The sequence below is a fragment of the Streptomyces sp. NPDC018610 genome, assembly GCF_044391765.1.
In the GTDB taxonomy this organism is placed as follows: domain Bacteria; phylum Actinomycetota; class Actinomycetes; order Streptomycetales; family Streptomycetaceae; genus Streptomyces.
The window spans coordinates 39,428-93,257 of the sequence record NZ_JBISAL010000017.1 but is presented as its reverse complement, the minus strand read 5'-3'; the positions used below and the strand labels follow the sequence as shown (position 1 = coordinate 93,257).

48 protein-coding genes, 1 tRNA gene and 16 pseudogenes are annotated in these 53,830 nt (G+C 68.7%); 30 read left to right on the top strand and 35 right to left on the bottom strand.

All coding sequences use genetic code 11. The annotated features are described in order from the left end of the window. Positions 1-851: 851 nt before the first annotated feature. Positions 852-1,613 (top strand): hypothetical protein, encoded by a 762-nt coding sequence (locus tag ACH5A8_RS33150; protein ID WP_399007698.1) that lies wholly within the window; start codon positions 852-854, stop codon positions 1,611-1,613. A gap of 7 nt (positions 1,614-1,620) precedes the next feature. On the opposite strand, the pseudogene ACH5A8_RS33145 reads toward ACH5A8_RS33150, so the two are convergent. After that, positions 1,621-2,110: pseudogene (locus ACH5A8_RS33145) on the bottom strand (transposase family protein); the annotation flags it as partial. Here ACH5A8_RS33145 and ACH5A8_RS33140 point away from each other — a divergent pair. Further along, on the top strand, positions 2,064-2,486 hold the full coding sequence (locus tag ACH5A8_RS33140; RefSeq protein ID WP_399007705.1) for a hypothetical protein: 423 nt from the start codon (positions 2,064-2,066) through the stop codon (positions 2,484-2,486). The pseudogene ACH5A8_RS33145 and the gene ACH5A8_RS33140 overlap by 47 nt on opposite strands. Before the next feature lie 215 nt (positions 2,487-2,701). Here ACH5A8_RS33140 and ACH5A8_RS33135 read toward each other — a convergent pair. Beyond that, a pseudogene (locus ACH5A8_RS33135) lies at positions 2,702-3,739 on the bottom strand (serine/threonine-protein kinase); the annotation flags it as partial. A 949-nt stretch (positions 3,740-4,688) separates the two neighbouring features. Between ACH5A8_RS33135 and ACH5A8_RS33130 the strand changes: the two are divergent. After that, the gene (locus tag ACH5A8_RS33130) at positions 4,689-5,096 is read left to right on the top strand and encodes a DUF6416 domain-containing protein (RefSeq protein ID WP_399007697.1); all 408 of its coding nucleotides are present in this window, start codon (positions 4,689-4,691) and stop codon (positions 5,094-5,096) included. 472 nt (positions 5,097-5,568) lie between these two features. On the opposite strand, the gene ACH5A8_RS33125 is transcribed toward ACH5A8_RS33130, so the two are convergent. The 5 genes and pseudogenes from ACH5A8_RS33125 to ACH5A8_RS33105 form a co-directional block, all read right to left on the bottom strand. Further along, the gene (locus tag ACH5A8_RS33125; protein WP_399007696.1) at positions 5,569-5,808 is read right to left on the bottom strand and encodes a hypothetical protein; all 240 of its coding nucleotides are present in this window, start codon (positions 5,806-5,808) and stop codon (positions 5,569-5,571) included. A gap of 280 nt (positions 5,809-6,088) precedes the next feature. Next, positions 6,089-6,163, bottom strand: a tRNA-Trp gene (locus ACH5A8_RS33120). Between the two features lie 299 nt (positions 6,164-6,462). Beyond that, positions 6,463-7,230: a transposase gene (locus ACH5A8_RS33115; RefSeq protein WP_399007703.1), complete on the bottom strand. Its 768-nt coding sequence runs from the start codon at positions 7,228-7,230 to the stop codon at positions 6,463-6,465. 203 nt (positions 7,231-7,433) lie between these two features. Then, on the bottom strand, positions 7,434-8,129 hold the full coding sequence (locus ACH5A8_RS33110; protein ID WP_399007695.1) for a hypothetical protein: 696 nt from the start codon (positions 8,127-8,129) through the stop codon (positions 7,434-7,436). 1,391 nt (positions 8,130-9,520) lie between these two features. Next, a pseudogene (locus ACH5A8_RS33105) lies at positions 9,521-10,255 on the bottom strand (IS256 family transposase); the annotation flags it as partial. A 2-nt stretch (positions 10,256-10,257) separates the two neighbouring features. Between ACH5A8_RS33105 and ACH5A8_RS33100 the strand changes: the two are divergent. The 3 genes and pseudogenes from ACH5A8_RS33100 to ACH5A8_RS33090 form a co-directional block, all read left to right on the top strand. Continuing rightward, positions 10,258-10,715 (top strand): annotated as a pseudogene (locus ACH5A8_RS33100) (IS701 family transposase); the annotation flags it as partial. Positions 10,716-10,870: 155 nt separating this feature from the next. Beyond that, positions 10,871-11,714 (top strand): annotated as a pseudogene (locus ACH5A8_RS33095) (IS5 family transposase). Continuing rightward, complete coding sequence (locus ACH5A8_RS33090) at positions 11,711-12,187, top strand: hypothetical protein (RefSeq protein ID WP_399007694.1); 477 nt, start codon at positions 11,711-11,713, stop codon at positions 12,185-12,187. The pseudogene ACH5A8_RS33095 and the gene ACH5A8_RS33090 overlap by 4 nt, the downstream one beginning before the upstream one ends. Before the next feature lie 343 nt (positions 12,188-12,530). On the opposite strand, the gene ACH5A8_RS33085 is transcribed toward ACH5A8_RS33090, so the two are convergent. Next, positions 12,531-12,860 carry an ankyrin repeat domain-containing protein gene (locus tag ACH5A8_RS33085; RefSeq protein ID WP_399007693.1) on the bottom strand — a complete coding sequence of 110 codons (330 nt, stop codon included), beginning with the start codon at positions 12,858-12,860 and terminating at the stop codon, positions 12,531-12,533. A 143-nt stretch (positions 12,861-13,003) separates the two neighbouring features. Here ACH5A8_RS33085 and ACH5A8_RS33080 point away from each other — a divergent pair. After that, positions 13,004-13,807: pseudogene (locus tag ACH5A8_RS33080) on the top strand (transposase family protein). A 355-nt stretch (positions 13,808-14,162) separates the two neighbouring features. Here the strand turns inward: ACH5A8_RS33080 and ACH5A8_RS33075 are convergent. After that, the gene (locus ACH5A8_RS33075; protein WP_399007702.1) at positions 14,163-17,477 is read right to left on the bottom strand and encodes an RHS repeat-associated core domain-containing protein; all 3,315 of its coding nucleotides are present in this window, start codon (positions 17,475-17,477) and stop codon (positions 14,163-14,165) included. A gap of 742 nt (positions 17,478-18,219) precedes the next feature. Here ACH5A8_RS33075 and ACH5A8_RS33070 point away from each other — a divergent pair. The 4 genes and pseudogenes from ACH5A8_RS33070 to ACH5A8_RS33055 all read left to right on the top strand — a co-directional run. Then, positions 18,220-18,576, top strand: coding sequence for a hypothetical protein (locus ACH5A8_RS33070; RefSeq protein ID WP_399007692.1), 357 nt, complete (start codon positions 18,220-18,222; stop codon positions 18,574-18,576). A 236-nt stretch (positions 18,577-18,812) separates the two neighbouring features. Continuing rightward, positions 18,813-19,202, top strand: a complete 390-nt coding sequence (locus tag ACH5A8_RS33065; RefSeq protein WP_399007691.1) for a hypothetical protein — start codon at positions 18,813-18,815, stop codon at positions 19,200-19,202. 76 nt (positions 19,203-19,278) lie between these two features. Then, positions 19,279-19,455: pseudogene (locus ACH5A8_RS33060) on the top strand (hypothetical protein); the annotation flags it as partial. 54 nt (positions 19,456-19,509) lie between these two features. Further along, positions 19,510-19,722 (top strand): annotated as a pseudogene (locus ACH5A8_RS33055) (oxidoreductase); the annotation flags it as partial. Positions 19,723-19,816: 94 nt separating this feature from the next. Here the strand turns inward: ACH5A8_RS33055 and ACH5A8_RS33050 are convergent. The 4 genes and pseudogenes from ACH5A8_RS33050 to ACH5A8_RS33035 form a co-directional block, all read right to left on the bottom strand. After that, positions 19,817-19,966: pseudogene (locus tag ACH5A8_RS33050) on the bottom strand (ATP/GTP-binding protein); the annotation flags it as partial. Between the two features lie 40 nt (positions 19,967-20,006). Further along, positions 20,007-20,279, bottom strand: a pseudogene (locus tag ACH5A8_RS33045) (Ku protein); the annotation flags it as partial. A 35-nt stretch (positions 20,280-20,314) separates the two neighbouring features. After that, complete coding sequence (locus ACH5A8_RS33040) at positions 20,315-20,782, bottom strand: hypothetical protein (protein ID WP_399007690.1); 468 nt, start codon at positions 20,780-20,782, stop codon at positions 20,315-20,317. Continuing rightward, on the bottom strand, positions 20,779-21,417 hold the full coding sequence (locus tag ACH5A8_RS33035) for a transposase (RefSeq protein WP_399007689.1): 639 nt from the start codon (positions 21,415-21,417) through the stop codon (positions 20,779-20,781). The genes ACH5A8_RS33040 and ACH5A8_RS33035 overlap by 4 nt, the downstream gene beginning before the upstream one ends. 576 nt (positions 21,418-21,993) lie before the next feature. Here ACH5A8_RS33035 and ACH5A8_RS33030 point away from each other — a divergent pair. Beyond that, the gene (locus tag ACH5A8_RS33030; protein ID WP_399007688.1) at positions 21,994-22,380 is read left to right on the top strand and encodes a hypothetical protein; all 387 of its coding nucleotides are present in this window, start codon (positions 21,994-21,996) and stop codon (positions 22,378-22,380) included. Between the two features lie 460 nt (positions 22,381-22,840). Here ACH5A8_RS33030 and ACH5A8_RS33025 read toward each other — a convergent pair whose 3' ends face one another. Beyond that, positions 22,841-23,713 (bottom strand): DUF2690 domain-containing protein, encoded by an 873-nt coding sequence (locus tag ACH5A8_RS33025; RefSeq protein WP_399007701.1) that lies wholly within the window; start codon positions 23,711-23,713, stop codon positions 22,841-22,843. Positions 23,714-23,884: 171 nt separating this feature from the next. On the opposite strand from ACH5A8_RS33025, the gene ACH5A8_RS33020 reads away from it, so the two are divergent. Next, a complete protein-coding gene (locus ACH5A8_RS33020) occupies positions 23,885-24,406 on the top strand; it encodes a peptidoglycan-binding protein (RefSeq protein ID WP_399007687.1) in 522 nt (173 codons plus the stop codon). Here the strand turns inward: ACH5A8_RS33020 and ACH5A8_RS33015 are convergent. From ACH5A8_RS33015 to ACH5A8_RS33000, 4 genes and pseudogenes are all read right to left on the bottom strand, one after another. After that, the gene (locus tag ACH5A8_RS33015; RefSeq protein WP_399007686.1) at positions 24,400-25,236 is read right to left on the bottom strand and encodes a helix-turn-helix domain-containing protein; all 837 of its coding nucleotides are present in this window, start codon (positions 25,234-25,236) and stop codon (positions 24,400-24,402) included. The genes ACH5A8_RS33020 and ACH5A8_RS33015 overlap by 7 nt on opposite strands. Before the next feature lie 85 nt (positions 25,237-25,321). Next, positions 25,322-25,690 carry a hypothetical protein gene (locus ACH5A8_RS33010; protein WP_399007704.1) on the bottom strand — a complete coding sequence of 123 codons (369 nt, stop codon included), beginning with the start codon at positions 25,688-25,690 and terminating at the stop codon, positions 25,322-25,324. Positions 25,691-25,886: 196 nt separating this feature from the next. After that, positions 25,887-26,027: pseudogene (locus ACH5A8_RS33005) on the bottom strand (IS3 family transposase); the annotation flags it as partial. Further along, the gene (locus ACH5A8_RS33000; RefSeq protein ID WP_399007685.1) at positions 26,021-26,803 is read right to left on the bottom strand and encodes a hypothetical protein; all 783 of its coding nucleotides are present in this window, start codon (positions 26,801-26,803) and stop codon (positions 26,021-26,023) included. The gene ACH5A8_RS33000 and the pseudogene ACH5A8_RS33005, both read right to left, overlap by 7 nt. Positions 26,804-27,218: 415 nt before the next feature. Here ACH5A8_RS33000 and ACH5A8_RS32995 point away from each other — a divergent pair. Next, a pseudogene (locus ACH5A8_RS32995) lies at positions 27,219-27,998 on the top strand (IS110 family transposase); the annotation flags it as partial. On the opposite strand, the gene ACH5A8_RS32990 reads toward ACH5A8_RS32995, so the two are convergent. The 7 genes and pseudogenes from ACH5A8_RS32990 to ACH5A8_RS32960 all read right to left on the bottom strand — a co-directional run bounded on the left by ACH5A8_RS32990 (position 27,965) and on the right by ACH5A8_RS32960 (position 31,862). Then, positions 27,965-28,480, bottom strand: a complete 516-nt coding sequence (locus ACH5A8_RS32990) for a hypothetical protein (protein ID WP_399007684.1) — start codon at positions 28,478-28,480, stop codon at positions 27,965-27,967. The pseudogene ACH5A8_RS32995 and the gene ACH5A8_RS32990 sit on opposite strands and share 34 nt — an antisense overlap. Then, positions 28,429-28,905 carry a transposase gene (locus ACH5A8_RS32985; protein WP_399007683.1) on the bottom strand — a complete coding sequence of 159 codons (477 nt, stop codon included), beginning with the start codon at positions 28,903-28,905 and terminating at the stop codon, positions 28,429-28,431. Before ACH5A8_RS32985 ends, ACH5A8_RS32990 begins: the two co-directional genes overlap by 52 nt. Before the next feature lie 23 nt (positions 28,906-28,928). Next, positions 28,929-29,360, bottom strand: a complete 432-nt coding sequence (locus tag ACH5A8_RS32980; protein ID WP_399007682.1) for a hypothetical protein — start codon at positions 29,358-29,360, stop codon at positions 28,929-28,931. A gap of 333 nt (positions 29,361-29,693) precedes the next feature. Next, positions 29,694-30,127 (bottom strand): annotated as a pseudogene (locus ACH5A8_RS32975) (DUF6415 family natural product biosynthesis protein). Next, positions 30,124-30,303: a hypothetical protein gene (locus tag ACH5A8_RS32970; RefSeq protein ID WP_399007681.1), complete on the bottom strand. Its 180-nt coding sequence runs from the start codon at positions 30,301-30,303 to the stop codon at positions 30,124-30,126. The pseudogene ACH5A8_RS32975 and the gene ACH5A8_RS32970 overlap by 4 nt, the downstream one beginning before the upstream one ends. Positions 30,304-30,400: 97 nt before the next feature. After that, a pseudogene (locus tag ACH5A8_RS32965) lies at positions 30,401-31,273 on the bottom strand (DUF5753 domain-containing protein). Next, on the bottom strand, positions 31,200-31,862 hold the full coding sequence (locus ACH5A8_RS32960; RefSeq protein ID WP_399007680.1) for a TetR/AcrR family transcriptional regulator: 663 nt from the start codon (positions 31,860-31,862) through the stop codon (positions 31,200-31,202). Before ACH5A8_RS32960 ends, ACH5A8_RS32965 begins: the two are co-directional and overlap by 74 nt. Positions 31,863-32,015: 153 nt before the next feature. Here ACH5A8_RS32960 and abc-f point away from each other — a divergent pair, with 153 nt between their 5' ends. The 10 genes from abc-f (at position 32,016) to ACH5A8_RS32910 (ending at position 42,031) form a co-directional block, all read left to right on the top strand. After that, on the top strand, positions 32,016-33,635 hold the full coding sequence (abc-f, locus tag ACH5A8_RS32955) for a ribosomal protection-like ABC-F family protein (RefSeq protein ID WP_399007679.1): 1,620 nt from the start codon (positions 32,016-32,018) through the stop codon (positions 33,633-33,635). Positions 33,636-33,683: 48 nt separating this feature from the next. Continuing rightward, on the top strand, positions 33,684-34,409 hold the full coding sequence (locus tag ACH5A8_RS32950) for a CatB-related O-acetyltransferase (RefSeq protein WP_399007678.1): 726 nt from the start codon (positions 33,684-33,686) through the stop codon (positions 34,407-34,409). A gap of 56 nt (positions 34,410-34,465) precedes the next feature. Then, positions 34,466-35,758 carry an erythromycin esterase family protein gene (locus ACH5A8_RS32945; RefSeq protein WP_399007677.1) on the top strand — a complete coding sequence of 431 codons (1,293 nt, stop codon included), beginning with the start codon at positions 34,466-34,468 and terminating at the stop codon, positions 35,756-35,758. A gap of 259 nt (positions 35,759-36,017) precedes the next feature. Beyond that, on the top strand, positions 36,018-36,596 hold the full coding sequence (locus tag ACH5A8_RS32940; protein WP_399007676.1) for an SMI1/KNR4 family protein: 579 nt from the start codon (positions 36,018-36,020) through the stop codon (positions 36,594-36,596). A 222-nt stretch (positions 36,597-36,818) separates the two neighbouring features. Then, positions 36,819-38,021 carry a terpene synthase family protein gene (locus tag ACH5A8_RS32935; RefSeq protein ID WP_399007675.1) on the top strand — a complete coding sequence of 401 codons (1,203 nt, stop codon included), beginning with the start codon at positions 36,819-36,821 and terminating at the stop codon, positions 38,019-38,021. After that, complete coding sequence (locus tag ACH5A8_RS32930) at positions 38,018-38,197, top strand: hypothetical protein (protein WP_399007674.1); 180 nt, start codon at positions 38,018-38,020, stop codon at positions 38,195-38,197. Before ACH5A8_RS32935 ends, ACH5A8_RS32930 begins: the two co-directional genes overlap by 4 nt. A gap of 233 nt (positions 38,198-38,430) precedes the next feature. Then, entirely contained in the window at positions 38,431-38,712 is a 282-nt protein-coding gene (locus ACH5A8_RS32925; protein ID WP_399007673.1) for a hypothetical protein, read from the top strand. A 1,331-nt stretch (positions 38,713-40,043) separates the two neighbouring features. After that, a complete protein-coding gene (locus ACH5A8_RS32920; protein WP_399007672.1) occupies positions 40,044-41,018 on the top strand; it encodes an alpha/beta hydrolase in 975 nt (324 codons plus the stop codon). 87 nt (positions 41,019-41,105) lie between these two features. Further along, the gene (locus tag ACH5A8_RS32915) at positions 41,106-41,684 is read left to right on the top strand and encodes a hypothetical protein (protein WP_399007671.1); all 579 of its coding nucleotides are present in this window, start codon (positions 41,106-41,108) and stop codon (positions 41,682-41,684) included. Next, positions 41,657-42,031, top strand: a complete 375-nt coding sequence (locus ACH5A8_RS32910; RefSeq protein WP_399007670.1) for a helix-turn-helix domain-containing protein — start codon at positions 41,657-41,659, stop codon at positions 42,029-42,031. The genes ACH5A8_RS32915 and ACH5A8_RS32910 overlap by 28 nt, the downstream gene beginning before the upstream one ends. Here the strand turns inward: ACH5A8_RS32910 and ACH5A8_RS32905 are convergent. From ACH5A8_RS32905 to ACH5A8_RS32895, 3 genes are all read right to left on the bottom strand, one after another. After that, the gene (locus ACH5A8_RS32905; RefSeq protein WP_399007669.1) at positions 41,995-42,915 is read right to left on the bottom strand and encodes an NAD-dependent epimerase/dehydratase family protein; all 921 of its coding nucleotides are present in this window, start codon (positions 42,913-42,915) and stop codon (positions 41,995-41,997) included. The genes ACH5A8_RS32910 and ACH5A8_RS32905 overlap by 37 nt on opposite strands. A 69-nt stretch (positions 42,916-42,984) precedes the next feature. Continuing rightward, positions 42,985-43,740 carry an alpha/beta fold hydrolase gene (locus ACH5A8_RS32900; protein WP_399007668.1) on the bottom strand — a complete coding sequence of 252 codons (756 nt, stop codon included), beginning with the start codon at positions 43,738-43,740 and terminating at the stop codon, positions 42,985-42,987. Then, a complete protein-coding gene (locus ACH5A8_RS32895) occupies positions 43,727-44,935 on the bottom strand; it encodes a saccharopine dehydrogenase family protein (protein ID WP_399007667.1) in 1,209 nt (402 codons plus the stop codon). Before ACH5A8_RS32895 ends, ACH5A8_RS32900 begins: the two co-directional genes overlap by 14 nt. Positions 44,936-45,005: 70 nt before the next feature. Between ACH5A8_RS32895 and ACH5A8_RS32890 the strand changes: the two genes are divergently transcribed. Further along, positions 45,006-45,581 carry a TetR/AcrR family transcriptional regulator gene (locus tag ACH5A8_RS32890; protein WP_399007666.1) on the top strand — a complete coding sequence of 192 codons (576 nt, stop codon included), beginning with the start codon at positions 45,006-45,008 and terminating at the stop codon, positions 45,579-45,581. A 163-nt stretch (positions 45,582-45,744) separates the two neighbouring features. Here the strand turns inward: ACH5A8_RS32890 and ACH5A8_RS32885 are convergent, their stop codons facing one another. The 3 genes from ACH5A8_RS32885 to ACH5A8_RS32875 all read right to left on the bottom strand — a co-directional run bounded on the left by ACH5A8_RS32885 (position 45,745) and on the right by ACH5A8_RS32875 (position 48,035). Continuing rightward, the gene (locus ACH5A8_RS32885) at positions 45,745-46,215 is read right to left on the bottom strand and encodes a hypothetical protein (RefSeq protein WP_399007665.1); all 471 of its coding nucleotides are present in this window, start codon (positions 46,213-46,215) and stop codon (positions 45,745-45,747) included. A 218-nt stretch (positions 46,216-46,433) separates the two neighbouring features. Then, positions 46,434-46,946 (bottom strand): GNAT family N-acetyltransferase, encoded by a 513-nt coding sequence (locus ACH5A8_RS32880; protein WP_399007664.1) that lies wholly within the window; start codon positions 46,944-46,946, stop codon positions 46,434-46,436. Between the two features lie 477 nt (positions 46,947-47,423). Further along, positions 47,424-48,035 carry a hypothetical protein gene (locus tag ACH5A8_RS32875; RefSeq protein WP_399007663.1) on the bottom strand — a complete coding sequence of 204 codons (612 nt, stop codon included), beginning with the start codon at positions 48,033-48,035 and terminating at the stop codon, positions 47,424-47,426. 138 nt (positions 48,036-48,173) lie between these two features. Here ACH5A8_RS32875 and ACH5A8_RS32870 point away from each other — a divergent pair. Then, a pseudogene (locus tag ACH5A8_RS32870) lies at positions 48,174-48,519 on the top strand (transposase family protein); the annotation flags it as partial. Here the strand turns inward: ACH5A8_RS32870 and ACH5A8_RS32865 are convergent. Next, entirely contained in the window at positions 48,479-49,210 is a 732-nt protein-coding gene (locus tag ACH5A8_RS32865) for a hypothetical protein (protein ID WP_399007700.1), read from the bottom strand. The pseudogene ACH5A8_RS32870 and the gene ACH5A8_RS32865 sit on opposite strands and share 41 nt — an antisense overlap. 106 nt (positions 49,211-49,316) lie before the next feature. On the opposite strand from ACH5A8_RS32865, the pseudogene ACH5A8_RS32860 reads away from it, so the two are divergent. Next, a pseudogene (locus ACH5A8_RS32860) lies at positions 49,317-49,505 on the top strand (transposase family protein); the annotation flags it as partial. A gap of 238 nt (positions 49,506-49,743) precedes the next feature. Here the strand turns inward: ACH5A8_RS32860 and ACH5A8_RS32855 are convergent. Next, the gene (locus ACH5A8_RS32855; RefSeq protein WP_399007662.1) at positions 49,744-50,436 is read right to left on the bottom strand and encodes an NAD(P)-dependent oxidoreductase; all 693 of its coding nucleotides are present in this window, start codon (positions 50,434-50,436) and stop codon (positions 49,744-49,746) included. 169 nt (positions 50,437-50,605) lie between these two features. On the opposite strand from ACH5A8_RS32855, the gene sigJ reads away from it, so the two are divergent. Then, on the top strand, positions 50,606-51,553 hold the full coding sequence (sigJ, locus tag ACH5A8_RS32850) for an RNA polymerase sigma factor SigJ (RefSeq protein ID WP_399007661.1): 948 nt from the start codon (positions 50,606-50,608) through the stop codon (positions 51,551-51,553). A 59-nt stretch (positions 51,554-51,612) separates the two neighbouring features. Next, on the top strand, positions 51,613-51,891 hold the full coding sequence (locus tag ACH5A8_RS32845; protein ID WP_399007660.1) for a helix-turn-helix domain-containing protein: 279 nt from the start codon (positions 51,613-51,615) through the stop codon (positions 51,889-51,891). Positions 51,892-52,356: 465 nt separating this feature from the next. Here the strand turns inward: ACH5A8_RS32845 and ACH5A8_RS32840 are convergent, their stop codons facing one another. Together ACH5A8_RS32840 and ACH5A8_RS32835 are read right to left on the bottom strand one after the other, a co-directional pair. After that, positions 52,357-52,755 (bottom strand): VOC family protein, encoded by a 399-nt coding sequence (locus ACH5A8_RS32840; RefSeq protein WP_399007659.1) that lies wholly within the window; start codon positions 52,753-52,755, stop codon positions 52,357-52,359. Between the two features lie 427 nt (positions 52,756-53,182). Further along, positions 53,183-53,353 carry a hypothetical protein gene (locus tag ACH5A8_RS32835; protein WP_027758556.1) on the bottom strand — a complete coding sequence of 57 codons (171 nt, stop codon included), beginning with the start codon at positions 53,351-53,353 and terminating at the stop codon, positions 53,183-53,185. 140 nt (positions 53,354-53,493) lie between these two features. Between ACH5A8_RS32835 and ACH5A8_RS32830 the strand changes: the two genes are divergently transcribed. Then, positions 53,494-53,667 carry a CsbD family protein gene (locus tag ACH5A8_RS32830; protein WP_399007658.1) on the top strand — a complete coding sequence of 58 codons (174 nt, stop codon included), beginning with the start codon at positions 53,494-53,496 and terminating at the stop codon, positions 53,665-53,667. Positions 53,668-53,830: the final 163 nt, after the last annotated feature.

Here is a 53,830-nt window from a genome sequence, read left to right as displayed (position 1 = left end):
GACAGCGAACCCATCCCCACACAAAACCCCGGACCAGGCACCCAGCACCCAACCCCGCTGACACCCACCCAATGCCACCAACACGCCCACTCACACCCACCACCGCCCCCGCACCCGAAGCCGCTAACCCCACCCCCACCAGGCGAAACAGCGCTGGCCAGCAAAAACACCAAACGAGCCTTTACACGCTAGCGACACCCACAACGAGCCCGATCCCCACTCAGCGCACACGACACAACGCCAGCTCACACCCCGAACTACCCGCTGGAACCGTGCACCCCGTCTCTCTCAACACACCCACAACACCGCAGGCCAACAAACACTCGGCACACCAACAACCCCACCTCCGAGCGTTACCAAGCCATGCTGCGCTGGCGGAAGGAGAACTCGCCGTCCTGCGGTCCTACCAGCGGGACATGGGGCACCTCGCACCCCGCACGAACCGCTCATGCACCGCCTCGAGTTCACCCGCCCACAACCTGACATCAGCAAGGTCCCCACCCATAGCCACAACAACGACGGAGCTGGCCACCCGTCACGGCAAAGACCGTTGCAGTACTAGAGCGAGCGCCTCGCCCACAGCGAACGGGACTCCAACGACGGGCAAGCGTGAGCACTGCACGCAGGGACCGCAATCACCGAGCTGAACAACCTGGCGCGCGGTAGGCCGCTCCAGGGGGCAAGGGGGTTCCGCCCCAACCGCGGCCAGCCACGAAAACTGCGGCGCCCCCGCAAGGTGAGAGAGGGGTCCTGCAGCTTCTGCTGCGTGATTCCGGTCTCCGGTTGTGGTGCCCGCAGCCGATGACCTGTCGTAACGTTCCTCGTCACTGTGCAGACAAAGGGGAGGGACCATGAGCGGCGCCATAGGGGGAAGACACCTGGCGGCTGTGACCTTGATAGCCATCAGCGTGACGGCTTGCGACAGCGGGCATGACGCAGGCACCCCAACGGCGAAGGCGAAGGCCAGCCCGGCCACGGAACACGAGGCGCGCGTGCTGTCTCAGCAGCAGCTCGAAGACGCCGTCGTGGACGCTCACGACCTCCCCGGAGTGCGAGTGGAAGAGATCGGGATGGGCACGGAGGGTGTCGGAAACGGCGTCATCCATGCCGCACGCCGCACGAACACCAGTCCCTCCCTGTGCGCACCGGTCAGCGCCGCAGTGGACGGCGCCAGCGGTTACACCCCCGCCGCCAGCGTGCAGCGCACCGTGGACAGCGAAGGCCGCGGCGCGATCCTCACCTTGGTCTCGTACCACCCGGCGGATACCGCTCGGGTGCTCAGCGAACTACGCACGGCCCTGAAGTCCTGCAAGCAGTACACGGCAGGCCCCATGAGGGCGACCTACGAAGACATCGAAGCGACCAACGCACCGTCACAGGGCGACGACGGGATCGCGTTCCGCCTCAAGCTGATCCTGACACCCGATGACGACGCCTTGCCCGATGAAGAAGTCCTGAAGACCCCCGTCAGCGTGACCGCCATACGTCACGGTTCCACGCTGGCGATCTACAAAACAACGTCCGACTCCATCGGTAAACCGGCAAGCATCCCAAGCGATCTCGTCAACGCCCAATCGAAACTGTTGGACGCCGCCGCCCACACCACTGAGTGAACCGTTTTCATCCTGAGTATGTGCAGGTCAGTAGGGTGTGGACGGCTTGGACGGCTGTGCCGATGCGGCGGGTGGAACAGCGGGCTCGTCACAGGAACCGCCAGGTTTTGAGTTGGGCGAAGGCGCGTTCGCCGGGAACTCGGGGGCGGGCGTGGTCGCGGTTGAACTACTGGTAGTGCTCGGGTTGTTCGCTGTAGTGGTGGTACGGGGTGCGGAAGGTGGCGCCGGCACCCTGGTAGGCGCGGTCTGCGAAGACGAGGATCTGCCGGGTCAGGCAGGCCTGGACGATGCCGTGGGCGGGCCGCGGTCAGGTCGTGGGTGCGGCCCGGTGTCGCACGGGAGAACCAGAGTGGGGTGCCGTCCGGGCGGGCGGCGACCTGGACGTTCATGCCGTGTTTTCGGTGCTTTTGGGAGTAGTACGGCTCGTCCGTGGCGATACGGTCGATGGGGATGAGCGTGCCGTCGACGATGACGAAGTCTCCTTCGCCCAGGCCGACGGGCACATCTCGTAGCGCGTCCGCAACCGCATGCGGACCATGCGCCCTCATCGAGGAGCCACGCTGCCGCTTTCACACGCACCTCGGCCGGCTGATCCTGGTCGGCTGCGACCCAGCGGGCGACGCCGTAGGTGCTGACATCGTCCGCCTCGCCGGTTCCGATGGCGAGGTTCGCGATGTCGATGTCAGGGGCGAGGCTCTTGACGGCCTCGTATCCTTCTCGCCCGTTCTCGTTGATCAGCTCACCGATGGCCGGCCAGCGGAGGTCGTCCTGCAGGTCCGAGGACGCGACGAGGTGCCGGAGAGCAGCGACGTGTTCCTGCCGTCGTTCATCCTCGGTCAGCTCCCGCTGCCCGGGAGCCGTGTACTGGTCTGACTGCCAGTAAACCCGCTGCATCTCACGCCAGGGGTTGGAGGTATTGATCACCCACCATGCCGCGGCCGCTGCGCTTCCGCCTCTGCTGAGCAGATGGACGAGGGCGTCTGCGCGGTATCCGAGGTTGTCCACGGTGCCGAGGTCGGTGTCGGCGATCAAGGCCAGAAGAGCGGGGATGCTGCGGTCAGGATCCGTGTCAGCCAGTTTTTCCGCGTCTCGGAGTGGGCGTACGCCTCCTTGATGTCCTCGCGCAGCCGCGCGGGGACGGGCACCGGCTGGGCCCCCGGGAGGACGGCTGTCGGCGCCGGACCACCGGGGGCGGGGGTCTGGGCGCGGGCGCGGGGCGCGAAGGGGCGACGGAACACGCCCGTCGGGTCGGGCGCGCCGGCCGGCCCGGCGTCGGCCGCGCCGGGTTCCCCGCCCGGCGGCGGGAGGAACGGCAGCAGCCGCGCGTACACCTCCTGCGTGTCGGCGGGCCGCGCCTCGGGCGCCTTGCGCAGCAGGTGCAGGACCAGCTCCTCCAGCTCCTCGGGGACGTCGGGCCGCAGCCGCCGCAGCGGGGTGGGGGCGGCGTTGACGTGCTGGTACATCAGCAGGTACTCGCTCTCCGCCTCGAACGCCAGGCGTCCGCTGAGGAGTTCGTGCAGTACGCAGCCCAGCGCGTACAGGTCGGTTTGCGGGGTGATGCGTCCGCCGCGGACCTGCTCGGGCGACATGTACTGGTGGGTGCCGATGGGGCTGCCGGTGGCGGTCAGCTTGGTGACGTCGGTGCGCAGCATCGCCGCGATGCCGAAGTCGAGGACCTTCACGATGCCGTCGCGTGCGACGAGGATGTTGCCCGGCTTGAGGTCCCGGTGGATCACCGGCACGTCGTGCGCGTACGACAGCACGGTCGCGACCTGGGCGGCGACGGCGGCCGCCCAGCTGACCGGCAGCGGCTGGCCGGGGTCGAGGTAGGCGGTCAGCGGTACGCCGTCGACGAGCTCCATCACCAGGAACAGCCGCTCGTACGACGCGTCGAGCACCGCGTCGTACACCTGCGGCACGCCGGGGTGCTGGATGCGCGCGGTGATGCGGGCCTCGCGGCGGAAGCGCTTGGCGAACTCCTCGGCCAGCTGCGGGGAGGTGACCGACGCCTGCCGGATGAGCTTCACGGCGACGGGCCGGTCGAGCACGGCGTCGTAGCCGCGCCACACGTCACCCATGCCGCCGTGACTGAGCTCCTCCAGGTGCCGGCGTCCAGGCGGAACCATGCTGCCGGCTGGTCCTGCTCCCCACCAAGCGGCAGGTCAAGGCAGACGACCGCAGCGTAAGACAGGCCCAGTGTGTCGAGCTGCTTCAGGGCGAGGGCCTGCCCGAAGGGATCGTCCTCGGGGAGACTGGCGGACGTGACCCGGTCGAGGCGGTGGTGAAGGACGTCGTAGAGCTCTCCGAGCATGACGGTCATCAGGCCCCGCCACCCTCCTGCCGGACGGTCATGAGGAGACCCGCCGCGGCCGCCGCATGACCGGTCGCGATGCCGAGCTGCTCCGCGTCGTCCGCGCATTCCGGTACGCGCGCCAGCCGACGGAGTGCCATGTCGACGTGGCGCAGCAGCGCCCCGTAGGGCTCGAGCTCGGCCGAGCCAGGGCCCGGCGACGGGGTGGTAAAGGACCGGCCGTTCTCGGGGGCGGCAGCAAGCGGCGTCCGTCCACGCACTTGATGCCGACGAGCATGGCCTGCATCTCGTCGCTGCCCTCGTCGAGAGTGAGGGCGTCCGCCAGTCGTCCCACGGCGTCGAGCGTGTCCCAGGCGGCGGAGAGCACGAGGTCGGCCTGGTTGTCGTCCAGGGCGGCGTCGAGGTCGGTGATGGTCGGCTGCGTCGTCGCGGTGCTTCCTCCTGTCGCCCCGCCGCGCACCGCCGGTGCGGCGCATGCGGCTCTCCGCGAGGGTCCCACTTCGATCCAACGACGGTCGTGGGCTGTGGATAACCAACACATCGCGAAACCACGCGGACGGGGGCATGCCGCACGCAGGGAAGCACGCCTCATGACACGGGCCACAAGTTCAACCTCAGTAGAAGGTGCTTCGCAGGTTGAGTCCCCTCCTTATGTCGACCTGCGACTCTTCCTCAACTGAGCTGTGCGCTGATAGAACTTCGACACGGATTCGACACACAGTGTGCGAACCACACACGCTGGGGACTAACTGTTGGGGGCCGGCATGACGGAGTATCTGTCTGAGGTTGATCTGCGATGGGCTGGACACTCTGGCGAAGCGGGGCACTACGGTGCTCCGGAATGGGGCCCGGAGGACCTGGAGCGCGCTTCGGTGTTCCTTGCCGAACTCGCGCCGCAGGCCCGGCGGGTTTTCGAGTATCTGCTGTGCAATCCTGGCCGGGGGATCCACTCCACGGAACTGGTGGACAAGGTCCTGGGCGGCCCCAATGAGGGCGATCCGGCGCGGCGTGTGGCAGGTGTACTGTCCGGAATGAGCAAGGCTCACAGCAAGAGTGGGCGGCGCCTTCCGTTCTACTGGTGGGAGGCCCCTAAGGGGAGCGCGGGCGCAACGTACGCGGTCCGCCCCTCGGTGGCAGCGGTGTTCCTCGCCGCTCAGCTCGGCGCTGCGTGATCTGCACAGCCACAACTGACCCACGGCGGCCGTGACCTGCGGCCGCCTGACGGATCAACGCCCTGACCTGCTGCCGAGCTGTCGGCACCTGTCGACGTTGGTCACCATTGAGCGCCCTTCCACGGCCCGAGGACGGCCCGGGAGGGCGCTCGCGCGTGAGCACCGCATCAGGACTTCGATCCCTCCTCGGCCTAGTGTGAGCCCGCCTCGTGTACCGGCGCCATATGTGGCTGCCGTGTGTCGTCGCTCCAGGGTCGTTGATGTCAGCGGCGGATGTCACGGAACAGACGTGGCACCGGGCAGGCATCCAAAGGCTCCTCCGGCCGGTCCGCCCAGCGCCACCAGACGTGTCGACTGAGGCACTTCCACAACGATCGGCAGGCTCGTTGGCCGTCGTTTTCCCGTCGAGAGAGCACGAGTCCAGCTGGCTCCATAAGTTGGCTGCAGTCGGGGCAGACCACGGCGCCGCTGGTCATGCCGGACCCCAAACACCCGTCGCGCCGAGTACGAGACATACCGTGCCGAAGAGGAGGAAGCAGCCAAAGCCGATCATGACGGCGCCCAGCCTGACGACGCCGGCACTCTTGCCCTCTTGTGCTATCAGCGAGCCTGAGATCTTCTGCCCGACATCTAGAGGGCCGGGCAGCCGACCATTCCGCCGAAGCATTCTTCCGACGCTGATGAACGCGATGCCGAAGATCAGGGTGAGCACGCTCGTCTGAAGTTGGTAGACGGGGGCATGACCGTCTGGCACTGCGATGAACACTGAAACCCCCCAAGATGCCTGACAAGCCGCTGCCCGGCTGGAAGAAACACCCCATCTTGCCTGACCGCCACCCCTAGGGGGAAATGGCCCGCTGGCGCTCTGCCGCTACCGTGCTGGGTCGCACAGTGCCGCTAACGTCCGCTGTCGTTGCCGTCAACGCTGCCGGTTATTGCCGTCGGCTACTGCGTCATGTGAGTACCGCCTCAAGGAGCAAGGTTGGCACGGGCGAAGCCGGCCGGATTCGAACCGGCGTCCTCGCGATTTTGGAGACCGCGCGCGACGACCTCTGCGCTACGGCTTCGCCCGGCGGGGATGCTAGCCCATCGCGTGTCGGGACAGACCCGGCTTTCGGTATGCCCAGCGCCGCTAAGTTGGCGGGGTCTCAACGATCGGGGCAAGTTGACGGGCTGCCCCCTCGATGCGAACTACGGGCGGGGCGGTCGCTGAGGTCTCGTGCGCTGGTCGTAGGGACGCTAACGGTCCGCGGCGGTCACCGGCGGTTGGCTCGGTTGCTGTACCTCACTGCTGTACCGCCACCGGCGACTGGGCCTCATCCTTATCAGGTCGATCACCTAGAGGTTGTCCCGTATGGGGTCTGGGTTATCCGGTGAGGGCCAGGTTATGGAGTCGGGCGATTCCGAGCAGGGCCTGGTGCACGCCGTTGCCCTTGAGGCGGCAGTCTCGCAGGATCTTCCAGTTCTTCAGCCGTGACAGGGCGTGTTCCACGCGGGCGCGTGCCCGGCGGTGGACGGCGTTCTCCGCTTCCTGTTGCGGGGTGAGGTGCGTCTGGCCTCGTCGTTTGCGGTGTGGGATGAGGAGGCCGGTGCCCTGGTAGCCGCCGTCGGCGATGGTCGGGGTGCCGCGGCAGGCCCGGTCGACGCCGGACTCGGTGAACGCCCGGCAGTCGTTGCGGCTGCCGGGCAGTGGCAGGCCGATCGCCACGACCAGGCGGCTGTTGGCGTCGATGACGGCCTGAACGTTGGTCGAGTACCGGTAGTTCTTGCTGGACGCGGCTATGCCGCGGTCGCGGGTGGGCACCAGGGTGCCGTCGACGATGTAGGCGGTGTCCTTGCGCGGCCGGCGGGCCGGCGAGATGGCCAGCAAGGGCACGAGGTGATCGAGGATGCGGTCGGCCGCCGACTTCGAGACCCCGAACAACGGCGCCACCTGCCGCAACGTGAGGTTCGTGCGCCAATACGTCGCCACCAGCAACACCCGGTCCTTTGGTGGGAGCCGCCACGGCCGGCCGCGCTGCACGTCACCGCCCGGGCGCCGCACCAACGCCACCAGCCTGGCGAACTGCGACTCGGTCAGCCCCAAGAACGGCTCGATCCACTTCGGCTCATCCGCTGAGATCACCCCACCCATGCCCAGCCAACGCACCAACCGCCCCACCGGTTACGGGACAACCTCTAGGGTCGACGACGTCAGCCAACCGTTCCTGCTCCTCGGCAGACCGTCCACTGAGGTCCAACGTCGACCGCTGCTGTTCGCGCTTGTTGGTGTCAGTCGCTGGTGTCAACCGTCGTACGCGGTCTTGACAAGTGCCGCTGTCCCGCCGATCGCCGGTTTCAAAATGGCGGGTCGTCGGAGTAGCCGTCTTCGAGACATGAGATCCGCGGGTCGGGTAGGGGACCTGGCTCCACACCCCAGGTCACGAGGCACCGCTCAGCAAGGTATCGGTACCCCCGGTACTCGCTGGTGCTCAGCGTGCTGCGTACCAGCGGCACGAGCTTCGGGATGTGCACGGCCAGCTCAGGCGCGGCGAGCGTCATCGCAGCCGCGTGCACCGCAGCTTCCCGGATCAAAAGGTCTGCATCATCAAGGAACGGCTGCGCCGCCTCGTAGACCAGCGGGAGGATGGCACGCACGGCGGCGACATCGTCAGGTTCGCCAGGGCCGTCTTCGTCGAGGGTCGCGTCGTCAGCGAGGTCACCTAGCCATTGAAGGAGTGCTGCGCGCATAGGCCGGCGACGTTCCTCGTGGAGGTAGACCCCCAAGGTCATTGTTCGGAGGTGACCAAGGATGGCGATAACGAAACGAGCGGCTGGGGCGGTGGCGCCATAGATGCTGTTCTGATGGGTCACGGCCTGCCAGAGGTCGTGTACGGCGGTCCGCTGAACATCCTCGTCGTCATCCAGCAGCCCTGCCAGAATCACGGGGGTCGCCGGGGCTGAGTTGGGGCAACAGTGGTCGACGCTGCTCCAGTCCGTCTCCAGGAGGAGTGCCCAGGGGTCGATTGCCCCGCTGCCATCGTTGTTTGTCACGGCCCAAGTGTGGCCTGCGGGCCTCCTCCCTCACCCACCACTCACCCCAGCTCCCATCCCGACCGCCGTCGACCCACACATCGTGGAGCAGGCGTGGTTCAGGGGCATCAAGGTGGAACGCGCCCCTGCACGAACGACCTTGACAACGCTGGGCCGCGTCTGCTCGGCTCTGCCTGGGTCGATGGTGGACGGGATGGGAGCTCCCTGCGCACACCACTACGGGCCCGCGGTCGGCGACGGCACCCCCCCTCCATCCCGGTGCCGGCCGATCCCCCGCCGGAGGCATCGTCTTGACCGTGGGCCGCTCTATGCGGTGATCGACTCATGGCCACCGGCCCTATCCACATGCACGCGCGTCGGCGCAGCGCGGGCGGAGCGGGCCGGAGGCAGGAGCGGCGCCCGCAGCGGAGCCGGGAGCGCGCCCGGCGGAGCGGAGCGCAGCCGGGGCTTGATGAGTAGGGAAGTTGTACCGCAGCCCATGATCGGCATCTGTCCGGTCCCGGTAGATGCTTGGCAGTTCGGTCCCAGCTGATGGTTGACAGTGGCCGTGATCGGCTTGGCTGTGCGCGTCGTATCCGCGTGCAGGGAGCGCCGAGGCCGTGCTGGCGGGCCGGTCGCACTGGTCGGCCTCATGTCCCTACGAGATCGCGGCGGAGGTGGAGGCAGTGGCGTGCGAGCTACGGCGCCGGCACTCCTCGGTTGAAAGGCCGCGCCCCTACGCCATCCGGCCCCCGGCCGACAGGTACGGGCCGGCCTCGCTACAGCGGCACATCCAGCTCAGCGGTCATCCGCCGTACCTCCGCCTCGGCCGGGTGTATCGCCGGGGCGGTGGTCTCGGTGGAGGTGGCCAGGTACAGTTCCCACTCCTCGTCGGCTCTGGGGTCCGGCGGCGGGGCATGGAAGGTTCCTGGTGGCCGCCGGCACAGGCGGGCAGTTGCATGTGCGGCCGGAAGGCGTGCAGCGTGTTGATCCACTCGGCCTCGGCGAGCTCGCGCCCCGGCGTCCTCCCGCCCCTATAGGTGCGCAGCCAGCCCAGGTAGAGGGCGGTGAGCATCTTCCGCACCCAGCGGCGGCGGTACCAGCAGGGTGGGATCTCGTTGTGAAGTTCGGCGGTGTGGCGCAGCCACTGAACCCAGGTGTGCAGCTCGCGCAGCCTGGCGCGGCGGTCGGGTGGTGGCATGATCGACCACACCCAGCGGCGCGGTGGGGGCGCCTCGGCGGGCGTCGGTGGCGTGGCGGGCCACAGGGACGCCGGGGTAGTCCGGGAAGTCAGTCACCGCTCGCGCCTTCCACTGCCGGCGTCGCTGTCCCACCCGAGGTCACCGGTCCGTTCCCGGCGGCCGCCCGCGCGGGGGTCTGTCAAACGAGCGGTGTAATTGGGGTAATTGGGGTTACTGGCGGGCTGCCGACAGTCGGCCGTCGAAGGTGATGTCGAAGGCGTTCAGCGCGGTCTTCCAGCGCATGGTCCAGTGGGCCTGGCCCTTGCCGGTGGGGTCGAGGGACATGATCGCCATGTAGACGCACTTCAGGGCGGCCTGCTCGTTGGGGAAGTGTCCACGGGCCTTGACCGTCCGGCGGATGCGGGCATTCACCGACTCGATCGCATGGGTGGTGCAGACGATGCGTCGGTTTTCGGTGTCGAACCGCAGGCACGGAGTGAACTCTTCCCAGGCGTTCTCCCACAGCTTCACGATCGCCGGATGCTTCCGGCCCCAGGCGTCGGCGAACTCGGCGAACCGCTCCAGAGCGGCTTCCTCGGTCGGCGCCGTGTAGATGGGCTTGAGGAGTCTGGCGATCTTGTCCCAGTCCTGGCGGGCGGCATAGCGGAAGGAGTTCCGCAGCAGATGCACCACGCAAGTCTGCACGATTGTCCTCGGCCAGACGGTCTCCACCGCCTCGGGCAGGCCCTTGAGCCCGTCGCAGACCAGCATGAGCACATCGCTGACACCGCGGTTCTTGATCTCGGTGAGGATGTGCAGCCAGTGTTTGGCCTCCTCACCGCCGTCCCCGGCCCACAGGCCCAGAATCTCCCGCCGGCCTTCGGTGGTGACGGCCAGGGCCACATAGATCGGCCGGTTGGCGACCGCGCCGTCGCGGATCTTGACGTGGATGGCGTCGATGAAGACGACCCCGGCCCGGCAGCCATCAGCTGCTGATCCGCCGTAACCGCACCACTGGTGAACTCGCCTTCCATCGCTGTTGGTCGCCCGCCGCAGTGCCCATGGCCACGCTGGTCCGTGTCGCCGGGTCCAGATGGCGGGTGGAGGAGACCTTTCGATCCGGAAAGGGTCTGGCCGGACTGGACGCCAGGTCCGCCGCTTCACCTCTTGGGTCCGTTGGGTCACCTTGGCCATGCTCGCCCACGCCTTCCTCGCCGTCGTCCGTACCGACGAGCACGCCCGCCATCCGGCCCCGGACTGGCTGATCCCGCTCACCTGCAACGAGATCCAGGGACTGTTCACGCCGCTCGTCGTCCCGCCAGTGCGCGATGCGACGCACCGGCTTCGCTGGTCCGACTGGCGACGCCGCCACCAGGCCCGGGCCCAAGCCAGCCACTACCGCAGACGAACCGCGAATCAGGCATGAAGATCACGTTCTACAGCTGGAGTACTAACCAGCCAAATGAGATGACTTGTAAGTGGGCGGTTCGTTAGTCTTTGACGGGTTTTGCTGTCGCCTGATGGACTGGTGGTGGGGCGGAACCTGCCGACCCACGGTCGTTGATCTGTTGATGTGACCAGGTGAGTGAACGCAAGCCGTATCCGAGTGACTTATCGGACGATCAGTGGTCGTTGATCGAGCCGGTAATCACCGCGTGGAAGGGCCGGCATCGGTCGGTCAGCGGGCATCAGGGTGCCTACGACATGCGAGAGATCGTGAACGCGATCCTGTACCAGGGGTGGCTGCCAGTGGGCCTACCTGCCGCATGACCTGCCACAGAAGAGCGCGACCTACTACTACTTCGCCGCATGGCGAGACGACGGGACCGACCATGTCATCCACGAACTCCTGCGGTGCCAGGTCCGCGAACGCGCCCGGCGATTAGAGGACCCGGCCCTGGTGGTTCTGGACACGCAGAGTGTCCATGTGGCCGCCGGGGTCCCCGCCGACACGAGCGGCCATGCCCCGGCCAAGCGGGTGCCCGGCCGCAAGCGGGGATTGGCGGTGGATGTCCTCGGACTGGTCATCGCTGTCGTCATCCTGGCCGCGAACACCCACGACAACGCGGCGGGCATCGTCCTGCTGGACCAGGTCGCCGAACAGACCGGCGGCACAGTCCGCAAAGCTCTCGTCGACCAGGGCTTCAAGAATCAGGTCGTCGCGCACGGCGCCGACCTGGGCATCGACGTCGAGATCGTCGCCCGCGACCCGCAGATCAAGGGATTCGTGCCGCAGCCGAAGCGTTGGATGATCGAGCAGACCTACGGAACCCTGATACTGCACCGGCGCCTGGTCCGCGACTACGAGCACCACCCCTCGTCCTCCGCCTCACGCGTCTACTGGGCCATGACCCACGTCATGACCCGCCGGCTCACCGGCACGGACACCCCCACCTGGCGCGAGGCACAGGCGGTCGCAGCATGAACATCCAGCCCTTGCTCGACGCTCTGAAACTGCAGGAACAAGCTGCCCGGGTTCTGGCCGGCAACCTCCGTGAACAGATCGACGGACTGCAGAACCGGCTGCGGGAGGCCGAAACCCATCTGGAGCATCTCGCGATCACCCGCACCACCGTCACCAGCCTCGCCGACCGGCTTCCCGCTGCTCCACCAGACCTGCCCGAGCACCCGGACTACCCCCGCATCCTCGACGCCTTCAACCACGCGACCGGACCACAACGGGCGAGGGACGTCTGCCAAGCCCTCGGCCACGAGCTGCTGTCGAAGAACGTCGAAGGCACCCGCGCCAAGCTGAAACGCCTGGTCAAGCTCGACATCCTCACCGAAGTTGACACCGGCATCTTCGCGAGAAGGCCACAGCCGGACACCTATGGCCAGCAATCACTGGCCACTATCTGGTGTGCGTACTTATCGTTTCCCTCTCAGGGGTCATGGTGACTTGGGCGCCGTACACGGGGAGTTCGCCGCGCTCCAGCCACCGCCATCGGATCTGCTCAAGCTGGTCGTAAGGCGGCGCGGGCCGCCCTGGTGGACGGTCGTGGTCCGCTCACCGGCCGCGGTGCGGGCGCGGGCCAGGCCCCGACCGGGTGCAGCATCCACGTCATGCGGCTGCCGTCGTTTCCGATGCCGTTGCGGGGCTCGATGTCCGGCGCCGTGAGGGTTAGCATCGACCACGCCTCCCAAGCCTGGATGACGTCGAACACGGGGAACGGGGAGACCGTGACGTCGGTGTGATCCCCACTGTGCGTTCATGCCACCGACCCTCCCCGACGAGCGAATTCTAGGAATGCAAGAATCGTTGGATCAAACGTTGCGCCGGTTCATGTTCATAGTATCGAGCCATACGCAAAGGCGTTTCGCCATCTGCCGTCGGCAACTCGGGATTTGCCCCATAAGCCAGCAAGATAGCAGCAGCAGTTGCATTCAAAGGGTATCCGGTCTGCCAGTGACTATCACCGGCAACATCGACGGCTTGCGTGAGTAGTGTGTGACCGAAGCACAGTTCATCAGGATCAGCGCCAGAGTCGAGAAGCATCGCAACAGCTTCATAATCGCCACCTTCTACCGCTTTATGGCGCAGGTGTCCATTCTTCACCAGCCAGACGCGCATCCATTGATGGTGGTTCGTTGATGCCTGACTCCACCGTGCGACCTTTCGCTTTCATGTCAGTGAACCGTTTTCATCCTGTCCTGCAGGGGTGATGGTGCAGGTCAGTGGGGTGGTGTGACGAGGCGAGGCTCCTGGTCGTTGCGGTGGTGTTCTCTACGCACCACGCTTCGACCGAGGAGCCTCGCTTGGTCCCGTATCGTGCCACGCTCGACGTCCCGCATGAGCTGGTCGAGCACGTCTCCTGGCTCATCTATGCCCGAAGGTGTGAACGCGGCACACGGTGGCGCAAGCTGGGCTGCTTCCACCAGGCTCTGCTCGCGCTGGTGCACCTGCGCAAGAACGAGACGCTGCCCCAACTCGCAGCCGGGTTCGGGATTTCCACCGCAACCGCCTGGCGGTACGTGGACGAGCCCCTCGACGTCCTGGCCTCCTGGGCACCCGGCCGGCACGAGGCACTCGTCGGCCCGGGCGAAGGAGACTTCGTCATCGTCGACGGCACGCTCATCCCCATCGACCGTATGCCACGGACGAGCCGTACTACTCCCAAAAGCACCGAAAACACGGCATGAACGTCCAGGTCGTAGCCCGCCCGGACGGCACCCCACTCTGGTTCTCCCGTGCGACACCGGGCCGCACCCACGACCTGACCGCGGCCCGCCCACGGCATCGTCCAGGCCTGCCTGACCCGGCAGATCCTCGTCTTCGCAGACCGCGCCTACCAGGGTGCCGGCGCCACCTTCCGCACCCCGTACCACCACTACAGCGAACAACCCGAGCACTACCAGCAGTTCAACCGCGACCACGCCCGCCCCCGAGTTCCCGGCGAACGCGCCTTCGCCCAACTCAAAACCTGGCGGTTCCTGTGACGAGCCCGCTGTTCCACCCGCCGCATCGGCACAGCCGTCCAAGCCGTCCACACCCTACTGACCTGCACATACTCAGGATGAAAAACGGTTCAGTAACAGCCGGTGGCCACCTCGCCCCGCTGCCCACGGCCCCGGACACGCGAAGACCCCGCCTCCGATGTCCCGGAGGCGGGGTCTGTGTGGAGCGCCGGGCAGGCCTTGCACCTGCATCTCCCCGCAGGAAACGGGACGTCTTCCGATGTACTGGTCACCCTGACACCGGATGCCGATCCAACGAATCCACAGGTGCACCGGTACCCAAAGGGAACTATTTGCGTCTCGTACGTCCTATTACCGCTGCGACTGCGATGACGGCTACGATTATGACCAGCAGAACCCAGATCGGCGTTCCGGACGGCCAGCCTTTGTAGGCCATTATCATGTGGTTCATTTCACCTCACGAGGTGGCTCGATCATAGATTTCCTGTGTCGCGTTTCCGGCAGCCATCCCACCGAAAGCGCAGAGAGGGGCCGCAGTACCGCCCGTTACGTAAAGGCAGCCTGCTTCGAAGCCCTTGTCCGCAGCGAACGAAAGCGCCGTACCGGCCGCTTCCTTGTACTGCCCCTGGGACACCTGACTGCCAATCTGTCCGATGCTGATGACGTCGGACGCAAAGCCAACCTTCTTAGACGCAGACTCCGCAAAACTCATGAATGAGGTTCCGCTGGGGTCGATTCGGTTGACGGGGTCGCCGGCAGCGTAGAGGTAGGGGTTCTGTTCCTGGCCTGAGGGGTCGGGCTGGGTGAAGCGTCCGATGTTGGCGTCGTAGTAGCGGGCCTGGAGGTGGTAGAGACCGGTGGGGTCCTGGTAGTTGCCGGCGAACCGGTAGGGCTGGTCGACCGGCTCGCTGGACTGGGCCAGGAGACGGACGCCGCGGGGGCTGTAGGTGTAGGTGTCGACCTTGTTGCCGTCCACGTCGACCAGACCGATCACCGAGCCGATCGCGTCGGTGAGGTAGTAGTAGCTTTTGCCCCCGGTCGTCATGGAGTTCAACGTGCCCCCGGGCTCACGGTTGAAGCCCATGTCCACCCCGCCCGTCGACTTCGCCGACAGGCCGAGCGGGCCGTTGTGGAAGTAGGTGTCGCCGAGCTTGATGCGTTCGCTCTGGTCGGTGGAGCCGTACTGGCCCGCGTACGTCTTGTCGTTGACGGTGATGGACGACATTTGGGAGTGGTCGGTCCACATCTCGCCGGTGCGCAGGTAGTCGTCGGTGGAGGTGCCGGCGGTCTCGTTGCCGATGGGGTCGTAGGACCAGGTGCCGGAGGAGCTGGACTTGCTGGTGAGCTGCTGGGCGTCGTTGTAGGTGTAGGTGGTGGTGCGGGGGCAGCCTTGGTCGGTGCCCTGGGAGGTGAGGTTGCCGGCCAGGTCGTAGCAGTACTGCCAGGAGTCGGTGACGCTTCCGGCCTTGACCTCGCTGGCGTAGGAGAAGCGGCCGGCGCCGTCGTAGGTGTAGGTGCGCTCGCGGCCGGTGACGTTGTCCGTCATGGTGCGGATCTTGCTGCCGTCGGTGGCGTTGTCGGTGCCGTAACTGTAGGTGTAGTCCAGGTCGACCAGGGTTCCCTGGTCGGAGGTCACCTTGATGTTCTTCGGCCGGCTGGAGTTGTCGGGGTTGACCTTCTGGACCGTGCCGCCGGGGTAGGTGGTCGTGGTGCGGACGTCGTTGTTGTTGTACTTGTACGTCGTCACCCGGCCCCGGGGGTCCTTCAGCTCGGTGAGCTTGTTGACCTCGTTCCAGGTGTAGTCGGTCTTGCCCGCCGGGTCCTGGTAGTAGTCGACGTTGCCCGCCGCCGTGTAGACGAGCAGGGTCTGCGAACCGTCCTGGAGGTGGCGGACCGTCTCCCGCTGCAACGGGTCGAACTCGTACTTCACCGTTCCCGTGCCGTCCGAGCGCTGGACGAGGTTGCCGTCGCCGTCGTACCAGTACTCGACCTTCACCGTGTTCGGCGAGGTGACGGTGCGGATACGGTCCAGGTTGTCGTAGGTGTAGGTGACGGTCACGCCGCGGGCGTCGGTGACCGTCTTGGTGCGGCCGAGGTCGTCGTAGGTGTACGTCGTCTTGCCCAGGGGTGCCGGGGCCTTGGCCCACTCCAGGTTGCCCTGGGCGTCGTAGTGGAAGTCGGTCTGCACCGTCTTCGACGACGTCATCTTCGTCTTCTGGTCGCAGCGCTGGCCCTCGAAGCCGCCGCAGGTCGGGGTGGCGGGGTTGTAGTCGTAGGAGATGTTGCCGCCGCCGGTACCGGTTTGTGCGACCGTCTTGGTGTTGCCGGCCGTGTCGTAGGTGAAGGCGGTCTTCTCCCCGTCCGGGCTGGTGGAGTCCTTGGGTACGTCCCCGCCTGCGATGGTCTGCCAGCTGTTGGCCGTCTTGGCGCCGGTCGGCAGGGCGACGGTCTCCAGGTTGTTGCGGGAGTTGAAGCCATAGTCGGTGACGTTGCCGGGGGTGGTGCCCGTGCCCATCGCGTCGGTGGCGGTGTCGATGTTGTGGTTGGCGTCGAACTTCGTGGACCGCTTGCGCTGGAGGTGGTCGGTCACGTCGGTGACCTGGCCGTCGCTGTCGTGCTCGTACTGCGTCGCGTGCAGTTCGGGGTCGGTGGCGGTGGTCTTGCCCGCCGCGGTCGCCGAGTCGCTGGTGTAGGCGTAGGTCCAGGTCGGGCCCGTGCTGCCGGAGGCGTTGAAGCCGGTGGCGCGCAGCATCGAGGTGATGCGGTTGCCGTCGTCGTAGGTGAAGACCGTCACCCGGCCTTCGGCGGTGGTGATCTTGCTGATACGGCCGGAGGTGTCGTAGCCGAAGGTGACCGTCTTGCCCTCGGTGTCGGTGGTGGTGGCCAGGTTGCCGTCCGCGTCGAGGTTGTAGACGGCGGTGCGGCCGGTGTTGTCCTTGGCCTGCCACTGCGACGGGTAGGGCTTGGTCAGGTCGATGAAGCGGCCCGAACGGGTCTCGGTGAGCTTGAAGCCGCCGTCGCTGTGCTGGGTGACGGTGATGGTGCCGTGGTTGCGGTCGGTGATCTTGGTCAGGCAGCCGTTCGCGTCGTAGGTCTCCTTCGCACCCGACTTCCACTTCGTGAGGGTGTAGGTGCCGTCGGAGTTTTTCTTCAGGTCTTGCGAGTAGCCCTTCGGGGTGGTGAAGGATCCGTCGCTGTTCTTCTTGAAGCGGACCGTCGCGCCGGAGGCGTCATAAAAAATCACCTCGCTGCTGGAGATGGACAGGTAGCGCTCGTACTGCTGCCACCAGCGCTGCGAGACACGGCCCCACGGGGCGTCCAGCGAGTTGTAGGTGCGGGCGAGCCGCAGGCGCTGGCCGACGCCGGCGATGTCGAAGTCCGTCGCCGTCAGCATCAGGTTGCCGGTCGAGTAGTCGATCTTCGCGGTAAGCGCGTCCGTGATCGCGAAGCTGGTGTAGCGGTGCCAGGGCACGTTGCCCTGCCCCTCCGGCACCAGGTTGAGCACCGACGCACTCGCCGCGGCGCCGGATCTCGCCGCTTTGCCGGATGCGGGATTCTGGGCGTGCGCGCGCTGTTCGCGCAGCCAGGGGACGTACACCTCGTCCGTCGGGGTCTTCGACGGCTGCGACTTCACCGGCCGGTTCGCACCCACCTTCACCGTCGGCATCGAGAAGCGGGGGCTGTCCTTGCCCCACACCGACACCGGCTTGCCGGCGGCGGTCGCTTCCGCGGCCGGCAGGACGGCCGCGGCCAGCGCCGCCGTCGTCACCACCGCCACCGCCGCGGCCGATCCTGATCTTTTCCGGGCACGCCGAAGAGACGTGCCGAAGGCACGCGAGTGCATGGCTTCCCCCCACAGGAAGACAGACCCCAGCGACCCCAGCGGTCACCGGGCCCGCACACGTTGTCACAGGATTCGCACAAAGATCCGCGCCATTCCCGCCGAATCCCTTCACATACGGGCCGGAATCCGCCCCTTCGCTTCAGGGCCACCAATGCGGATGAACCGCAACATCATCGCGCCACCGAGCCTGCTCACTGAGTGACAGTCCCACTCAAGGCGCGATACGAACGGCCGAAAACCGATGATCATCCGTGAGCCACCCGACCAGAAGGCATCAGTAGCAGGGCGGGAGCTCACCGTTCGTGACGCCCAGCACTTGGTGCCGCCTACCCAGCGAAACGACTCCACATCGTCCGGCGACCCGCACGTCACCATCACCACCTACGCTGCGGATGCCGGGTACGCCCAGCGCAGACGGGCTCACACTGCCGCCTAAGCTTCGCGTGATGGGACGTTCCTGCGCCCTAAGGAAGACCGGCCGCTGGGCGAAGAGGGAAATCACCCGTGTGCCGTAGCGCGCGGCGAACCGCCGCCGAGAGCGTCACCGTGACCTACGGCGGCGTCTGACTTCCGCGCTCACCGAGGTGGTGGACACCGTTGCCGCGTAGGCGGCAGTCGCGGAGGATCTCGTAGGGCTTCATTCGGGGAAGGTGATGGCACACTGGCCCACATGAACGAGGTGCGCTGCGAGCGATGCGACAACATCATCGGCATGGGGTGTGCCTGCCCTCCTGATGGCAGCGTGCCCAAGGCTAACCGCGAAGATAGGCCTGTTCGACAGGAGTGGCGGCGGTTCCCCGGCAACGCCATCCTGATCAAGCAAAATGGCAAGGCGCACGTTCCAGGCGCCTGCGATCATATGACAGAAGACGAGGTGCGGTCCCCGAAGTGGGGCTGGATCCTCGATCCGTCTCCCGGAGCTTGGGGCCGGATCAGCGAAGGCACCCCAGCCATCGCCACTGCGGGGAACACGCGGCTGCAGGCGACGAGCCGGTGCATGACGTGCATGGGGACTCTCGAAGGCTGATGATTCGCAGGATGTGCCGGGCTGTGGCGTAGCTGACCAGAGGGCCGACAGCCGTCCCACGTTTCATGGTTGAGCACGCTGCGCCCGCACGCCTCGCTGGCCTGATCGGCGACTGCACTGTGGAGACTTCCGTCCTGCCCTGACCCGCCTGCTGCAGGTAGCCGGGACGCCCGTCAGCCGCGGCGGACGCGGTCGATGGCGTTTAGGGAGCGTCATGGACTTCCGCCCCATCCCCCGTGATCCGCACGCCTTCCAGCAGCCCGTCACCGCATGCCGCCGCCGAGCTCCACGGCGGAGGTGACGCGTGCGGCATCCCCGAAGGCGCGCTGGCCGATCGCCTGGATGTCCCCGAGGAATGGCAGTGGGAGTACGACTACTACGACCACGCATTGCACTCCGACACGTTGCATCAGATCTACCAGTGCGGCTCGGTGCTGCTGGGCAGCGACCGGCCCGGTGAGTACTGGACGCTGGTAGTGACCGGTCCGCAGCGCGGCCAGGTCTGGTGGCTTCGCGACGGATGCGCAGCTCCCTACGCCGATTCCCCGTCCGCGCAACTCGGGGGCGCCTTCCATGGCTGGGTCAGGGACTGGCATGTCGGACAGGGCTGGTGGCGTCCCGAGTAGCGGCTACGCAGCGGCTGCGCCGAACCACGGGTGCCCTGTCGCTGCCGAGGACGCTTGACGAAGCTGATTCCACAGAATGCGGGTCTGGCACGCCATGTGGCTGGCCCACATCGACGGCAAGATCGCCGCCCTGCGTCAACGGCAGGCCGAGGAAGAGCACGGTCGCCGGGTCCGTCCGCGGCCGCCGGAGTGGATCGTCGAACTCCCCATCGGCAGCGGCAGCGGCAGCCCGCCCGTCCAGGTCCACGCCGGCGACTGCCACATCGCCGGCCGGCGCCGACGGCTTACCACCCGCCGTCGAAGTCGCGTCGAGCAGGGGGCTGCCACCAGCATCGTCGCGGCCGTCGCCCCCGAGTTCGCTCGCTCCGGAGGCCACTACCTCGACGATGCACAAGAGGCCTACACAGTGCCGAACGACGCCGACCTCGCGCAGCACCCGCACGGTGTCAAGGAATGGGCGCTCGATCCCGCCATCGCCAAGCGCCTCTGGACTGTCTCGGCCGACCTGCTCCGCGCCTGATCTCCTGAGGTCGCGCAGATTCTCGCTGTTGCCGAGCGCGATGGATCAGAGGCTTCGGTCAGCCATTGCTGAACACGCTGGACTTGACAGAGAAGTCGTCGCCGACCACGCCGCGCAGACCATCCAACGAGAGGACCCGGGAGGCCGGCCAGGCGCGAGCCAGGACCGACTTGCCCGCGCCGGAGGCGCCGATCAGCACGATCAGCCCCTTCTCGGGCAGGCCCACGTACAGCGCCGAGGTCATTCGACGTCTTCTTACGGGTCGAGGGAAGGGCGGACCAGCTCAGATGCTTCGCGGCGCTGGCAGCGACCTGCCCGTCCGGAGCCAAGTAGTAGCCCTCCCCCAGGCGTACCGGGTCGATCGAGTCGAGCGGGACGAAGGCGTCGATCTCGACCGCCTTCGCGGTCGGCAGGGGCAGGTTCGACAGTTCCGCGTCGCTGATCGGGATGACCTGGTCCTTCGACCACTCGTAGCCCTTACCGATCTCCCCCTGGCCGACCTCACGGTCCTCCAGCTCACACACCTTGCGGTGACGGACCCGGCCCGTGTCCGCCAGGAGCAATAGTCAAGAGTTGTGGGTGAGCTGACTCTTCAGCTCTGTCTGCGGTGGTTGAGGGTGGCCTTCGCGGTGTTGCGGATCCGCTTGGTGCGACCGGCTTCGGTGAGGATGTCGGTGGCCTCGGTGTTCGTCGCGGCGGCAGTCATGAGCTGGAGCCAGTTGGATGACGTGAGTAGGTCATCCGGCTGCCAGGGCAGCTTCAGCGTGATGGCGCGGAACAATGACCACTCCCGCAGACGCTGAGCCAGGAAGGGGCGGTCGATCGTGGCCCGGGTCATCGCCTGCGCCCACCCCTCGTAAGCGGGATCGGGGTGGAGGCCGGCGGCTCGACGGTCCAGGTGCCGCAGCACAGCGGACTGGGCCATCGTCCTATCCGGATCAGTGAGCACGCGGCTGACCAGGTCGACCTCGTCCGAGTCTGCGACCTGGTGCAGCTCGTCGAGGTAGGCAGCGAAGCGGACGTGCTCGTCCGGGTTCTGCAGGATGTCGTCGACGTTCATGCGGCCTGCTCCCCACGCTCAACCAGGACACCGTTTTCGAACCGCGCGCCGGCCCGGACCAGGGACACCAGGTGGGCTCCGGTGATCGCGCACCATCGCGCCTGAGCGGACTCGACCAGCTTGAACACCATCGCGAGCGTCGCCGCCGGGCTGCCCACTCCGCGCGTGACCTTGGTGCGGAGCTTGACCGTGGAGAAGGTCGGCTCGATGGGGTTGGTGGTCCGCAAGTGGATCCAGTGCCGGGCAGGGACGAAGTCACCGGAAGACAAGCCGTGCAGGTAGAGCAGCGGCAGCACCTCGGAGATCTTCGGGGATCTGCGGCACCACGGCGGAAGGATCTTCGAGGCGAACCGCTTGCGCTCACCGGTCTCATCGTCAACGCGGCGGTTGTTGATCCGCGGGGCCTTGACCTCGACCGGTCCGGCGGCGGTAACCAGGGTCCTCGCCTTGTGGTGACCGTTGCGGACCACGAGACGTCCGCCGTACTCATCGGTCTCGGCAGCCAACTGGGCAATGTTCTGGTTGACTTCCGCTTCCAGCGCGGCGGCCAGCATCCGGCGGGCGCCTTCCCGCACGATCTCGTCGATCAAGGAGCCGGGCTGGGTGGAGCCGTCGTCGGTGACTACGCTGAGCACGGGCGTGCCTTCCTGACCCGCGCTGCAACGCGGGACTACTCGGAGACCTTAAGGATCCTTCGGGTAGGTACGCCCTCCACGTGCCCTCCCGTAACCGATCCACAAGTCCTGAGCATTGATCCGCCACGGGCTCCGGGAGCCTGCGATGTCACAGGCTCACAGGTCACCTCTCAGGAATGCGTCCGCCTGGGAAAGCAGTCTCCCCACCCCACGGGCGAACAGGGCGAACAGGGCGAACAGGGCATTTTACCGTCCCGGAGACTGGGCCGGACACGTACCGTCGGTCTCACGTCGACATTCCCGAGCCGGTTGATCGCCGACTGCCTCCCGTCGACTGGCCCCGCGACCCGGTCGGCGGGGGCGAAGCTGGCGTGACCGGCCGGGGATCGCTGGAACCATCGACGGGCGTCGTCCCGCACGACCGTCGGTGAGACATGCGTCTTCGCAGCTCACGAGCTGGGACGTCCCACGAAGTCGCCACCTGGCGAAAGCCTGTGTCCCGGTAGCCGGCTCGGCGCGCATGGTGGCTCTCGTCAGCAGACGGACCTCGACAGAGGGGAAACGATGTTGAAGGGAATGCGGACGAGGGCAGGCATGGTCCTCGGCACGCTCGGTCTGGCCACCGCTGCCACGCTGATCACCGCGGGACCGGCGTTGGCGAGCGGATCGGTGTGCGCGACGACCTGTGCCTCGGAGGTGAACTTCACGTCCGACGGCGAGTACTTCACCGTGCACGACTACGCCTCGGACGGAAAGTCGGCCGTCGGGGACCTTCAGTACTACTACAACGGTTCCTGGCACGACGAGGGCTGGGTCTGGAACTCCAACGGCTACAGCGGCAGCCCGGTGACGAAGAACTACTCGATCGGTGAGGGCGTCGAAGTCTCCTACATAGCCTGCTTCGGGCACGCGAGTACCGGCGAGATCTTCGACTGCGGAGACTGGCACTACGACACCGCCTGATCCCCGCGGGTCCCTCCCAGTCCCCTCCCTCGGCCTGCCGAGGGAGGGGACCGCGTCGCTGAACCGTGTCCACCCGCCGCGGAGTGGGGAGGTGATCCCGGATCGCCCGGGTCAGGGGTGCTGGTCATCCTGTCAGGACCCAGGCCCGCCCGCCGTGTCATCGGCCTGGCCACCGCGGTCGAGGATGGCGCCATCGTGGGCCGAGCGGTCACCTTCGCCCGGCCGAAGGGCGCCGTCGGCCACGGACACCCGGCTCTGCGGGAAGTCGACCGCGCAGGTGTGGGACCGCTGCACCCGCGCCCACGCCCGCCTCCGCAGCGGGCGGGTGAAGTGTTCGCGTCCGCCGCGTCCAGGCTGTCTCCAGTAAACGCCGTCATCCGGCCCTCTCATTCGACCTCGGAAGGCGTCGGCGGCGAACCCGGAGCACGCCATCACGGTGACACATGTCCGTTCGGCCCGCTCAGCCGGAGTGAGCGGGACCTCGGCGGGGCGGGGCGCTGGGGGGCCTGGGCGCCGACGGCTCGGGGGGCTCGAGCAGGTGCCGTTGCCCACCCGGCCGAGTGCAGCCGTGGCGGCCGGTGGTCAGTTGCGTGCAGGCCTTCGCCCGAGAGGGGTCGGACGCGGGGATCATGGCGGTGTACACGTCGGTGTCGTAGTGCACCCGCTCCCGCAGGGACCTACCGCGCGCCGGGACCACCTCCGCCACGTCGCCGGGACCGCCCCAGCTGATGCGGCCCCAGGCGGCCCGGCACGTGTTGCTGTAGCGCAGTTCGACGTACACCCGGCCCACCCGGGCCAGGGCGGAGGTCCAGGCGTCACCCGAACACCCGGTGTCCGTCGGATCCAGGCCGGCGCAGCCGTCCGCGAAACACTGCGTGTCCAAATCGGCACCCGCGCCGGTCGTCGATGTCTGCGTGGTGCCGGGTTTCCCGTGCGGGCCGGTGTCGTGACCGCTCGCGGCCGGGACGGCCGCCGCTCCGGCGACCACCGCGGCGGAGACGACGAGGAGACCAGCCAGCCGTGCGCCGGATGGCATCCGGCGCACGGACCGGGCGGGCGGCTCTACCGCCTCGGCCGCCGGCTGTCCGCCGGGATCCGCTTCCGGGCCGGGCGGGCGCGGCCGGTTCCACGCCTGCTCCGCCAGTTCCCACAGGGCCGTCAGGGGCGCGACGTCACGGCCCGCCAGCCGGCCCAACGCCTCGACGGCTTCCCGGGGCGGCAGCTTCTTGCCGTTGAGGTACCGTTCCCAGGCCGACTTGCTGTACGGCGTCCGCCCGGCCAGCGCCGCCAGGCTCTGTCCGCTGTCGTCCTTCATCTCCCGCAGTCGGTCCACCAAAGCCCGCACATCAGGTTCCAACTGGTGCGGTAGCTCCCGCCACTTCCCCATCGTCCGTCCCGCCCTGTCCGCCGCCGCGCACTGCACGCCCAACCGACGGTACGGTCACCGGTTATCGCCGCAGAAGTGCAGGGCTTGCCAATTCTCGCTGACGGGTAGGGGCGGGGCATGGGGGGCACAGGAGGACCGCATCTGCTGCGCGTGGCAATCGTCCTGGCCGTCTCGGCCGTCCTGGCGTCGGTACCGGCGAGTGCCGCCGACCGGCCGGCGGCGTCGTACGTCACCGGCCGCGGCGCCCTCGGCGACGACTGGCGGGACGAGGGGCCGCTCGACGCCCGCCGGCTTCCGCGCAGTGATCTCGTCGGCCTGTGGCAGTCCGTGCTGTGGGCGGACGGCTATCTTCCCCGGGCTTCTGTCACCTGCCGCTACGACGCCCGTACCCGTGAGGCCACCCGCGTCTGGCAGAGCAACCACGGCCTGGTCGCGGACGGGGTCGCGGGAGCCCAGACCTTCGGCTTCGCGGGCTCAAGGCTGATGTACCGGCAGCCGTGGACGGTGTACGCCGGGGAGCGGTACACCCTGCCTCTGCGCCGTACCAGCACGGGTGTCTACGAGGTGTACGACGAAGGGCGCCTCCTCCCGCTACGTGCCGACACGGCTACGTTGCACGTCTGCCGGGACGCTCATTGATCCACGACCCAGGAGGTACGTGCGCCGACACCGAGCTGGCGGCCGGGCAGGTTCACGCTCCCCCTGGCCCGGCCGGGCGTCGCGGCCAGCATGCCGGTGCACGCGTTACCGGCGGGCGCGCTCATCGCCTGGCTGTCGGTGGAGACGGTGAGCCGTGAGGTGCCGGCGCCGGGAACCACCTCGGCCCACACGGCACGGCAGAGCGGGCTGTACCAGAGCGTGAGCGCGTGGTGCTCGGCACTGAGCGCGTGCACCGGCACACTGCCCCGGTCGCAGCCGAGCCGGTAGGGGTCCCGGCCCCGGCAGCCGTCACCGAGACAGGGCACGCCGGGTGCTGTCCCGGTCGCGGAGGGCAGCGGCCAGGGCCACTCGGGCTCACCGGCCGGCGCCCCCTGAGGGATCGGGTCACGGGACGCCGTGCGCCCAGCTCCGTCCCAGGGACTCAGCAGAGCCAGCGACGAGGCCAGCAGCAGTGCCGTCCCCAGCAGACCGCCGAGCATGGTCGTCCCGGACCGCCGACGAGGGACCGCGCCGACCGGTGCGGCCTCCTCACCCCGGTCCGGAAGCCGCGCAGGTCCCGGCACCGGTTGCCGGGCCACGGCCACCTCCCACAACGCCCTCAGCCGGCCGTCTTCCTGTGCGGCGAGACGCCCGAGGGCGTCCACGGCCTCCCACGGCGGCATCGTCCAGCCGGACAGATAGCGGTACCACGAGGTCGCGCTGTAGCCCGTCTTCCGGGCGAGCTGGGCGAAGGTCCAGCCGTGGCGGCCCTTGAGCCGCCGCAGCTCCTCCAACAGCCGCCGGTGTGCGTCCGGAAGGTCGCCGGGCATGGGCCTTCGCAGTGTCACGTCCGGCGTCCGGCGGGGCCGGGCAGCCGGAGTCCGCCCCGTCGCGCGGGCGCACCGGAGCGCACCCTCAACAACCCGCCTTGCCGTCGATGTAGACCGTGCTCACGGTGTCCGGCTGGAGTACCCGCTGCTCGTGAGGTGCCAGGCAGACGCCGTACGCGCGACCGTCGCCCGCAGCTGTCATGTGCAGGATCGCCCTCTCCTCGTTGAGGCCGCTGTAGACCGCGTAGGCGCCGTGGGCGTCCGGCCCCAGCTCCTGCGGGAACCGTGTCACCTGCCGGTAGGAGCCCGTCGGCCGCCCCTGTGCCCAGTCGTCCGCGGTCTTGTAGAAGCAGACGTCCAGCTCGGCGCAGCCGTTGCCGGCCCGTGCCGCGGACGGTGGCGCTCCCGCCACCACAGCGGCGGCGGCGAACAAGCCGGCCACGGCCGTTGCCATGATCCTCTCCCCACGTCTCATGGCCCTCAGACCAACACACAGGGCGCGGGAGGAAGAAGAGGTTTTTCGGCCCACCGTCCCAGCTGAGGTTCCCCCGCTGCGCGGGAAATATTGACTGGCTGGTCAGAACGGGCTGGCGTGGTGTCAGGTTCACTGATCCGTTCGCTGCCTGGGTGGCATAGTGCTTTTCTCCGAACTCGATGGGGCTGAGACAGCCGAGACGCCTCTGGACGCGGCTGGGGTTGTGGAAGCCGTCGGTGCACTCGAAGAGCGCGAGGCTCGCTTCGGCTCTCCCGGCGAAGACGCGGCCGCGGATGCATTCGGTCTTGATCAGCATCCACAGATTCTCCGCCGGGGCCTTGTCGAACGAGTCGCCGACCGAGCCCAGCGGCACTGAATACCGGGCCTGGGCAGGCGCGTTGTGAGCTTCACGGACGTGTGCTGACTGCCGTGGTCGGCGTGGTGAACGAGCTCGCCGGGGGCGACCCGCGGCTGGCCAGGGCATTCTCCAGCGAGGTGAGGACCAGGTCCGCGTGCGCGAGACTCTCCCGGGCGACGACCCGGCGGGAGAACGCGTCGCGGATTGCGGATCGCGGACAGCCACAGCGGCCCGTCTCCGGTGGGGACCAGGTGCGGCCCTCGAAGTGGTCCAGGCCCAGGCCGTGCTTGAGCTCGCGGTAGTCGTGCTCGATCCGCTAGCGCGTCTTCGCCCACCGCACCAGGCCGGCGACCGGGGTGGCGGCAGGCAGGTTCGAAATCCAGTAGCCCGTCGGGGCGTCGTGAGGCGGGCCACTCCACCAGCACGGTGCGGTGGGGCAGAACGCCGTCCCACCAATTGCGGCCGCCGCCCGCCGCATGGGCGGCAGCCAGCGCCTGCTTGCCCGCCGACCTCACCGTCAGGACCGCGAAACGGGAGGTCATCGAGCCTTTGCTGCCCTGCCGCCAGGTCACCTCGGTGAAGCGGTCGGTGCCGGCCCCCATCGCGTGGACCGAAGGGGACCGCGGCTCGCTGCGGTAGCGGGGCAGGGTCGGCGGCCCGAGTCCGCCATGGGCAGGGCGGTGAGGCTCGATGTCACGGGCATGAGCGACCTCCTTGCCCGTCAGCGCGAGCACGTAGGACAGGCCGCGCTCCTCGAGGCCGAGCCGGAACGGGGTACTGACCCAGACACCACTGGACCGGAATTATCACGGCGTGATAATCACCGAGCGCCACACCCGGCTACCTGCGGTCGCCCTACCTGACCGGCGCCAAGGCGGGGTAGCCCCGGGCCGCGAGGAAGCCGCCGGCAACCGGCCGGGCGATCCGACCCTGGGGGCCCGGCACGTCTGCAGCGCTGTCGGGTGGTGCGCGAGGGCGGAACCAGGTGGCCAGCAGCAGCTCGGTCCGCGACGCTGGTCGCCACGTCCATCCACTGAAGGCCCCACGGCACCCGTGTCGCCGCAGAATTCGGAGATCCGGCAGTGCTCTTCGACGTCACCCGCGGCGAACTCGCCGACATCTTCGGTGAGGAGCGGCTCACGGTCCTGTTATCCCGGCGAGGCGAAGACCGACGCGAAGGACGCCGCAGTGATCGCGGACGCCGCGGACGATGCCGCACACCCTGCGCTCGCTGGAACGCGTCCTTGGCCTACGCCTGGACCACTGCGCGGTTACCTGACTTTTCGAACGCTACGGCTCCCCGGCCGCGCTGCGGAAAGCCGGACGCCGCAAGCTCGTCGAGGACATCAGGCCCAAAGCTCCACGCATGGCCGAGCGGCTGATCGACGAGGTCTTCGATGCCCTGGACGAACAGGCCGTCAAGGCACGGGCATCCACGACATCGGCATCACATCCCTTGCTCGTGCGCTCGCTGCCGTCCATGAACAGCGACGAGCCCTTGAAGCACAGATCCGGCAGTTGCTGGAGGCTCACCCTCTTTCCCCGGTCCTGACCTCGATCCCGGGGGTCGCGGTCAGGACCGCGGCCACCTTGCTGGTCACCGTCGGCGACGGAACCAGCTTTCCCACCGCCGCACATCTGGCCTCCTACGCCGGGCTCGCCCCGACGACGAAGTCCTCGGGAACCTCGATCCACGGCGAACACACGCCCAAAGGCGGAAACCGGCAGCTCAAACGGGCGATGTACCTGTCCGCGTTCGCCGCCCTGCACCATCCCGCCTCCCGCACCTGCTACGACAAGTGCCGGGCCCGCGGAAAGACCCACAGGCAGGCTCTTCCCCGTCTCGCTCGCCACCGCATCAGCGTCCTGTTCGCCGTGCTCCGCGACGGCGCCTTCTACGAATCCCGGCCTGCAGCGCCGGTCGGTTGAACTCCGAGGGGATCTGCCAGCAGCACCACGCGATCGGCCCTGGGATCGAACCCGAGCACCGGCTTCCCCCGGTCTCCTTCTCCGGTCATCAGCACGGGCCTGCCCAACCGGCACCCGATCGTGCCGAGGAGGCCGCACAGGACGTCCACTCCTTCCTGGCCTTGCAACTCCCGGAGATCGACATCGAAGTCGATCTCACCGGCCGACACCGGCCAGAAGTTCACCTGCACATCCGCGACAGGCCATACCTTCAGCAGGGCCGTGTCCGCGTCCATGGGTCGTGACAACACCTCCTCCGCCGAGGGCAAAGGCATGCGAACACAGCCTTCCGAGTACTCCCACGTCCACCCGCTCGACCCGGCCAGGTCGAACACCGCCTGCCAGTCATCGACCGAGGTGTCGGTCACGCACACATCAGGCAGAGCACCCATCAGGTCAGGGTCGAAGAAGTTCCTGACGTCATCCCACAGCAGATCCGGCATGCCGCCATGCTGCCCGTCAGCCCAGCCAAACGCAGCTCGATTCCTTGACGAACCCATAGAGGCACCTTTTCGGCCGGTGTCGGCGGCGTGCTGGTGGGCGCGGACGATGGTGGAGTGATCTGGACGAGCCAGTCGATGTCACCGGCCGCGTCCGCACGGGACTGGATCTGCTGCAGAGCCCGGGTGAACACGCCCGTCAGGGCGTAGCGACGGAAGCGGATGTAAACGGTCTTCCACGGCCCGTAGCGTTCCGGCAGGTCACGCCAGGAGATCCCGGTCCGGATCTTGTAGACCATCCCGTTGACGACCTGCCGGTCCGACACACGCGGCCGCCCTGTGGCCGCGCGAGGTCTCAGTGGAGCCAGTAACTCCCACTCCTGGTCGGTGAGTTCATGACGGCGTATCACCCCCACGTGATCCACCATCTAGCGATCTTTGAAGACGGACCCTAGCGGGCGTGACTGTTGTGCGCCTCCACCATGTGTTCGATGACCGGACGGATCACGGCCATGACGGCAGGGTCGGCACACCGCACCTTCGCGATCGAGTCCTCGACATGCTGGCGTGTCATCGGAGCACCGATGAGGCCGCAGTCGTAGGGCTCGTCTGCCCGGATGAGGAACCTGATGGCCAGACGGAAGTAGGTCATCTGCACGTCAGTCAGACCGCAGACCTCGGCGAGTTGCGCAGCGGCTTCCATGACGCCGCAGTCATACCGCTCCTTCGCCGTGATGATCCCGGCCTCACACTCGGCCAGCTTGGCGCGGTCAGCGTCTGTCCCCGCCTCTTGCGCCTGCTGGCGCCTGGCTTCCGAGTAGGCGATGTTCTCCTGTGCTGCGCGGTGCCGGGCGGCCTGCTTACGCGCTCGGTCGGTCGTCACAACGACTCCCTAGTCCCGGTCACGTCGCCCACGCCTGTGACCGGCTGAGAGTGCCGCTTCTTGATTGCGTGATTCGGAGAACCTTGGCCGCAGCGCCGACTGGCGTGGGCAGGTCGGCAGGGCACCGGCAGACGCTGACCTGCCGCTCTGAGAGCGTAGCCGACGCCACGAGGCGGTCTCATCTACCCGCGCGGGTGATTCGACATAGCCCCCCTCCCGTCCCGACGCGTCAGCCGCACGTCGCAGTGCCGGCAGCACCTCTCGGCAACAAGCTCCGCCTGCCCTTGCCGTCAGCGTCGGCGGAGGTCCTCGGACCAGTCCCGGAGTCGATCCTCAAGGACCAGGTTGTCGCCGCGGGCCACGGTCTGCAGCCCTGGGCGCACATGGCCGCTTCGGCGGCGCGGCCGCCAGGCGGTCCAGGCGTGCGTACAGGGCTCGTACGAGCCGGGCGCGGTTCTGGGCGCAGCGAGCGGTGCCTTGGATCGGTTGGGAGAGGTGGCCGGCGGCTTCGCGGAGGATGACTTCGGCGAGGGCGCCGCGGCCGTCGTTCTTCGGCAGGGCGGCGGCGTGGCGCTGGACGTCGGTGGCGACTGCGCGTGCGTGCCCGGTCAGTTGGAGGGCGATCTGCTCGTAGTCGCGGGGCGTGAGGTTCGGGTCCTTCCACGCGAGGACGGCGGCCACGAGCGCTTCGTACGGGGGCGGTCGAGGGGGAGTTCGGCGTCGACCAGGCCGTGGGGGTCGTGGAGCACGGTGTAGGTGTCGCTCACCGCTGCCTCGCCGCGTCGTCCTGGTCGTGGTCGCCGGGGCGGTCGCCCGGGGCCGCCTGGACGAGGAAGCGGGCGTAGCCGCGGTCGGCGCGGGCCAGCAGGGCCGGGGAAGGCCGGCCGAAGGCGGGGGGCTGGAGACCGCGTCCTGCGGGGCCTGCGGGTGTGGGTGCGCTCATGGGGCACCGCCTTCTGTTGCTGGGTGGCGTCGGTGTCGTTCGACGCTACGGAGACCGCCGCGCAGCTCTCGACGAGATTGCGGGGAATTGCGGAAGTTCACTCCAGGGCGTCGATCGCGGCCTGGATGAGGGCGCGGGCGGCGTCGCCGTAGACGGCCATCGACGCGAGGCCGGCGAACGCCTTGGCGTAGTCGGCGACCTCGCGCGGCTGCGTCACCTTGATCTCCGCCGTCAGGGTCTTCACCACGGCCGTGGTGTCGTCGTGGACGTGGAACGCCTCCAGCGGCCACACGGTGCGCTGCGCGGTGAACGGGATGATCCCCAGCGAGATGGAAGCGAGCGGCATCACGGCCAGGAGGTGGCGCAGCTGCCCGCGCATCGCCTGTGCGGTAGCGCAGGACGGACTCCTCCAGCAGGACGACGTAGACGTGACCGCCCTCATAGAGGAGCCGGGAGCGGGCGACGCGGGCGGCGACGGCTTCGGCGACGTCGTCGGGGGTGCCTTGGAAGCGGGTGATCTGCTCCATGAGGGCCGTCGCGAACGCCGGCGTCTGGAGAAATCCCGGGGGCAGGTTAGAGACGTAGACCCGGCAGTGGCGGGTCCGCTCGTGCAGGGCGTACCAGTCTTCCTGGACTTGGCGCATGCCGTTGCGGTGCAGGCGGCGCCACTCCATGTACATCGAGTCGACGCGCGGGCGGTGGCGATGAGGTCGTCGGCCTGGCCGTCGGCGCCGCACGCCGCGCACCAGGTCCGGATGTCCGCGTCCGAGGGCAGCATCGCGCCTTTTTGGATGCGGGTGGTCTTGGCGGGATGCCAGCCGCACCGGGCGGAGAGTTCCTGGTCGAGGAGGGCTCCGTAGACGGTCGCCGGTGGTGCCGCGATGGTGGAATCCCGCTCAGGGAGCGTGTGCCGGCCGGGTCTCGGCGAAGGCGCCGGCGGCTGCGGCGAGGGCGGCGGTTCTGGCCGCATCGCCGGGCAGGTGCGGGTCAGGTGCCGTGCGAAGGAGTACCAGCTGGTGGTACAGCGGCGCGGTGGCGGCGAGGAGCAGGCGCCGGGCGTCGGTGCCTGATGGGAGTTCGCCGCGCCGGACGGCCCGGCTGACGACGACCTCGCATCGGGCGTACCGGTCCTCCCAGAGCCGCTGTTGGGCGTCGGCGGCTTTTTCGGAGCGGAACGAGGCGGCGATGAGCGCCGTCACGACCGGGGGCTCTGCGGTCAGGGCTGTTTGGATCTCCTGGTTGAGCGCTGCCAGGTCGCCTTCCAGGGAGCCGGTGTCCGGTGGCTGCCAGTCGTCGTCGCTCGCCGCGTCGAGTACGTCGGCGAGCAGGCCGCCGACGTCCCCCCAGCGCCGGTACACCGTGGTGCGGTGCACGCCGGCGCGAGCGGCGACGGCGTCGGTGGTGAGCGCGTCATAGCCGTGTTCACCCAGCTCCGCGAGGACCGCGTCGAGTACCTGCGTACGAATGCGGGCGGTGCGGCCCCCTGGTCGGCGCCGGGTCGGCGCCGGCCGGGTGCCTGCTGGCTCTTGTTCTTGTTCTGAGGGTGTGGGAGTCGCCACAGGTAGTCCGATTGATCGAGGGAACGGCGTTGTGGCACCATCTTAACGCAGCAGCTGTCGCACTAATGGAGTGATCGATGTTCATCCAAAGCGTTCGCCCAGTCGCACGGCCCATGACGGCCGTCTCGTTCTCGAATGCTTTGGAGTCCCCGTATGCCCACACAGATCTCCGCGCTCGCTGTCAGCAAGTCCTTCAACGGCAGGCTCGTCCTTGACTCGGTGACCTGCTCGCTCGCCGCGGGCGAACGCACCGGGATCATCGGTGAGAACGGATCGGGCAAGACCACCTTGCTGCGCCTGCTCGCCGGGCGTGAACGGCCCGATCAGGGCGAGGTCGTCGTCCAGGCCCCCGGCGGCGTCGGCTATCTCGCCCAAGATGAGCGGACGGAGCCGCGAGCGACCGTCCAGCAGGTCATCGACCGTGCCCTGAGTGATCTACGCACCGTCGAGCGGCGCATGCGCCGTCTCGAGGCCGCGATGGCCGACGGCGATGAGTCGGGCATGGCCGAGTACGGCGAACTTATGACCGTCTTCGAACAGCGCGGTGGCTACGACGCCGACGCCCGCGTGGAGCGTGCCCTGCACGGTCTCGGCCTGGCCCTGGTGGGCCGTGACCGCACCGTGGGCGGCCTGTCCGGTGGTGAGCGGGTCAGGTTGCGGCTCGCGGCCGTCCTGGCGGCCGCGCCGGAGGTGCTGCTCCTTGACGAGCCGACCAACCATCTCGACGACAGCGCACTGAGCTGGCTGGAGGAACACCTGCGCACCCGCCGGGGCACCACCGTGGCGGTCTCCCACGACCGGGACTTCCTCGAACGCGTCGCCACCGGCCTCCTTGAGGTGGACGCCGACCGGCGCAGCGTCGTCCGGTACGGCAACGGCTACACCGGCTACCTCGCCGAGAAGAAAGCCGCCCGGCGGCGCTGGGTCCAGGCGCACGAGCAGTGGCGGGCCGACGTCGACCGGCTCCGCGAGGCCGCCGCGACCACCGCCCGCCACGTGGCCCCCGGCCGTGCGATGAAGGACGGCAACAAGATGGCGTACGACCGGGCGGGCGCCCGGGTGCAGCAGTCGCTGGCCAGCCGGGTGCGCAACGCCGAAGAACGGCTGCGCCGCCTCCTCAGCGCCCCGGTTTCGCCCCCGCCGGAGCCGCTGCGCTTCGCCTCCGTACTGCGGACCGGTAGCCCGCAGGGCACCGTACTCGTCGCCACCGACATCACCGTCACGGACCGGCTCGACCGCACGAGCCTGTCGCTCGAGGCGGGCGAGCGCCTGCTGGTCACGGGGCCGAACGGAGCGGGCAAGAGCACGTTGCTCCGCGTCCTCGCCGGGGAGGTCGCCCCCGACGGCGGGGGTGTCACCCGTCGCGGCAGGGTCGGCTACCTCCCCCAGGAGCCGCGCCCCGGGGAGCCGGACGAGACCGTCCTTGCCGTCTTCGCCCGCGGACGGGCGGGTGAGGCCGCCGGACACGCCGAACAGCTGCTGTCCCTCGGTCTGTTCGACCGCGACCACCTCACGGTGCCGGTCGGCTGGTTGTCCACCGGGCAGCGGCAGCGTCTGGCCCTGGCGCGGCTGCTCAGCGAACCGTCAGACGTCTTGCTGCTCGACGAACCCACCAACCATCTGTCGCCCGCGCTCGTCGAAGAGCTGGAGACTGCGCTGACCGGCTACGCCGGCGCCCTCGTCGTCGTCAGCCACGACCGTCGGCTGCGTCGGCGCTGGCAGGGCGCTCACCTGGCCGTGCGGGCGACCGCGACGCCCGCTGCCGGGGCCTGAGGCCCCGGCAGCCCCGCGAACACGCCTTCAGGAAGGAACCAATTCGTGATGCCACCTGTCCCCGCCGACCCGAACGTGGTCCATCCGATGCCCGAGCAGCCGCGGGTGGTGCTGCTGAAGCCGCTGATCACCTCGCCGCTGATCGAGGTCGGAGAGTTCTCCTACCACGACGACCCCGATGACCCGACCGCCTTCGAGACGCGCAACGTGCTCTACCACTACGGGCCGGAAAAGCTGGTCATCGGGAAGTTCTGCGCGCTGGGCGAGGGCGTGCGGTTCATCATGAACGGCGCCAACCACCGGATGGACGGCCCCTCCACGTTCCCTTTCCCGATAATGGGCGGTTCCTGGGCCCAGCACTTCGACCTGATCACCGGCTTGCCCGGGCGGGGTGACACCGTGGTGGGCCATGACGTCTGGTTCGGTTACCGGTCCACGGTGATGCCGGGCGTCCGCATCGGCCACGGAGCGGTCATCGCCTCCGGCTCCGTCGTCGTCGACGACGTCCCCGACTACGGCATCGTCGGCGGCAACCCCGCCCGCCTCATCCGCCGCCGCTACAGCGACGCCGACATTGCCCGCCTCCTGGCCCTGGCCTGGTGGGACTGGCCGCTCCAGGACATCACCGAACACCTCCGCACGATCATGTCCGGCAGCGTCGACGACCTGGAGAAAGCGGCGGCCCGGGCACGTGGAAACAGCACCTCTGGAGCCACCAACCCCCAGGACCGCGGGCCATTGAACGAGCCCGACCCAGGGCGACCCGCGCGGTGACCCGCTCCCCTGTCCGCGATCCACTGTTCCAGCACACCGAGAGTCGAGCTGTCAGCATGCCTGCTTCGCCCCACCACAACCCGTTCACCGACTGGCTTCGCACCCACGCCGTCCCCCTCGACCACCTCGACCCCGAGGCACCACTCGACGACCTGGAGCCGCTGCGCGCCATCATCGGCGACGCACGTGTCGTCGCGATCGGTGAGAGTTCCCACTTCATCAACGAGTTCGCGTCCATGCGCGAGCGCATCCTGCGGTTCCTGGCCGAGCGCTGCGGATTCACCGTCCTCGCCTTCGAGTACGGCTTCAGCGAGGGTTTCCCCCTTGATGCATGGGCCCAGGGCGAGGGGACGGACGACGACCTGTCGGCGCACCTCGCCGGAACGATCCCCGTGGGAGTCGACGCGCCGCTGCGCTGGATACGCGGGCACAACCGAACCGCCTCGACACCGGTGCGCTTCACGGGGATCGACATCCCGGCGGCCGGTGGGTCCTTGCTTCCCGCCCTGACCCCGGTCGCCGAATACCTGCGCCGGATCGACCCCGGAACCCTGCCGATCATCCAGGAGGCAATGCGGATCGCCGAATCGTTCGCCGGTGGCTCCGCGGCCGCCGCCGCGCCCGCGTGGGCACGCCTGGCCACCGCGGAACAGGACGCCCTCAGCGCGGCCCTGACGCGCCTGCTCATCCGGTTCCGCTCCGTCGCACCACTGTATGTTTCCCGCAGCGACCAGCACAGCTACGACGTCGCCGTGCGCCGGCTCGAAGGCGCCTGCCACGCCGACTACACCTTCCGCGCCATGGCCGACCTCTTCGCCGGCAAGGGACTGACCGCCGACACCTCGGCCCGCGACGTCTACATGGCCGAGTCGGTCCTGTGGCACCTGGACCGCTTCGGACCCGGGACCCGCGTCGTGCTGGCGGCTCACAACGCCCACATCCAGAAGACACCGGTCTCCTTCAACGGCCACCTCACGGGACTCCCCATGGGACAGCACCTGCACCGCGCGCTCGGAGATGACTACTTCGCCCTCGGCATGGCGAGCACCACCGGACATACCGCAGACATGGCCCGCGACGAGAACACACCCTTCGGCTTCACCATCGACGCCACCGCGCTGGAGCCGGCCGAGCCGGGAAGTATCGAAGCCGCATTCGCCGACGCCGAACTCGGGCTCAGCATCGCCGACCTCAGCCAGGCACGCCCGCAGGCGGACCAGGGAAACGTCGACCCTGCCACGGGCCCCGACCGCATCCGGATCCAAAGCGCCTACCTCCACACCCCCATCCTCGAGGCGTTCGACGCCATCCTCCACACCCCGACCTCCACCGTCGCCGACAACCTCTGAAACCGACGCGGTGCCGGCCGCCCGTCCGCTCGTCGACGCGGTCGGACGGCCACGCCCCACTCCCGCGCGGGACATCTGGGGTGATGGTGAGTTCGGTGATGCGCCCGTCGCCGTCGAGCGTAAAGGAATTCCCGACATCCCCCAGCCGACCTCCGGGGCCGCGTCCCAGACGGCGGCGGTCAGGTACATGCCGACGTTGACGAGCCCAGCGGCCTGGGCGGACGGGGCGCGAGGCCATGGCTTTCGGCTCGGTCCGGTCATGGAGGAGGAAGAGTTGCGAGCGCTGGAGGCGGACTTGGGTGTCGGCCTGCCGGTGCGGTATCGGAGTTTTCTGCTCTGCGTGGGAGGCGGAGGTGCTGGCCCCGACTACGGTCTGATGACGCCGGTCGCGGGTGACGGTGGGTGGCAATGGCGCGGCATCGGGCTTGCCTTCCCCGCGCAACCGACAACCGCCGAGTTCGCCGGACGGCCCTTCGTGGCCGAGGCGCTTCAGAGCGAGCTCGACTCGCTCGGGACGCGGGAGCCCAAGGAGGACGCCTTTGCGGCCGACGACGCGTTCCGCCGCGCGTACGCGGCCTGGGACGCGCGCTACGAGGAGCTGAGTGACGCTCAGGAGGCAGGCGCCGTGTTCCTCAGCGAGCAGGGATGCGGCTATGCATCGCTGCTGGTGATGACGGGCCCGCACCGGGGTGCCATCTGGGGGGATCTGAGGCCGGCGGACCGAGGGATCGAGCCGTCCGGACATGACTTCGCGGACTTGTACCGAAGGTGGTTGGAGCGCACCGAGCGGCAGCTCGATGTCATACCACCGGCTCAGGAACACCCGGACCGCCCGTGAGCGATGCCATCACCTCATGATCATTCAGCCGTTCCGTCACTCCACCGCCCCCAGATTCGACGGTAACCCACCAGTCCACAAGAAGTGGAGCCAGGGACGTTGCTGCGCGGGCGCAAGCACGATGCGGTCGTGTGCGCCAACGCCCTCTACACCGTCCGTCTGGCAGGCCTGGGCGCGAGCGGGGAAGGGCGGGGGTGGTCGACGCCACGGTCCGTTTCCTTCTTGAGCACCTGGTCTCGGGCCGCTTCCTGCACGGCACCCGTTACTTACCCCTCGCCGGACGCGTTCTTGTACGCCCTGTCGCGCCTGTGCGCCCGCTTCCCCGACGCCGTGCAGGTGCTGACCGCCCCGGCCCGCCGCGCCCTGGAGCAATCCAGCGGCGGCTCCTCAGCGGCCTGCGGCAGCGTCCTGGAAATCGCGTTGCGGACTCTGGCCGCTGACAACCTGGACGTTACGACCGGCCAGCACGAGCGCCGTGTCCGGCTGGCTCAGACTCAGCGACCGGACGGCTTGTGGCCCGCGAGCGCCTACTACCGGATGGGCCGCTTCCCGGTGTACTTCGGCTCTTCCTATCTCACCACCGTGTTCGCGATGAGCGCCCTGGTCCCGGCCGCCACCGACCCCGAGGGCCGCGAGTGGCAACCGCGCGGTGAAGTGGCCGTGCACGACTTCGGCATCCGCGTCCCCGACCGGTTCCACCCCCAAATGGAGGCCATCGGCGAGCGTCTGGCACATTGGGCAACCAACGTCGGCCTGGCCACGGGCGCCACGGGACAGGCCCGGCTGCGCCGTGCCGGCTTCCACCAAGTGGCCGCCCGGATCCTGCCCGACGAGCAGACCCCAGATGTAGAGCTCTTCGCCCAGTGGGTGGTCTGGCTGTTCCACCTCGACGACTCCCAGGACGAAGGCGCGATGGGCCACTGCCCCGACACCGTCCACGCCGCCTACACGGCGATCACCGCCATCATCGACGGCCAGTCAGTCCCGGCCGGCGGGGCGGCCGGTTCGCCCGCAGTGGCCGCGCTGACCCACCTGTGGCCCCGCACCATGGCGGGCATGTCACCAGCGTGGCGACGACGCATCCGTGGGCACATCCACCGCCACCGCGACGCGTTCCTCACCCAGATCACCCACCGGAGACAGCGCACGCTGCCCACCCCGGAGGAGTATCCGGGGCCGCGGCGGGATGCGAACGGCATGTTCATGTACGACCTCGTCGAGGTCGCCTGCCGCACCGAGATCCCCGAGACCGTGGCCGCAGGCCCCGCCTGGAAGGAATTGTGCACGGCCTCCAGCGACATCACCGCCTGGTGCAACGACATCTACTCCCTCGCACGGGGCAGGCCAACAGGGAACCCACCAACTACGTCACCGTCCTGCGCCACGCCCACGCCTGCACCGAACTGGACGCCATCGACCAGATGAAGACCCAGATCACCCGCCGTCTACACGACCTCCACGCCGCCGAACACGCCGTCCTGGCCTCCGTACACCGCCAGCCGCGCACGGCCGGCGACCACCTTCACCGAGTCGTACGGATCATCGCCGACATGCCCGGCACGCACCTGGGCTGGCTGCACGACTCCGGCCGATACCAATAGCGGAGGAGCGATGCGGTGATCCGGAAACGTCTGCCGCAGGAGGTGGGGGGCTTGGCGGTAGACATCACGGTGAGTCACGATAACTACGCTAAGCTACTGCCCCTGTGCCGAAGCTACCCGAGCGCAGGGCCCGTTCAGGTGAAGTGCGGCGGCTGCCTGCGTCGGCGGTACAGCGCCGCGAAACCATCTGTGTGCCGTCCACGTCGGGCGGGAGCACATCTTTGGGAGGCCGCATGAGCGACGACGAGGTACACGTCATCCCCGCTGACGGACAGAGCGCCGAGGAGGTCGCGGAGATCTTCACGACGATCGCAGCGGAACAGGGGCTCGAGGACGAGGTGAAGGTCGACGGCGAGAAGGTGATCGTCCCCCGGTCGCTCAGCGTCCGTACATCGAACGTCCTCACCACGTTCCCACCGCGCAGCGACATCTACAGCCTGACGGCGCCGATCGAGCTCTACGGCACTCCAGAGGACGAGCCAGGTGACCCATTCACCATCAGGGACATGGCGTAGACGGCCCGGCCCGCCCAGAGCCACCGACTGAACCGCTCACGGTGGCCCTGGGCGGGCGTCTTCGAGTGTGAAGGCTCCTCGCGGGCTGGGCCACGGCACAAAGTCCGACGCTGCCGCTGAGCATGGGACGCGCCGATGCCCCAGCGTCCTGGGTGGCGGTGCCGCGTTACCAATGGGGGGCGGGGCACCCGGGTACGAAGGCCAGGCCAGCTCGGCCGCCAGGATCATCGTCGTGCCGAGCAGGACACTACTGAGCGGGCAGTTCTCCTTGGCGTTCTCGGAGGCGACAGTGAGGGCTGCCTCGGCGACCACAGAGACCCTCGACGGTCACGGTGATGCCCGGGCCCGGATGGGAGGTCGCGTTGACGCTGGTCACCAGCCGGTGGGGCGGGGCTGGCTCAGTTGCGTGTGCTCGCCTCGCTCACCAGGTCAGGTCGCCGTCCTTCCCGTAGAACAGGTCGTGGTTGGCGGAGCCATGATCGTTCTCGCCGATAACCACGGCTCCGTTGATCCCCGAGGCCGGCGCCGGGCGGTGCCGGGGAAGCGGGGGCCCGGGGGCCGGCGAAGGCCCCCGGCAGCCACCGGCCCCAGCCATCGGCCACACCCGAGGAGACGCGCACACCGTGTACCACCCCCGCCCATCCGGTCCACCCCCTCTCATCGAGGCCCTGGCCGTATGGGGGTGGGCCATCGAGCATGGCGGCATCCCACTCAACTACGCCGCCGCCGTCCTCGCCGACCACCCCTCTTACACGAAACACTTTGGGGTGCCCGATCCCACCGAGGTCGAGCGCCGCAGTGGGCCGCCGAGGATTTGACCGACTGGGAGAACGTGGTCGTCCGGATGGACTGGCCGGGCGACGCCGCGGTCGATGAGGAACGCTGGGACGCACCCGCCGACTGGCGGATGCGCGAGTACCTTGTACGGCCGCGGTTACCAGACGACCCAGCGGCGACTCTGCGGGACCTGCTCCGTGCGCATGCGGGCACACCGCTCCCACCCGTATCACCGAATGCGATCAACGCCGGCGAGTCGGACCCTGTACGGAAGAGGAGCCCTCCTCCGGAAGAGCGACATGTCCATTCACGAGCAGCACTCATGGGCGGAGCCGCTTCGCGCTGCGACTGGAGCTTGCTGAGGTGAGAGCCCCCGTCGGGCCGCACTCCGGGGTCTCCCGTTCTCTGCTCGCCCGATTTTCCGCTCGTCAGCCGCACCTCGGAACGAGTGTCGCGATCACCGCGAAGGGAGTCGTTCGCGGCACTCGGCCTGGATGCGGACCGTCCATAGCGTCGATGAGGCAAGCGACCAGCATTCGAGGTAAGGACCAACGATGACTGACCTTCCAGCCCCCACCACGCCGTACCTGGAGCCCGAGGCCAGGGAGCTTGCCGACGCCACCGACCCACACCCGCGGATCTACGAGCTTCCGCCCGAAGAAGGGCGCAAGATCCTCAGCGACCTTCAGAACGGCGAGGGCGTCGAGCGCCCGGACGTCGACGAGGAGTGGGTCGACGTCGACGCCGGAGAGTGGGGCACCGTCCGCACCCGCATCATCAAGCCCAAGGGTGCCACGGGCCCGCTGCCCGTGGTCTTCTACATCCACGGCGCCGGCTGGGTCTTCGGCGACGACAAGACCCACGACCGCCTCTTCCGCGAACTCGCCATCGGGGCCGGTGCCGCCGGCGTCTTCCCGGTCTACGACTGGGCGCCCGAGAAGGGCTATCCCACGCAGGTCGAGCAGAACTACGCCGTCGGCCAGTGGCTGCAGAGGAACGGCGCCGACCACGGCCTCGACACCTCCCGCGTCGCCGTCGCCGGCGAGTCGGTCGGCGGATGCATGTCCGCAGTCTTCGCGCAGATGAACAAGGACCGCGGCGGGCTCGCGCTCAAGGCGCAGATCCTGCTCTACCCCGTGACCGGGCCGGACTTCGACACGCAGTCCTACCACCAGTTCGCGGAGCACTACTACCTCACCCGCGACGGGATGAAGTGGTTCTGGGACGCGTACACGACCGACGAGGCCAAGCGCGAGGAGAAGTACGCCTCGCCTCTGCGGGCCACCCTCGAGGACCTCAAGGGGCTGCCGCCCGCCCTCGTCATCACGGCGGAGGCCGACGTCCTTCGGGACGGGGGCGAGCTCTACGCCAACAAGCTCCGTGAGGCCGGCGTCGAGGTGACGGCCGTCCGCGTCAGCGGGACCGTCCACGACTTCATGCTGTTGGACAGCCTGCGGGACACCCCGGCCACCAACGTCGCACGGAAGCTGTCCGTCGACGCGCTGCGAGAGGCTCTCCACCAGGAGTGACCACAGCCAGGAACAGGAACATGGGCGGCAGACTCGAAAGGTCTGCCGCCCGATCGCTGCGCCGACCACGGACTTCGAGGAGACACGATGAGCCCGACCGCGACAGGTCCACACGTCGGCTCGACCGGAGCGCAGGTCGTCGGTGAGGTCGGCCTGCTGGAGTACAACGACTGCCAAGTGTCGGCGATCCATGGCCTCAGGGACATCTTCCGTGTCGCCAGCGAGTACGCCGTGGGGTCGGCCGATCCTCCGAGCGTGATCCGGGTCGGCACCTGGGCGGTGTCCGCGACCGACGACGGGCCGGTCATGGTGTGCACCTCGGACACTCATCCTGAGCGCGTGCACCGGCTCAGCCATGTCATCATCCCGCCGAGCCTCGTCGTACCCGAGCTGACGGCGTCGGTCGGCGAGCTCACCGATTGGCTCGTCGGACTCCGGTGCGAGGGCACCATCCTGTGTGCCGTGTGCGCCGGCGTCTTCGTCCTCGCCGAGACCCACCTGCTCGACTCCCGGGACGCCACGACCCACTGGGCGTTCGCCGAGGGGCTGGCGCCGGCATCCGAAGGTTCGGGTGGACGCCTCACCTCTACCAGGAGTTCACGCCCCGACTCCAGCACGGCGACAGCGACATCCGTGAGGTGCAGGCCCGGCTGCACGCCTGCCTGAACGAGCCCCACTCCGTCGAACACCTCGCGCAGTCCGCGGCTATGCACCCGCGCACCTTCCAGCGACGGTTCAAGGAGGCTACGGGCCTGACTGCGACGGAATACATCCAGGCGGCGCGCATCGCGAAGGCACGTGAGCTGCTGGAGCTGACCAACGAGCCGGTCGCCCAGATCTCCCGCGGCGTCGGCTACCTGGACGTGTCGAACTTCCGTCGGCTCTTCCAGCGGCCCACGGGCGTCACGCCGTCGGAGTACCGGCGCCGGTTCGGCATCGCGGCACGAGTCAGCCGACCCGAGGCGCTGTCGGCGAGTCAGCCGACGAGGATCCGCTCCACGCCTTCCCGGTAGCTGGTGATCTGGAATTCAGGAAAGCGGGCCGCGAACTTCGAGCCGTCGAAGATGTTGTCGTCGCGGTAGCGGACAAGCAGCTCGAACATCTCGTCGAGCGGCTTGACGAAGCGGCGCCCGAGACGGAAGGCGAGCATCGGCAGCACCGTGTAGCCGATCTTTCGGCCGGTGACCTCGCCGGCGATCTCGATGAGCTGGGCGTAGGACTTGCGGTCCGGGTCGACGGGCAGGTGCCACGTCTGGCCGTAGGCGTCCGGCGTGTTGCCGAGAAGGGCGAGAGCTCGGCTCGCGTCGGGGGTCCAGATCAGGGAACGCTTGGCTTGGGCGTCGACGGGGACGAACGGTCGCTTGCCGGCCTTGATCCGGTCGAACACCAGCGAGTTCGTGTAGCTCTTCGTCCGGCCCGGACCGTAGAACTCGGGCGCCCGGCCGATCAGGGCTTCGACCCGGCCGGCCCGCATGGCCTCGAGCAGCATGGTGGCGATCTTTCCGCGGACCCGCCCCTTGCGTCCGCCCGGTGCGAATGCGGTCGACTCGTTCTGGGGCGTCGGCGTTCCGGGATACATGTAGGTGTTGTCGAAGAAGGCGAGCTTTGTGCCGTGTTCGGCGCAGGCGTTGATGACGTTGCGCATCATGACGGGGAACTGTCGCTCCCACAGCTCCGAGTCCAGGGGCAGGCCGACGGTGAGGTAGGCGATGTCGCTGCCCGCGACGGCACGGCTGGTGGCGTCGGAGTCGGTGAGGTCTGCGGCCACGAGCTCATCGGTGTCGTTCACCCTCGACGGCTTGCGGCTGACGAGGCGGATGTCCTTGGTGTGGTTGTGGTGGAGCTCGTTCACGAGCTCGTCGGCGATCGGTCCGCCGGCGCCGAGAACGGTCTGCATGGGTCTGGTCTCCTTGAGGTGGATGGTGCGGGTGGCGACGACAGCTCAACTGCGAGGGGCGTCGTGCCATTACGTGACGATGCGGTCGACCACCGTGGCCGGGGTGCGGACCCAGCCGATGTGGTCGTTGGTCGAGCCTGGGGGCACCTGGTCGCCGGTGTGGTGCCAGCGTGTCACCGAGGTGGGCGAGAAGAGGCGATGAGCGAGGTCGTCGACGGCCTTGAGCGGCGACAGCGTGTCGTTGCCCAGGCTGATGACGGGGGCTGGTGTGGTGATCGGCTGGTCGGCCGCGTACGGCGGTCGGCCGGAGAGCACCATGCGGGCCCATTCCCGCATCAAAGTGCGCGCCCCGGGGCCGCCGAACGCCCGCTTGGGGAGGGGGCCGAACACCGCTGTCATCGCCGGGACCACCAGCACCGCCATGGCGGCGACGTGGAGGCCTCCATAGGCGTAGTGCCGGTGGTGCGGGATCGCTCCGGCGACCGTGCTCACCCCGTCGGTCGGCGGACGGGTGAGCTCGTGTTCGGCTACGAGCTGTCCCCCGAGGCTGTGGCCGAGGAGGAGCACTGGCCGCGCGGGTGACTCCGCCCGCGCGGCGGCGACGGATTGTGCGATGTCGTCGATCTCGTCGTGGTAGGCCCAGTCCTCGCGTCGGCTCGCTCGTGGTTCGCCGCGCTCGAGCCCTCGTCGGCGCAGCGCTCGGGCTTGCCACCCGTGTCGCTCGAATTCGGCGACCACTGGCCGGTGGTAGCCGGAGCCGATGGCCATCGCCGGTGAGATGAGAACGATCGGCGTGCTGGTGCCGCCCTTCTCAACGTCCGGCATGGGTCGCCGTCTGCGAGGTGATCACGGTGAAGGAAATGCCGGCGTCGCCGAGCCGGCGCAGCAGGTTCTCTCCCATCGCGGTGGCGGTGGTGACCTGGCCGGCGGTGGGTGGGTTGTCGTCGAAGGCGAGGCACAAGGCCGACTCGGCCAGCATCCTGGCTGTCTCGGTGTAGCCGGGGTCTGCACCTCTGACCTGGGTGTGTACGGTCTGGCCGCCGCCCTCGCCGATGATGTCGACGGTGAACCAGGTGCGATCGCGTCGCTCCGCCGAGGGGCCCTCGCCTTGGGGGATGCGTCGGCCGATGGCGCGGCGCAGGAGCGGGACCTGGACGGCTGCCAGGGCTACGGCGGAGCCGGCCAGTGCGCAGGCGACGGTCGCGACGCGGCGGGTCCCGGCGTAGTGGGAGTAGGTGAAGTCGGACCCGTAGTCCGGGCGAGCGAGCGCGGAGCGGCGTACGACGTCGGGGTCGATCGTGGGCAGCGGGATCAGCCAGGTCCCGAGCGTGCGGTCGCGGCGGGGGCGGCCGATGCGGGTGCGGACCTGGCGTCCGCACGGTCGCGGCTCGAGACGGCGGCGTCCGGCCGCGGCCTGCAGCATCGCGCGCGGTCGCGACAGCTGGCCGAGAGCGGAGTGCAGCGTGCCGCCGGAGATGGTGGCGTTGGTGCGGACCACTCCCCGAAGGGCCACCGGTACCCCGGCCGGGAGCTGCTGGACGGTGAAGAGCACACCGAGGTCGTGCGGGATCGAGTCGAAGCCGCAGGCGTGGACGATGCGAGCACCGGTCCGCTCGGCGGTCGCGTGGTGCTCGACGTACATCCGGTCGACGAACTCGGGCTCGCCGGTGAGGTCGACGTAGTCCGTGCCGGCCGCAGCGCAGACCGCGACCAGTGGTTCGCCGTACTCCAGGTAGGGGCCAACCGTGGTGATCACGACCCGCGTGGACTCGGCGACGCGGGCCAGGGACCGCTCATCCGAGGAGTCGGCGTGGAGCAGCGCAATGTCGTCCAGCTGCTGGTTGATCCGGAGGAGACGGTCGCGAACGGCCTCCAGCTTGGCCTGGTTGCGTCCGGCCAGGGCGAGCCTGGCGCCGGGAGGGAAATGGGCAGCGAGGTACTCGGCGGCCAGAGCGCCAGTGAAGCCGGTGGAGCCGAGGAGCACGACGTCGAAGGGGCGCGCATGCGTGCGTGGGGACATCGGACCTCGGTCCCTCCGGACGTACGATATGTTTACAGTGCTCACACAGCATAGGAGGGCGAAGTAAGCAGTGTCAACTTCAGAGAAGAGTGGCTACCATCACGGCGATCTGCGGGCGGCGCTGCTGTCGACCGCGATGGAGATGCTGGAGGGCGGCGAGCCCTTCTCGCTGCGTGCCGTCGCACGCCGGGCCGGCGTGTCGCCGACCGCGCCGTATCGCCACTTCAAGGACCGCGACGCCCTGGAGTCCGCGCTGGCCGTCGAGGGCTTCCGGGAGCTGCTGGCCGACCTGGGCGGCGGGCGCGGCCTGCCCGCCTCCCTCCCGGACCTGGCCGAGTTCGCCGTCGCCTATGTTGCCTTTGCGCTGCGGCGCCCGGCTCTGTTCCGCGTGATGTTCGGCAAGCCGTGCGACGACGCCGACGACGAGCGGGTCAAGGCCGCCGACGCCCTGCACGAACTGCTGGCCGACGCGCTCGATCACGTCTTCCCCGACGCGGACGCCTCGGCCCTGGCCTCGGCCGGCTGGGGGCTGGCCCACGGACTGGCCTGCCTGTACCTCGACGGCAAGCTGCAGGCTGCGTCGGGCGAGGAGGTCGCCGACCGGGTGCGCAGCGCCTTCCTTGCGATCACGTCGGTCGGCTCCTGACGCGCACCGTCCGCCCGTCGCACGCCTCACATACTCCTCGCGAGGAATGGGACGGCGACCGGAGAGGCCGAATAGCGGCTGCCCCTTTCCGGGCCCATGCCGATTCCAGCGCGCACTTTGCCATGCCCGCGCCGGCGGGCGGGCCGGGTTACGGGATCCAACCTCAGTCGGCGTGGCGCACCACGTAGGCGGTGCCGACCGTTTCGGGTGTGGCGGAGTCCGCCAGGACCGCGAGGCGCGGCGCTGCCGTGGTGAGGCGGAACCCCTTCGTCACTGGCTGCGCGCAGTCGAGGCGCCTGACGGCCTTGGCGGTGCCGGATACGGCCGTGAAGGTGACCGTGCCCTCTCCTGCGCAGGCCACCTCCACGCGCAGCGCGGTGCCGGACTCGATGGTCTCGTCCAGGTTCTCTCCGGGGATCGCGAGCGTCCCGGACGCTATGAAGCCGTCGCCGTCCGTACTCAGACGGCCGGTGGTGCCGAGCAGGCGGCGGGCCTTGTTGTCGAGCCGCTCATGGCCAGGCCGGGATACCCTCTGTGCTGGGGATGCGGCCGGAGCGCCGGCGGACGTCTTCTTCGACGAGGAAGCCCTTGGCGTCTCGGCCGAGCCGGAGCAGCCTGGTGCCACGGCTGCCATGAGAGCGACGGCAGCCAGAGCCGTGGTGGTACGGCGGGTGCGCCGGTACATGGGATCCCCCATTGAACGCGAGCCGGAGCGGGTGGGTGCACGGAACCCCGTGATCATCTCTTGCAGATCCCCGAACCGGAAGTACCTGCCCACGCCAGTGCACCGATCGTGCGCCCCATACCGTTCCCTGTCTCGAACTGGCCCACATGCGCCGAGCGTTGCTCGGCTCAAAGCACACGCTGGTAGCGGACCTCCGTGAGCGTGATCCCGTCGTAGACGTCGTCCTGAGCCGCACCGTCGGCCTGATATCCGGCCCGTTCGTAGAAGCGCTGGGCTCGTTGGTTGTCACGCAGAACCCACAAAGCTGACGCCTCGAAGCCCTGGCTTTTCATCTGAGCATGAGCCTCACCCAGGAGGATCCGGCCGATGCCCTGGCCGATCAGATCCGGCGAGACGTACAGGGCGTAGACCTCACCGACCTGTCCCAGACCGGGCGCCTCGCTTCGGCACGGGCCGAAGCAGATCCACCCCACCGGGCCACGGTCGCCGAGCGCCACAAGATCTCGCTCGCGTCCGGGTTGAGAAAACCGCTGCCGCCGTTGCCTCGCATCACCTTCCACCGTCATGGCGTCCAGATATGTCTGGGGGACGACGCCGCCGTACGCCGCCTGCCATCCTCGGACTCTGATCGTCGAGACGGCCTCTATGTCGGCCGCATCCATCTCCCGCACGTGCACCATCGCGCCACCGTAAGGGCACAGGTACCTCAGGACGAACTGCTTTGCCCCGCCGTCCGTTCCTCCTCTGACGAGAGCGGCTCCGGACGAACGGTCTTCTCCGCGGACTGCCGCCCACGACCAGGGGCGAGTTCCCTGAGCACGGGGCACACCAGCCCTTTGACCTGCGGCTTCAGGTTGGCAGGCTCAGTGGTGTGCATCGGGTGGAGTCGGTGCGGTGGAGCGGGCCGGTGGGGGCGGCGTGTTTCCCCTTGACCTGGACCGTGGTCAAGGGGAAATGCGCCGGGGTGGACGCACGGCATCGTCCCCGGCGATGTCGTCCACTCTCCGGCCGGTGGACTCCACCCTTCGTGCTGACGTATCTGCTGCAGGGGCCGCGGGCGGTAAGGGCGCCGACCGGGGGCGGGGCGGTGTGCCGGGGCCTGGGGTGGGGGAAGTGCCGCTGCGGCAAGTTCTGCTTCGGGTGACGTCGTCAGCTGCTCAGAGTGTGATGTCAAGCTGCTCCAGAGTCTCCGCGACGTGGTGCTCGCCGTAGCCGAAGCGTCTGCCGAGCGCCTGGTAACAGTTGTACTGCTCGTGAGTGATGAATGGGGAGGCCACACGGAGCAACCGCAGAAACAGGCGGAAGCCGAGATCGGCGTCCACATCGGTGACGACCTCCTCGACTGCGGCCAGGGCGCTCGCACCAGGAACCGGCTTCCAGCGCGGGCTGATCTCCACGTCGGTCAGGAGCGATGCCGCCTCCCGCATCTCCCGCAGCACGACGTCTCGCACATCGGTCCGGGGAGGCGGTGGGTCATGGCGGTACCGGTGGGCGACCTCCCGCAGGCGCTCTTCGCACACGTCCCTGATCAGCCGTAGCCGATCCCTCGCGTCGACTCCGGCCTGGTCGATGTCGTAGCCCCGGCCCGAGGCGGACAGCCACAGCACCTCGACCGTCCTCGTGCTCAGCGCGGAGCCGAGCAGGCGGTGGGTGTCCGTGAGCAGCAGTGCCGCCGCCGATCCCGGGGTCTGGCCGCTGTCGTCGGCGGCCGCGGCTCGCCGGACACGTTGGCCCCTGCAGTGTCCTCCTGCCAGTGCCAGGCGAACCACGACGTGAGCGCGGACAGGCCGGGGCGTCGCGGCGAGCGGTGTCGATGGGCGGCCACGTCACGTCGAGGCCGTCGTACACCAGCGGCCCGGGGAATCCGAGGGCGGTGTCCAGAGCCATGAGGCGGTCGTACTGCCCCTCCATCCGGCCGGCTGCTGTGGGCGTCGCCGGCTCTGCCCGGAGCCGTCCACGACGTCCGGGCCGCCCGTGAACACGGCATCATTGCCACTTTCGCGGAGGCCTTCGTCACCTGCTGGGCCGACAAGGGCTACCGAGGTGCCGCGAGTACGGTCCGCGTCCCGTACTGGGGCCGGTGCGAGACGCTTTCCTCAGGCCAGAAGGCCGTCAACCGGTCCCACGCGACGATCCGAGCTGGTCGAGCAGGCCGTCGCCACCCTCAAGTCCTGGCGACTCCTCCGCAAGATCCGTTGTTCGACCAACCGCGTTACCGGCCTCGCCCCGTCCCCGTCACGCTCTGGCCGGTGATGCCGACCGCAGCGTCGGTGAAGGTGGTCGCGTCGCGGGTCAGGCGCTGGGTGTTGTCGGTGCCGGCGTAGGTCTGGTTGGTGGTGGCGCCGGACTGGGTGTAGGCGGCGAGCTGGGTGAAGGGTGTCCAGTTCTCTGCGGTGCGGGCGCCGGTGGGGCTCGCGGCGGACGTCTCGTTGCCGGCGCCGTCGTAGGTGAAGGCGGTGGACGAGTCGTAGGCGGTGAGTTCGCCGACGTCGTTGTAGGTGGAGGTGTGCTGGGCGCTGGTGCAGGCCGGAAGGCTGGTGCCGGTGGAGGCGCCGGTGCGGTTGCCGGCCTTGTCGTCGCAGTAGGCCCAGCCGGCGGTGGTGGTGCCGTTCTTGGTCTCGACGGCCTTGGTGAGGCGGCCTGTGGTGTCGTAGGTGTAGGCGGTGGCGGCGCCGTCGGCGGTGCGCTTGTAGATCTTGTCGGTGTCCTTGCCGTCGTCGTTGTACTCGAACGTGGTCTTCGCGCCGCCGGGTTCGGTGACGGAGGTCAGCTCGTTCGCGTCGTCGTAGCCGTAGGTGACGGTCCCCGCGGAGTCGGTGGCGCTGTCGACGTTGCCGGCCGGGGTGGTGAGGGTGACTGACTTCTTGTCGTCGGCCTCGGTCAGGTCTTGTTTGTAGCCCTTGGCGGGGGTGAAGCCGGACCCGTCGCGGGCGAAGACGGCCATCGTGCCGCTGGGGCCGCGGACGACGACCGCGTCCGAGGCCGCTTCGGTGACGCGGTAGTCGGAGCCGGTGGTGGTGTGCCAGCCGGCCCCGCCCAGGCTGTTGTACCGCCGCCCGCCCAACGGCGAACTCACGCCGACGAACGGACGCTGAACCGGGCACACCCAGACCCGCGCTCCCGTGGAACGAGGCGTCGCCCGCCTGAAGTGCTGGCGGATCTTCCGCCGGAGCCGCTGCAGCCCGAACCGCATGACAGCCATCGCCGCCGCGGTCCTCACCCTGGAGAGGCAACGCTGAAAAGGCTCAATGAACCGGTGAGTGACGCCCACCCGCGGGCTCCCTTCCTCTACGGCCGCCCCGGCTCTGTCGGCCGAAGGGGCCCACACCTTCCACTGTGTTCCTCACATCCGGGCCGTCCGGAACGTCAGCCTGGACGCGAGCAGTTGAGCCACCTCGGTCTCGCCGACGAGGTGCGCGCCCTGCTCCCGGGAGGAGAGCACGGTGACCGGCGCTTCGTTGCCGACGGCGCCTGCGTCTATCTGCCGAACGCCTCCCTTTTGATGATGTCGAGCATGCGCGGGGTGCCCTGGGTGGTGCGCACGTCGAGGAAGGCGCGTACATGCCCCTCGGTGACGGCCTCGCGCACCAGCGCGTGCGCGAGGTCGGCCCGGGAGGTGAACCGTCCGGGCAGCCGGCCCGACGCCAGCCGGTAGTCGCTGACCCCGTCGGTGTCGAAGAGACCGGCGGGCCGTAGCACCGTCCAGTCGTGGCCGCTCGTCCGGACGATCTCCTCCATGCGACGCATGTCGTCGTAGACCGTGCGCCCGACGACTCGTACGAAGAACGGCTCAAGCACCCTCTGGAAGAACACCCCCTCGCCGGGCGCCGACACGTCGAACAGGACCGTGGAGGTGACGCACACCAGCCGCCGGAGGCCGTGCCGGGTCATGGCCCGGGTGATGTGGCCGATGCCCGCCGAGTACACGGTGACCGAGGCCCGGCCGTACGGGACGCCGAGTGCGGAGATCACCGCGTCGTGTCCCTCGATGACGCCCGCCACGGCTGCCGGGTCCAGCACGTCGGCCTCTGCGACCCTCAGCCGGGGCGGACCGGACGGGAAGTCTTCGGGGTGGCGGGTCACGGCGGTGACGGTGTGGCCTGCGGCGGTCGCCTGCTTGATGACCTGCCGTCCGGTAGGCCCGTTCGCGCCGAACACGACGAGTCGCATGGATGTTCCCCTTCGCTCAGCCTGCTGCTGTCGCGAACCCGGAGGGTTCCTACGGCGGCGGGTGTGACAGGATCTGCGCAGCATGAGACATACGACACACTCCGGGACGGCGATGTCACACTTCCCGGTCCCGGCCTCTCCGGGTGGCCAGACGTCGTGAGGAGATGCCATGGCCGACGATGGGACGCCCGCCGCCACCCAGGTCTTTCTCGACCATCGAGAGCTGCTGTTCGCGGTGGCGTACAGCATGCTGGGCACCGTCAGTGATGCCGAGGACGTGCTCCAGGAAACCTGGCTGTCCTGGGCGGCGCGCACGGACGCCGAGAAGGCGGGGCAGGCGCCCCACGTCGAGCATCCGCGTGCCTACCTGGTCCGGATCACCGTGCGGCAGGCGCTCGGCCGACGGGCACGGATCGCCCGGCAACGCGAGACCTATGTCGGGCCGTGGCTGCCCGAACCCCTCCTCACGGACGGTCCCCCCTCCGAGGGCACCGGTGAGGATGCCGCCGAGCATGTGCTTCGCGCGGAGTCGGTGTCTCTCGCCATGCTGGTCGTCCTGGAGACCCTGACGCCGCTGGAGCGGGCGGTGTTCGTGCTGCACGACGTGTTCGGCTACGCCCACACCGAGACCGCGGACATCCTCGGCCGCAGTCCCGCGGCCGTACGCCAACTCGCGCACCGCGCCCGTGCCCACGTCCGCGCCCGTCGCCCCCGCTACCGGGTGCACCCACGGGTCCGGCGGCAGGCGGTGGAACGGTTCGTGGCCGCGGCACTCGGTGGGGATCTCGGGGCACTGCTGGAGATCCTGGCCTCGCGGGCCGCTTTGTGGACGGACGGCGGCGGCAAGGGACAGGCAGCGCCGCGGCCGATCCAGGGTCGGGACAAGGTGGCGCGGGCCGTGACCGGCTTCGCCGCGCGCTCGGCGGCGGCTCTGGAGATCCAGCACCGGGACGTCAACGGGGACGCGGCCGTGGTCGTGTTCGCGGACGGCTCCCCGCGCGCGGTGATGGTTCTCGACCTCGCCCCGGACGGTGAGCAGGTCCGCGACGTCTACCTCGTCACCAACCCCGACAAGCTCTCGGCCCTCGAGCCGGACGGCCCTCGAGCAAGGGGCTGACGGCAGTGTCCGGGACTCGTGACGCCGCCCGAGCCATCTACTGACTTCGGCCCGGCGGGGTGAATCTTCGCGAAGTCGCTGAAGGGCTTGGAGGGGTGGCTGTATCTCGTGCTGTGAGGTATGCGGATGGGGGCGGGCTGGCAGCTGCGGGGCGCCGGCGCCGGGAGACGGTACGGATGCAGGCGGCCGAGCTGTTCGAGCAGAAGATCAAGCCACGAGAGGGCGCACGGCGTCTGCGGATGAGCCTGAAATCGGCTTACCAGTGGCATCAGTTGTGGCGGGCGGGCGGTCGTGAGGCTCTGGCCTCGCGTGTGGGCCCGGTACCCGGAGCGGCGTGACGGGGGCCATCCGGCACCGCCTCCAGGGCGTGGGGTTGATGCCGAGGACGGTGAGGACGCGCAGGTCATCCGGCACGACCGACTCCTCATCACTCGACCCCCTCACGATGCTCGCCAGCAACCTAGCCCCAATATCGAACACGTGACCGATTTGCTGCCCGACCTGCCCCGCCTCCGCACCCTGGACACATGGCTCCGCTACAGCCTCGCCCGGGTCCAGCAGGAGATCGCGGCACGCGAGCGGCGCGAGCAGGAGCGGCAGCGCGGCATCACCGCCCGCCCACTGCGCCAGGCCCGGACTGGGGCCTCGAACGCGGCCACAACTGCACGGCTGGGAACCTTTGTGACACCGGCGGCGCCGACGCAGTTGGTGGCGCTGGAGGACGCCACGCACCCGGCCCTGACCTGCGCACACACCCCGCCAACGGCAAACCAACCAAAGACTTGCGCTCCGCTCTCTGAAGCTCAAACGTCTGCTTCGAGGGCGAAGGTGTTGCCGTCCGGGTCCTGAAACCACGCGATCCGTCCGCCACCGGCCCGCGGCGTGATACCCCTGGCGTCATGCTCGAACTGGTCGTAGCGGACGAACTCGACGCCGGCGCCGGTGAGTTCATCGACGATCCGGTCGAGGTCGTCGACGTACCAGACGGCCAGAGTCGCCTCGGTCGTTCCGGCAGTCGTGGACTGGTAGACGTTCAGCGCGGGCCCTCCACCGGAGGCGTAGACACGACTCCCGCCGGTGATCCGGGCGCTTGGGCCGGTCTGGACGAGCGGCAGTCCGAGTTTGCCCTCGTAAAAGGCGACGGCCCGTTGGATGTCGGAGACGGCGATCGATGTTCTGAGCTCATACGTGCTCAAAGGCATGATCCACTGTCTCACAGGGGGCACGGCGAAGTCCGCGGCCTGCACGGCCGCCGGGCGCTCCCGCAGCGGTATGACCGCCCGTGTTCCACCAACCGTGCGTGACCGGCCGACCGGCGGTGTACGCGGAACCGGGACCGGGCAGAGGCGTCGCCGGCGTCGTCCGGCTCGCGTCAGATCGCCGTCCTCCAGGACAGTGGCGTCTCGGTCGCCGAGCGGGTGAGGCCGGGGGCGGGAACGCGACGTGGAGGTTGCGCGGGTTCCTGGCGCGCATGTCCGCCCCGCCCCCGACGGCACCACACCTACCCCGAATTCCCTTCCGGACCCCTCCGCCCGACGCGAGCGCCCGGCAATCCGCCGGACAAGCGGGTAGGGCCCGGCCGTTGTCTCGGCCGGGCCCTACCCGGGGGGATGTGTGTGCGGTGTCAGGTCACCATCGATACCAGCGGCCGCGACCACCGCCCGCGTTGGTGGAACGCATCACGAAACCGAGCAGCCACACCACCAGAACGATCAGCGCCACCCACCACAGGATCTTCAGGGCGAAGCCGGCGCCGAAAAGGATGAGCGCCAGAAGCAGGACAAGCAAAAGGGGAACCATGGTTATCGACCTCCTGACCTCCGATTGCCCTGCACTGCTGTGCACATTCCTCGCTGACGCCTTTGTTTTGTGGCGGGAAAGCCGGGGCACGAGAGCGGTCACCGCATCAGCGAGCGGAGACTTCGAGGAGGCTGTCTTTCATGAGTGCCGGCGAGAAGGCCAAGGCGAAGACCGAGCAGGCCAAGGGCAAGGCCAAGGAGGCCGCAGGCAGCGCCCTCGGCGACGACCGCATGACCGCCGAAGGACAAGCCGACAAGAGCACCGGCGACGCCCGCGAAGCCAGGGAGAAGGCCAGACACGTCTTCAAGCACTGACCCCCCAGCCCTCAATTCAGGGGCCCGCACTAGGAGAGTGGGTGTGCGCCCGGCGGGGGGGGGGGCCCCCCCCCCCCCCGGGGGGCCCCCGGGGGGGGGTGCCCCGGGGGGGGGGTGGGGGGGGATGGGCCCCGGGGGCGCCCCGGGGGGGGGGGCGGCCGGC

Bases quoted from the DNA above. Each gene is read 5' to 3' on its own strand.
- ACH5A8_RS33150 (WP_399007698.1), top strand. From the start codon at position 852: ATGAGCGGCGCCATAGGGGGAAGACACCTGGCGGCTGTGACCTTGATA.
- ACH5A8_RS33140 (WP_399007705.1), top strand. From the start codon at position 2,064: ATGAGCGTGCCGTCGACGATGACGAAGTCTCCTTCGCCCAGGCCGACG.
- ACH5A8_RS33130 (WP_399007697.1), top strand. From the start codon at position 4,689: ATGACGGAGTATCTGTCTGAGGTTGATCTGCGATGGGCTGGACACTCT.
- ACH5A8_RS33115 (WP_399007703.1), bottom strand. From the start codon at position 7,230: ATGGGTGGGGTGATCTCAGCGGATGAGCCGAAGTGGATCGAGCCGTTC.
- ACH5A8_RS33090 (WP_399007694.1), top strand. From the start codon at position 11,711: ATGAACATCCAGCCCTTGCTCGACGCTCTGAAACTGCAGGAACAAGCT.
- ACH5A8_RS33085 (WP_399007693.1), bottom strand. From the start codon at position 12,860: ATGCGCGTCTGGCTGGTGAAGAATGGACACCTGCGCCATAAAGCGGTA.
- ACH5A8_RS33070 (WP_399007692.1), top strand. From the start codon at position 18,220: ATGAACGAGGTGCGCTGCGAGCGATGCGACAACATCATCGGCATGGGG.
- ACH5A8_RS33040 (WP_399007690.1), bottom strand. From the start codon at position 20,782: ATGAACGTCGACGACATCCTGCAGAACCCGGACGAGCACGTCCGCTTC.
- ACH5A8_RS33030 (WP_399007688.1), top strand. From the start codon at position 21,994: ATGCGGACGAGGGCAGGCATGGTCCTCGGCACGCTCGGTCTGGCCACC.
- ACH5A8_RS33020 (WP_399007687.1), top strand. From the start codon at position 23,885: ATGGGGGGCACAGGAGGACCGCATCTGCTGCGCGTGGCAATCGTCCTG.
- ACH5A8_RS33015 (WP_399007686.1), bottom strand. From the start codon at position 25,236: ATGCCCGGCGACCTTCCGGACGCACACCGGCGGCTGTTGGAGGAGCTG.
- ACH5A8_RS33010 (WP_399007704.1), bottom strand. From the start codon at position 25,690: ATGGCAACGGCCGTGGCCGGCTTGTTCGCCGCCGCCGCTGTGGTGGCG.
- ACH5A8_RS32990 (WP_399007684.1), bottom strand. From the start codon at position 28,480: ATGCCGGATCTGCTGTGGGATGACGTCAGGAACTTCTTCGACCCTGAC.
- ACH5A8_RS32985 (WP_399007683.1), bottom strand. From the start codon at position 28,905: ATGGTGGATCACGTGGGGGTGATACGCCGTCATGAACTCACCGACCAG.
- ACH5A8_RS32970 (WP_399007681.1), bottom strand. From the start codon at position 30,303: ATGAGCGCACCCACACCCGCAGGCCCCGCAGGACGCGGTCTCCAGCCC.
- abc-f (WP_399007679.1), top strand. From the start codon at position 32,016: ATGCCCACACAGATCTCCGCGCTCGCTGTCAGCAAGTCCTTCAACGGC.
- ACH5A8_RS32950 (WP_399007678.1), top strand. From the start codon at position 33,684: ATGCCACCTGTCCCCGCCGACCCGAACGTGGTCCATCCGATGCCCGAG.
- ACH5A8_RS32945 (WP_399007677.1), top strand. From the start codon at position 34,466: ATGCCTGCTTCGCCCCACCACAACCCGTTCACCGACTGGCTTCGCACC.
- ACH5A8_RS32940 (WP_399007676.1), top strand. From the start codon at position 36,018: ATGGAGGAGGAAGAGTTGCGAGCGCTGGAGGCGGACTTGGGTGTCGGC.
- ACH5A8_RS32930 (WP_399007674.1), top strand. From the start codon at position 38,018: ATGAAGACCCAGATCACCCGCCGTCTACACGACCTCCACGCCGCCGAA.
- ACH5A8_RS32925 (WP_399007673.1), top strand. From the start codon at position 38,431: ATGAGCGACGACGAGGTACACGTCATCCCCGCTGACGGACAGAGCGCC.
- ACH5A8_RS32920 (WP_399007672.1), top strand. From the start codon at position 40,044: ATGACTGACCTTCCAGCCCCCACCACGCCGTACCTGGAGCCCGAGGCC.
- ACH5A8_RS32915 (WP_399007671.1), top strand. From the start codon at position 41,106: ATGAGCCCGACCGCGACAGGTCCACACGTCGGCTCGACCGGAGCGCAG.
- ACH5A8_RS32905 (WP_399007669.1), bottom strand. From the start codon at position 42,915: ATGCAGACCGTTCTCGGCGCCGGCGGACCGATCGCCGACGAGCTCGTG.
- ACH5A8_RS32900 (WP_399007668.1), bottom strand. From the start codon at position 43,740: ATGCCGGACGTTGAGAAGGGCGGCACCAGCACGCCGATCGTTCTCATC.
- ACH5A8_RS32895 (WP_399007667.1), bottom strand. From the start codon at position 44,935: ATGTCCCCACGCACGCATGCGCGCCCCTTCGACGTCGTGCTCCTCGGC.
- ACH5A8_RS32885 (WP_399007665.1), bottom strand. From the start codon at position 46,215: ATGGCAGCCGTGGCACCAGGCTGCTCCGGCTCGGCCGAGACGCCAAGG.
- ACH5A8_RS32880 (WP_399007664.1), bottom strand. From the start codon at position 46,946: ATGGTGCACGTGCGGGAGATGGATGCGGCCGACATAGAGGCCGTCTCG.
- ACH5A8_RS32865 (WP_399007700.1), bottom strand. From the start codon at position 49,210: ATGGCCGTCTTCGCCCGCGACGGGTCCGGCTTCACCCCCGCCAAGGGC.
- ACH5A8_RS32855 (WP_399007662.1), bottom strand. From the start codon at position 50,436: ATGCGACTCGTCGTGTTCGGCGCGAACGGGCCTACCGGACGGCAGGTC.
- sigJ (WP_399007661.1), top strand. From the start codon at position 50,606: ATGGCCGACGATGGGACGCCCGCCGCCACCCAGGTCTTTCTCGACCAT.
- ACH5A8_RS32840 (WP_399007659.1), bottom strand. From the start codon at position 52,755: ATGCCTTTGAGCACGTATGAGCTCAGAACATCGATCGCCGTCTCCGAC.
- ACH5A8_RS32835 (WP_027758556.1), bottom strand. From the start codon at position 53,353: ATGGTTCCCCTTTTGCTTGTCCTGCTTCTGGCGCTCATCCTTTTCGGC.
- ACH5A8_RS32830 (WP_399007658.1), top strand. From the start codon at position 53,494: ATGAGTGCCGGCGAGAAGGCCAAGGCGAAGACCGAGCAGGCCAAGGGC.